This window comes from Streptomyces sp. NPDC047079 (genome assembly GCF_040643755.1).
GTDB lineage: Bacteria > Actinomycetota > Actinomycetes > Streptomycetales > Streptomycetaceae > Streptomyces.
This window is the reverse complement of sequence record NZ_JBEYUZ010000019.1, coordinates 57,554-113,554: the sequence shown is the minus strand read 5'-3', so window position 1 is coordinate 113,554 and position 56,001 is coordinate 57,554. Positions and strand designations below refer to the sequence as shown.

Here is a 56,001-nt window from a genome sequence, read left to right as displayed (position 1 = left end):
ACAACCCAAGACCCTTCACCTGGACGAAGACCGCTGACGAGATCTTCGAACGCCTCACCGGATATCTGAACCGAATCAAAGACTCAGGACACTAGCCTCCCTGTTTCGCTTCAGGTGGCTGAGCCGGTCTGAGCGGGTGTGCAGTGGTGGTTTCGGCTGCTCGTCGTCGACGGGCATGGCCGGGGCCCGACACGCGGGTCGGGTGCTCCAGGGTCCTCGGGTTGTGGGCGGGCAGGGGCGGTGTCATGGCTCAGGTGGCTGGCCGGGGTAGGGCCGTGAGGCGTACGAATGCGCTGGTCAGCTCGTTTCGCCGGGGCCAGGTTGCGGAGATGCGCGGGTGAAGGCGGCGACCGCCCCGGGTGATGCGGGCAGCTGCGTGCAGCAGCCGGTAGCGGAGTTTCTTCGGTTCGGCGGTGGCCAATTCGCCTTCCAGCAGCAGTGTTTGAGTCCAGGCGAGCAGGTCGGCGCCGGTCAGGACCAGCTCCCATTTCGTGATCCCCCTGTGGGGTGCCATAAGTCGGTGGACCTGGGCGTTCGTCAGTTCCCATGCCGGTGCTGCCCGCCACGGGCGTTCAGACGTGCGCGTTGGGGAACCACGACGTAGGCCGGGTCCTTGGTCGAGGCGACGCCCGCGTCGAAGGTGCCGAACCGCTGAAGGGCGCTGCCGGCCAGCAGGGCGAGCCCGGCGGCGGCAGCGGCGGGGCGGCTGCGGCGGGCGACGGTGACGGCGGCCAGGGCACCGGCGAGGGTGAGGTATTCGGATGCCCGGCGCAGCCGATGGGCCCGGCCTCTGGAGTAGGCCTTGGTCTCCAGGCCCGGGCGGCGTTCGATCAGCCGGGCGGCGACGAGTTCGGCACTCGCCCCGAGGGCCGCGAGCTGTCGGGCGGGGCCCGCCTCGTGCACGGGGGCCAGCAGCATCCCGAGCCCCGCGCCGCTCGCCGCCGCGGACCCCGCGAACAGGAAGGGCAATTCCCGGCGTGCCTCGTGCCAGGCCGGCACAGCCGTCTGGGAGAGCAGCACCGCGGTGTAGGACGCCAGAGCGGGCGCGAACGCGGCCGAGGACAGGCCTCCCAACCGGCCGACCCGAGCCGGCAGGCGGCCGGGCAGCATGGCGCGCAGGGAGCTCGGCAGCAGCTCGGTCATGGCGGCCAGGCCGCTGCCGGGTCCGTAGGCGACAAGGATCCATGTACCGACGGACATCGGTGAACTGGGTTTGGCCACCCGCAGCATGTGGTGGAAGCGTTCGGGACGACCGAGGTCTGCGATCAACAGGTAGCTGCTGGCCAGCAGGGCACCGAAGCCGCCCAGGCGTCCGGCGCGGCAGAGGGCCGGACGGCCGGTCAGGTCGGCGCCGGCGGAGAGCAGGGCGGCACCGGCCGACAGGCCGCCGGTGAACAGGTAGGCCGGCACCTTCCACTCCCACACCGGCGGTTTCAGTACCGGCCGCCCGTAGTAGGAGCGGAACTCCGAGTCCGCTACGACGCCCTGGTCGTCGTGCCGGTCGCGGCCCGCGCCGAACGTGGGCGCATGCAGGTCGGCGGCGCCCGCGTCGCTGCGCGGCTCGCGCAGGGGTCCGTCGTCGTCGTTCATCGGCGACCCTCCCTGACGAAGACGGCGGCGGTGGCCGCGAGCAGAGCGGAGGCCGCCACCGCGGCGTGCTTCCACATGGACGGCAGGTCACGCGTGGGCACGACGGGGTCCGGCGGCAGTCCGTAGGCCTCCGGTTCGTCGAGCAGCAGGAAGAAGGCGCCGTCGCCGCCCACTCCGTCCTCGGGATCGCGCCCGTACAGCCGTGCCTCGCTCACGCCCGCCTCGTGCAACTGTTCCAGTCGCCGGTCGGCCCGCTCCCGCAGTTCGTCGAGCGGCCCGAACTGGATGGAGTCGGTCGGGCAGGCCTTGGCGCAGGCGGGTTCGAGGCCCCCGCGCAGGCGGTCGTGGCACAGGGTGCACTTCCAGGCCCGGCCGTCGTCGGGCCGCCGGTCGATGACCCCGTAGGGACAGCCGGACACGCAGTAGCCGCAGCCGTTGCAGATGTCGGGCTGCACCACCACGGTGCCGAACTCGGTGCGGAAAAGCGCTCCGGTGGGGCAGACGTCGAGGCATCCGGCGTGGGTGCAGTGCTTGCACACGTCGGAGGACATCAGCCAGCGGAAGTCGGTACGGGTGTCCGCGCCGGTACCGGCGCCGGGCAGGTCGAAGGAGGGGAAGCCCAGGTCGACGGGCTCGGTGCCCAGTTCGCCACCGCCCCGGGGCGCGTCCCGCAGGGCGTCCGCGACGACCTCGGCGGTGTGCTCGGCGGCCGAGGGCCCGGTGGGCAGGTCGGACAGGCCGGGGTCCTGTCGTCCCAGGGGGCGTTCCTGCTCGATGAAGGCGACGTGCCGCCAGGAACTCGCGCCGAGCATGCCGGTGTTGTCGAAGGACATGCCCAGCAGGTCGAGGCCGTCCTCCGGGACGTCGTTCCACTCCTTGCAGGCGACTTCGCACGCCTTGCAGCCGATGCACACGGAGGTGTCGGTGAAGAAGCCGACCCTGGGCGGGTGGTCGCGGTGGCCGGCGTCCGCGGCGGGGTCCTCAAGGGGCCCGTACAGACTGTGCTCGTCCGTCATGGGGAATCCTCCCCCCGGTGGGGCTCGGTGTGGGTCGGCCTGTGGTCGCCGCCCGTCGTCACGATGCGGGTGCCGGTTTGCGGTGTGATCCCGGCCCGGCGGCGGTAGTCCTGGACGTATGCGAGGAGGGCGGGCCCTCTGGGCCGTCGTCCGGGGCGGATGTCGCACGTCAGGACCTTGCTCTCCTGGATCAGCACGTTCGGGTCGGCCACCACTCCGATCAGGTCGTTGACGACGTCGCCGGTGGTGAGCCCGACGCCGCCCCAGTGGTAGGGCATCCAGACCTGGTGGACGGTCCGGTCCTCGACACGAAGCGGCGCCATCCGGTCGGTGACGAAGACGCGGGCCTCCACCGCTGTCCGGCTGGTGATCACGTGGGCCCAGTCCAGATGGCGCAGGCCGCGTTCGGCCGCGAGCTCCGGCGACACCTCCACGAACAGCTCGGGCTGCAGCTCCGACAGGTACGGCAGTTGGCGGCTCATGCCCCCGGCGGTGTGGTGCTCGGTGAGCCGCGACGCCGTGAGCACGAAGGGGAACACCTCCACGTGCGCCTCGGGGGGAGCCGGGTTGGAGGGGTTGTCGCGGCGCCCGTAGACCTTCCTCGTGGGGTTGGCCTGCTGGCCGTACAGGAGGTTGCGCACGGGCGACTCGTGCGGCTCGTAGTGGGTGGGCAGCGGGCCGTCCGCCAGGCCGGTGGGCGCGAACAGCCACGCCTTCCCGTCGGACATCATGATGAACGCGTCCTCGCCGCTCAGGGCCTGCGGCCCCGATGCGCCCTCGGGAGGCCGGTAGTGGGGCGGCTTGTCCTTCTCGAAGTCCGGGGTGTCGTGTCCAGTCCACTCCCCGCGGTCCTCGTCCCACCAGACGAGGGCCTTGCGCTCGCTCCAGGGCCTGCCCTGCGGATCGGCGGAGGCACGGTTGTAGAGCACCCGCCGGTTCAGCGGCCAGGTCCAGCCCCACTCGGCATCGTAGGGCCCCTGCTCGAAGCGGGATTTGCGGCGCCGGGCCTGGTTGGTCTCGTCGGCGTACACGCCGCTGTAGATCCAGCAGCCGCAGGCCGTGCTGCCGTCGGCCTTGAGGTCGGGGTAGCCGCCGACGGTCCGGCCGGTCCGCAGGTCGATGCCGTTGATATGGCGCAGCACGTCCGCCGCGGACGGTTCGTCGCCCTCGGTGCGGTAGTCCCAGGCAAGGTCGAGCACGGGCCGGTCGCGGTCGTCGGTCGACCCGGCCAGCTTGTCCTTGACGCGCCTGCCGAGGTGGTAGAAGAACCACAGCTCCGACCGCTGGTCGCCGCTCGGTTCGACGGCCTTGTCCCGCCACTGCAGCATCCGCTGGGTCTGGGTGAAGGTGCCGGCCTTCTCCACGTGCGAGGCGGCGGGGAAGAAGAACACCTCCGTGCGGCAGCGCTCGCTGGCGATCTCCCCGGTCTCGACCTCGGGGGCGTCCTTCCAGAACGTGGCGCTCTCGATCATGGTCAGGTCGCGGACGACGAGCCAGTCGAGGTTGGCCATGCCGAGGCGCTGGAGGCGGCCGTGCGCGGACCCGACCGCGGGATTCTGACCGAGCAGGAAGTAGCCGAAGACCTTCCCGTCGACCATGTCCATGGCGGTGCGGTAGGTGCCGTGATCGCTGTTGATGCGGGGCAGGTAGTCGAAGCAGTAGTCGTTCTCCGCTGTCGCCGCCTCACCCCAGTACTCCTTGAGCAGGGAGATCATGTAGGCGTCGGCGTTGCCCCAGAACCCCTTCTGGTCGGGGCGGCGAATGCCGTCCAGGTAGGCGGTCAGGTTCTCGTGGGTGGTGTCCGGCATCGGCAGGTAGCCGGGCAGCAGGTTGAACAGGGTCGGGATGTCCGTGGAGCCCTGGATGCTGGCGTGCCCGCGCAGGGCGTAGATGCCTCCGCCGGGGCGGCCGATGTTGCCCAGCAACAGCTGGATGATCGAACCGGTCCGGATGTATTGGGCGCCGACGGAGTGCTGGGTCCAGCCGACGCTGTACACCAGCGCGGCGGTGCGTTCCCGGCCGGAGTTCTCCGTCCAGGCCCGGCACACGTCCAGGAACCGTTCCCGGGGCACCCCGCAGATCCGCTCGACCATCTCCGGGGTGTAGCGGGCGAAGTGCCGCTTGAGCACCTGGAAGACGCAGCGTGGGTGCTGCAGCGTGGGGTCGGCGGCGATGTCTCCGGCGCCTCCCTCGACGACCGGGCCGCCGGCACCGTGCTGGTAGGCCGCGGCCTGCTCCTTGTGACGCTTCCCCGGGCGCTCCTCGGCCTCGATGCCCTCGTACATCCAGCTGGAGGGTTCGTAGGAGGCGGTGTGCGGGTCGTAGCCGCTGAACAGTCCGTCCAGGTCCTCGGTGTCCTGGTAACGATCGCTCAGCAGGAACGGGGCGTTGGTGTACGCCTGTACGTACTCCTTGAAATGGAGGTCGTTGGACAGGATGTGGTTGATGACGCCCCCGAGGAACGCGATGTCGGTGCCGACCCGCAGCGTGACGTGCTGGTCGGCCAGTGCGCTGGTCCGGGTGAAGCGCGGATCGATGTGGATGACCCTGGCGCCGCGTGCCTTGGCCTCCATCACCCACTGGAAGCCGACCGGATGGGCCTCGGCCATGTTCGAGCCCATGATGACGATGCAGTCGGCGTTGATCAGGTCCTGCTGGTAGTCGGTGGCGCCGCCGCGTCCGAACGAGGCTCCCAGACCGGGAACCGTGGCGGAGTGTCAAATACGCGCCTGGTTCTCGATCTGGAGCGCGCCCAGAGCGGTGAACAGCTTTTTGATCAGATAGTTCTCTTCATTGTCCAGCGTCGCGCCGCCGAGACTGGCGATGCCCATGGTGCGGCGGAGTGTGTTCCCGGAGTCGTCGGTGTCCTGCCAACCCCTGCGGCGGGCGTCCAGCACCCGGTCGGCCACCATGTCCATGGCCGTGTCCAGATCGAGGTCCTGCCACTCGGTGGCGTACGGCGGACGGTAGCGGACCTTCTGCTCACGCTGCGGGCCGGTGACGAGCTGCTTGCTGGCGGATCCCTTCGGGCACAGCCGGCCGCGCGAGATCGGGCTGTCCGGGTTGCCCTCGATCTGGATGACCCGGTCGTCCTTGACGTAGACACGCTGCGCGCAGCCCACGGCGCAATAGGGGCAGACGGAGTCCGCGACTCGGTCCGCGCGGTCGGTGCGGGGTCCGAGAGCTGCCGAGCGCGGGGACTCGGCCGCCTTGCCCCGGCCAAGCCGGTCGGGGCCGGTGAGCTGCCGGTATACGGGCCACTGACCGATCCACCGTTCCAGGCCCATACGCTCGCTCCTTCATGGGTGTCATACGCCTTGATCGACGCTACTCGTGCGGGGACCGAGCGCAAGCCGACACTGAATGCACCCGATGCCGCACAGCCGGTACGCCGGTGCGTACCGACGATGCCAGCATCCACCGGAGTCCATCCGCGGCGGCCTGGACGGCGCGGCATCAACAGGGCGACGCTGCTTGTGAGCGGGCCCGGTGACAGCGTCTGTCGCGGTTCGCGGCGCGATCAGGTAATCAGGAACGGTGAACAAGGACCCGACCGACCCCTTCGTGCATGTCCGGGGCGCCGGTGAGAACAACCTGCGGAACATCGATGTCGACGTTCCGCGGGACGCGATGGTCGCCTTCACCGGCGTCTCCGGTTCGGGCAAGTCCTCGCTCGCGTTCGGCACGCTCTACGCGGAGGCCCAGCGGCGCTACTTCGAGTCCGTGGCACCGTACGCCCGAAGGCTGTTGCAACAGGTCGGCGCACCGCACGTGCAGGAGATCACCGGACTGCCACCGGCCGTGGCCCTGCAGCAGCGACGCGGGTCGCCCAGCTCGCGTTCGACGGTCGGCACCCTCACCACGCTGTCCAATCTGCTGCGCATGCTGTACTCCCGCGCCGGGACCTATCCGCCCGGGGCCGCACGGCTGGAAGCCGAGTCGTTCTCACCCAACACCGCGGCCGGCGCCTGCCCGGAGTGCCACGGACTGGGCGTCGTGCACGACGTCGCCGAGGATCTGCTCGTCCCGGATCCCTCGCTGAGCATCCGCGAGGGGGCGATCGCCGCCTGGCCGGGCGCCTGGCAGGGAGCCAACCTGCGCAGTGTCCCGGGACTGGCTGCTGTACACGGACGAGCAGCCCTCCGTGTACGTCGAGCCGGAGGAGGACCGCGTCGACTACGGCTACCAGGGCAGGTTCTGGAGCGCCCGCAAGCACGTCATGCACGTCCTCGCCGACTCCAAGAGCGAGAAGATGCGCGAACGGGCGCTCCGGTTCGTCAGAAGTGTGCCCTGCCCCGCCTGTCGCGGCAGCGGACTGCGGCCCGAGGCGCTCGCCGTGACCTTCGCCGGACGTTCCATCGCCGAGATCAACGCGATGCCGCTCACCGAGGTCGTGGCGCTGCTGCGGCCCGTCGCGGGGCGGTCCGAGGCCGACGCCACCACGTCGACCGCCCGATCCGGGGAGACGACCGAGGTCGCGGTCCGGATCTGCGGCGATCTGGTCGCGCGGATCGACGTACTGCTCGACCTGGGCCTGGGATATCTCAGCCTCGGACGCCGCTCGACGACCCTGTCGCCCGGCGAGGCGCAGCGCCTGCGGATCGCCACCCAGCTGCGCTCGGGGCTGTTCGGCGTCGTCTACGTCCTCGACGAACCCTCCGCGGGCCTGCACCCGGCAGACGCGGAACCGCTGCTGGACGTGCTGGACCGCCTCAAGGCGGCGGGCAACTCGCTGTTCGTCGTGGAGCACGACATGGACGTCGTACGGCGGGCGGACTGGGTGGTCGACATCGGCCCCGGTGCGGGCGAGGGCGGCGGACGCGTGCTGTACAGCGGGCCGGTCGCCGGTCTTGAGCGGGTCGCGGAGTCGGCCACGAGCCAGTACCTGTTCGGGCGCGCCCAGCCGCTCGATCACCGCCCGCGCACACCCCACGGCTGGCTGCACCTGCGCGGCGTGTCCCGCCACAATCTGCACGACGTGTCCGTGGACGTACCGCTCTGCGTGCTGACGGCGGTGACGGGCGTGTCCGGTTCCGGAAAGTCGACGCTGGTGACGCAGGTGCTCGCCGAGGTCGTCCGCGGCCACCTCGGACTCGTACCCGAGGAACCCGACGAGGCGCAGCTGGAGGTCGACGTCCAGGACGCGTCGGGGGTTGAGTCGTTCGACCGGCTGGTCCTGGTCGACCAACGGCCCATCGGCCGAACTCCCCGGTCCAACCTGGCCACGTACACCGGGATGTTCGACGCGGTGCGCAAGCTGTACGCGGCGACGGACGAGGCCAGGGCGCGCGGCTACTCGGCCGGGCGGTTCTCCTTCAACGTGCCCGAAGGGCGGTGCGAGACCTGCCAGGGCGAAGGATTCGTCGCGGTGGAACTGCTGTTCCTGCCCGGCACCTACGCGCCGTGCCCGACCTGCCAGGGGGCCCGGTACAACGCCGAAACGCTGGAAGTCACCTACCGCGGCAAGAACATCGCGGAAGTGCTGGCGCTCTCCGTCGACGCCGCCGCCAAGTTCCTGTCCGCCGTCCCGGCCGCCTCCCGCAGTCTGGAGACGTTGCGCGAGGTGGGACTGGGGTACCTGCGGCTGGGCCAGCCCGCGACGGAACTCAGCGGCGGTGAGGCGCAACGCATCAAACTGGCCACCGAACTGCAGCGAGCCCGCCGCGGGCACGCGCTCTACCTGCTCGACGAGCCGACGGCGGGGCTGCACCCCTCGGACATCGCACTGCTGCTGCGACAGTTGCACCGGCTCGTCGACGCCGGCAACACGGTCGTCCTCGTCGAGCACGACCTGGACACGATCGCCACCGCCGACTGGGTCATCGACCTCGGCCCGGGCGGCGGCGACGCGGGCGGGCGGGTGGTCGCGGCGGGCCCGCCGGCCAAGGTGGCGAGGGCCCGCCGCAGCGCCACGGCACCCTATCTCGCGGCCCGGCTCGCGGGCTCCTGACGACAGCACGAGGGGCTGAGCACCGGTCAGCCGGGTTCGGGGCAAGCTGAGCGTCCCGCTTGTCCCAGGCCGCGCTGCCGGCCCACGCTCATCAGAAGTGCGGGCGTGGCAAGCGACCCGGTGACCGCACGATGACGGACCCTCTTCCCGAACGATCGCGGCGATGTCGGCGCGCGTCGACGTCGTCGGCGGTATGCCGCTTGACCCGGCCACGGCCCGGGACCGCCACGTACCGGGTCATCCGCTTGGGTGAGCACCCCTGGCCGTGGTTGTGCCACGAGCGGCCGGGTACTCGAGTGCAGCCACCGTGAGGGGCGCCCGCAGGAGCCCAGGCCGTCACGGCTCGACGGCTGCGGGGCACCCGGCGTCCTACGTCCCCCTGCGAGGCCTCCGATGAGCCGTCTCTTCTCGCCGCTCACCCTCCGCGGCACGACCTTTCCGAACAGGGCCTGGGTGGCCCCCATGTGCCAGTACAGCTCGGTCGACGGCTATCCGCAGGACTGGCATCTGGTCCATCTCGGTTCCCTGGCACGCGGCGGGTCCGGCCTGGTCATGCAGGAGGCCACGGCAGTGGAACCTGAGGGCCGGATCACCCCTTCCGACGCCGGCATCTGGGATGACGGGCAGGCCGCCGCGTACAAGCGGATCACCGACTTCGTCCACGGGCAGGGAGCCATTGCCGGCATCCAGATCTCCCATGCCGGCCGCAAGGCGTCGACGGCACCGCCCTGGGAGGGTGACGTGTACGTCGAACCGGAGGCCGGAGGATGGCAGACGGTCGCACCGTCACCGCTGCCATTCGGCGACTGGCCGGCCCCGCGGGAGCTCGGCGCGGACGACATACGCGCTCTGGTCCGGGCCTTCGGCGAGGCCGCCGCGCGGGCGCTGTCCGCCGGCTTCGAGGTTCTGGAGATCCACGCCGCGCACGGCTATCTGCTGCACCAGTTCCTGTCCCCGCTGTCCAACCACCGCAGCGACGAGTACGGAGGCGATCTCGACGGGCGCAGCCGTTTCCTGGTCCAGGTCACCGACGCCGTACGGGCGCAGTGGCCGGAGGACCGCCCGCTGTTCGTACGCTTCTCGGCCACGGACTGGGCCGACGGCGGCTGGACCCCGGAGGAGACGGTCGAGCTGTCGCGGCACCTGGTGGCCCACGGCGTCGATCTGGTGGATGTCACCAGCGGCGGGCTCGTCCACAACGCCCGTATCGAAGTGGAGCCCGGCTACCAGGTGCCCTTCGCCCGAGCCGTCCGCGAGGGCGCGGCCCTGCCCGTCTCCGCGGTCGGCCTGATCACCGCACCGGAGCAGGCCGACCAGATCCTCGTGGACCGCTCGGCTGACGCGATCATGCTCGCGCGCGAACTGCTGCGCAACCCGACCTGGCCGCTCCGCGCGGCCCACGTGCTCCGTGACGACGTCCCGTGGCCGAAGCAGTACGAGCGTGGCCGCCCGCGTCACGGCTGAGGCACCCGGGAATCGGACGCAAGGCGAAGAGGTCTCCTCCTATATGAGCGATCCATGCGGCAATGCCGCCTTTCCCGTACTTCCGAGCGAGTCGGTACGTGGGTGCTGGCAGCCGACCGTGTCGGCACACTGCAGCAGATAATCGGTCGCCGTCGCGTTGCGCGACCGCGCACCCGGTCCCGGCGCGCTCTCGGCGCAGTCCGCTGCCCTTCCTGACCTCCCAGCGCATGCGACACCGGTTGTCTGGGAGGCGCGGACCTGGGCACTCGGTGCGGGTGCGCGTGACACGGATCCGCGGCAGACGGGAGGCACGAGATGTCTGCGGAATCGGCCGGAACGATCGCGCTCCCCTCCGGTGAGGAGATCGCGGCGCTGGGGCAGGGCACCTGGTACCTGGGCGAGGACCCGGCCCGGCGGGAACAGGAGATCGCCGCGCTGCGGCTGGGCGTGGACCTGGGCATGACCGTCGTCGACACGGCGGAGATGTACGGCGACGGGGCAGCCGAGGAGCTCGTCGGGGAGGCCCTGCGGGGACGCCGGGAGGAGGTCTTCCTCGTCAGCAAGGTGCTGCCCGGCCACGCCGACCGGAAGGGCACCGTCGCCGCCTGCGAGGGCAGCCTGCGGCGGCTCCGTGCGGAACGGCTGGACCTGTACCTGCTGCACTGGCGGGGACGGTGGCCACTCGAGGAGACCCTTGCGGGATTCACCGACCTGATGGAGGCGGAGAAGATCCGTTACTGGGGCGTGAGCAATCTGGACGTCGCCGACATGGCCGAGCTGACCACCCTCCCCGGCGGCGACGCCGTGGCCGCCGACCAGGTGCTGTACAACCTCTCCCGGCGCGGCATCGAGTGGGATCTGCTCCCCTGGTGCCGCGAGGCCGGGGTGACGGTCATGGCCTACTCCCCGATCGAGCAGGGGCGGCTGCTGAAGGTCGAGGCACTGGGTGCCGTGGCCCGGGCCCTCGGAACCACGCCGGCCCAGGTCGCACTCGCCTGGGTGCTGGCACAGGGGGTGGCCGCGATCCCGCGTTCCGGATCACCCGACCACGTTCGGGAGAACCGCGGCGCGGTGGACCTCCACCTTCCCATCGAGGCGCTCGACGCCCTCGACGAGGCGTTCCCGCCGCCCAGCGGGCCCACGCCTCTGGAGATGCTGTGAAGGAGTTGACAGGATGGCGTGCCCCCTGCTCGTCGTCGGGATGGGGGGTTCGCTGCGCACCCCGTCGACCAGCCTCACCGCACTGTGTGTGGCGGTCGAGGGGGCGGACGATGCAGGCGCCGACACCCAGGTGATCGACCTCAAGCGGCTGGATCTTCCGTTCTACACGTCCGAGCACGGAATCCCTGCGTCCGCCCGTCGGCTTGCGGACACCGTTCAGGCAGCCGACGCCCTGCTGTGGAGCAGCCCGACATACCACGGGTCGGTCAGCGGCGCGTTCAAGAACGCAGTGGACTGGCTCGCCCTCCTGGCCGACCACGACCCGCCCTACCTCAGCAACAAACCCGTGGGGATGCTGACGACCGCCGGTGGGGTGCAGGGCCTGCAGGCGATCAACGCGATGGAGTTCATCGTGCGGTCGCTGCGCGGCTGGGCCGTGCCGCTGGTGTTCGCGGTCCCGCGGTCCTCCCGGGTCTTCGATGGCGACGGACGCCTCACCGACCAGGCGGTCGCGGACCAATTGCGCGGCCTCGGCACGGAGGTGACCAGGGCAGCCCTGCAGTTCCGGGCGGAGGGCACGTGCGACTACGCGCAGGAGCGGCCGTCCGGAGCCGTCCGGGACTGAGCCCGGCCATGTCACGCCGGGGGCGCCGGGGTCGTGCTTCCTCAGGGCCCGGTCCGCCCCACGGGCCGCCGGTGCTCGCCGCGCGCTCTGGGGCGTCCGGGCGGGAAGTGGGGCAGCACGTGTTCGGCCAGTTCGTCGATCACTTCGGCGACCGGGCGGCGGCTGTGCTTGAAGTTGATCATCAGCTGGTCGATGCCGATGTCCTGCCAGGCCCGCATCATCGCCAGGAACGACACCCGGCCCACCGAGAAGCCCTGGTGGATGCGCCGGGGCAGGGCCAGCGGGTCCTCGGTCAGGTCCAGATAGGTGGCCTGGGCGTACGGCTTGAACCCACCGCCATCGTCCCGGGTCAGCTCCCGCCACCGCTGGATGTTCTCGGCCTGCTGCTGGAGCGGCGGGGTGTAGTACAGCCAGCCGTCCATGTTGTCGGCGATCCACCGGACGTCCTGCCTGCCGCGTCCCGTCATCAGTACGGGGATCCGCCGGTACACCGGCTTGGGCAGCAGATCGGTGCCGTGCATCCGGCCGAGCGGCGACTCCACGTGCGGGAAACGGTGCTCGAGGACGACATGGAAGTACTCCAGCGACTGCCGGAACCTCTCGGCCCGGCCGCCCGGGTCCTGACCGAAGGCCGGGAACTCCACGGGCCGGTCACCGGTGGCCACCCCGAGCAGGAGCCGTCCGCCTGACAGCTGGTCCACCGAGGCGGCCGCCTTGGCGGTGTGCAATGGATGCCGCAGCGGCATGACGATGCTGGCGGTCCCCAGTGTGATCGAGGTGGTGCGGGCGCTGAGCTGCCCCAGGTACACCCACGGGTCGAAGACCTGCCCGGCGTCCCCGAAGCTCGGGTCCAGCAGTGGCACGTCCCGGACCCACACCGAGGCGAAGCCGGCCCGCTCGGCCTGCTGGATCCGCTCGATGTGCCCGGCCAGGGACGGCACGGGCCCGTCGAAGCCCTCCAGGGGCGTGATGGCGCCCACGGTCATCCTGCCGCCGGGATACGCCCTGGCCATGGCCGCGTGCTCGGAGAACGGCCGCTGCGCTCCGCCTTCGACGTCCACGGGTGCGCCGGCAGAAGGAACTGTCGATTCTGTCATGCGATTCTCCGGCGATTTCATGCCGAGTCCGGGCACATCAGACGCGTGCTGAGGTTGCCCGACCGGAGGCCCTCGCGCATCCCCTCGCCGACGTAGCGCCAACGCCTCAACAGGAGTTGGTTCTGCGCACCGTGTGGCGGGACGCGGGAGACGAACGCGGTGCCGTAGGCGTCTTGGGAAAGCACGGTGAGGTGGTGCGGCCGGGGGCCGTCCCCCGGATCTGCCAGTCGGAGATGACCCGCATGTCGTGGAAGAACAGCCCCTGCGGCACCTCGGCCTCCATGTCGCCCGAGGTTGCCCGAGACGCAAAACGTCGGCCCCTCGATCAGTGTGACGGTGACGGCCGTGAGTACGGCCGGTTCCGTCTCCTCGATGACGGCGCCGACCTCGTCGGTCATGGCTCCTCCTAGCCCGGGGCGCCGACGAGAGCCTCGAAGTCCCGGGGCAGCTGGGACATTACGTGGCGGAACTCGCCATTACTGACCGCGTCCCTCAGGGTGCTCAGCTCCGCCCGTACGCCCTCACGGGCCTCGTCCGGGCTCACCCCTGCTCGCCTGCTCACCCGATCGACGAACTCGTCGAGTCCGAAGGGCTCGGCCTCCGGGGTGGGAGAGACCAGCGGTTCCTTCAGCGGCTTGGGCAGTTCGGACGCGAGGTCCTCCGCCTCGCCCCTGGTGAGCCGCTCGGCCAGGGTTTCCAGGGTGGCGCGGGTGAGGGGCTCCGCCTTCTCCGGGGGGACAGGGGCGCGCCGGGTGATGGTGTCGAGGAAGGTCTTGTAGTCCATGAGCCGTCCTTTTCCTGAAGCTTTGCAACTGCCTGGCGTGGGACCTGAGACAGCCACCGAAGGGTGCGTCGTGCGTGTAGGGGTGCGCTGATGCGCGTCATGGTGCATGCGCCTCAGCAGACGCCGAGTGGAATCGGACATTTCCATGCTCCCGATGTGGGCCACACTCTGCCTGCTCCCGGCAGGAGGAAGGGCGGCGGGCTCGATAGACCTCAGAGCGCAAGTGCAGACGGCCTCCGCCACGGCGCAGGGGACGCCGGCGCCGGTCTGCCGGACGTGCGTCAGGGCGCCGTGCCTGTGGGCGCGGTCGACTCTCCCGCCGTCGCGTTTCCGGCCGGCCCGTTCGGCATCGAGAGCGTTCGACAGCGGCGCGCTGTCAGCCGATGTCGATCAGCCACACTTCCAGTTCGATCGACGGGGGGCACGGCCGGCGCGGCTCCCACCCGCACCCAGAGATGGGCGCGGTGCGGCAACTCCGGCACGCCCCGGAGGGACCGCTGGACGGTGACGGCTGACGCGGAACCCTTCGATCGGCAAGATCAGCGCCGCGCCGGCTGTCACACCGGGCGGGGACTGGCAGTCTTGAGGGAGGTGCAGCCACCGGCGGGACACGGTGATCGCGGTGTATGCGGGTACCCGTCTGGTTGAGGGTTCCCGGGCCACGCCGCGCGCCCCGCCTGCACGCCGGTCGGCGGCCCCACGAAAGTCGCTAGCGGGGGCCGGAACGCTTCGGGAGGCCCAGCCACGGACCAGGACACCGCGCAGCAACGAGTACCCGCAGGCACTGTGGGGCCGGCCGGGCAGGTGGGGGATGTCTGGACGTCCGCGTGGGACCGGGTCATCGCCTCCGATCCCGGGTTCATCCGGCTGCTGAAGGCTCTGCGCATCGTCTTGAGCGTGCTGCTGGCCGTCGTCGTGATGAGTGCGCTGCACATCCCTCTTCCGCTCCTGGTCACCGGTGCGACGGCGGCGGAGGTCTTCTCGTTCGCCGTCTCCGATCCGCACCGGCGCGATCAGGCGATCACGCTGGCTCTGGGACTGCCGACCGGTCTTACCGCGCTGGCCTCCGGAGCCCTGCTGGTGCACCACCGATTGGTGAGCGACGTGGTCTGCGTCCTGGTGATCTTCGCGGCCGCTTACGCGCGACGGTTCAGCAGACGGTGCAGCGCGTTGGGCGTCATCGCCTTCCAGATGTTCTTCATCACCCAGTTCGTCAGGCCTCACCCGCAGTGGCTGCCTCAGCTGTGCCTGCTGCTGGTGATCGGTGCGGTCTGCAGCGCGGTGGTGAGGTTCGGGCTCGTCCCGACGTCGTCGCAGGGCACCCTGCAACGACTGCTTGAGGCGTTCCGCGCGCGACTGGTGCAGCACCTCGAGGCAGTCATCGACCTGGCTCGGCAGAAGCCGGGAACACCTGGCGCCGAACGGGCCGTGCGCCGTCTGCGGCGGCGCACGGCTGCCCTGCATCAGGCAGCACTGATGATCCAGGACCACTTGGACGACACGATCCGGGAGCACTGCACGGCAGCCCATGTCCAGCGGCGCATCGCCGAGGCCGAAGTCGCCGCCGAACACCTCGCGGTCCTGCTGACAGGGGCGCTCGGCCTGCAGGGGGTCAATCCCGTCGCCAGCGACATCACCGAGCGCACCGGCCGCGTGCCACCGGACGTCTCGGTACCGCTGCGCACGGCCGACGAGCAGGTCATCCACCGTCTTATCGCCGATCTGCACGCGCTGAAAGTGGTCGCCGGGCGGGCTCCCGGCAGCGACCACGGTGTCGGCCTGAAGATCGTGCGGGACCGGCTCCTGGGCTACCGCGACGACGAACGGCTGCCCGACGCGCCCCCTGCCGTGCAGGACGTGTTCCGGGCGATCGGCGACGTCAGCCGAGCCCTGCTCGGCCTGCGCCTGGCACTGACAGGGCCTGACGAGAGCGAGGAGAGTCCGGACGACAGCCCCGAGACCGTGCGCTGCCGGGAGGAGCTGCAAACCGAGGACGCCGTCCTCGACGCCGAGGACGCCCTAAGGGAGAAGTCCGAGGAGGAGGGCGAACCGGCCGGCCTGGAACGCACGACCACCCGCATCGCCGTGCAGGTTTCCCTCGCCTCGGCCCTGGCGATCGTGGGTGGCGAACTGCTGTCGCCGCAGCGCTGGTACTGGGCCGTCTTCACCTGCTGGGTGGTGTTCGTCAACACCTCCTCGGCCGGAGAAATACTGGTCAAAGGGTCCCGGCGCCTAGTGGGCACCCTGCTCGGCGTCCTGGCCGGAATCGGCTTGGCCGGCCTGGTCGGCAACCAGCCCTGGGCCGCGTTCACGCTGGTCATGCTGTGCCTGTTCGGGACTTTCTACGCGATCTCCTACGCGGTGGTGTCCTTCTTCGTCACCGCGATGATCGGGCTGCTTTACACGCTGTTGCACAGCTTCACCCCGGACCTGCTCGTGATACGGCTGGGCGAGTCCGCGCTGGGGGCCGCCTGCGCGGTCGTGGTGGGCCTGCTGGTGTTGCCGGTGCGGACGCAGGAGCGCACCGAGGAGCAGATCCGCGAAGTGCTCTCACGACTGCGTGAGGTGACCGGCCAGGGTGTGGCCGAGCTCGGCGGCGGTCGCCCCGTCGACCTGCTCCACCGTTCACGGGCCTTGGACAGCGCACTGGCCGATCTGCGGACCACCACTCTGCCGCTGCGCCATCCGATCACCCCCTTGCGCCGTCGCCGGCGGCTCACCCGTTACGTCCTGGGACTGCTGGAGACGGCCGCCTACCACGCCCGCAACCTCGCGGCCATCGCCCAGCCCGCGCCAGGCAGTCGGGGGATCGTGAGCGATGCGCGGCTATCCGAGGCGGCAGGACGCGTAGACCGCAACCTCGGCGCGCTCATCGAGTGCCTGCAGACCAAGGGTGGCTGCCGGGAGCCTCTCGACGCCGAGGCGGGAACCGCCACCGCGCAGAAGGACTCCGAAGCCCCTCACGCCCCCGGATCCGGAAGGCGGACGGCGCCGGAGACGGAGCAGCAGCGAAACCGGCTCACTCAGGTGGCACTGCGTCATCTGCAGCGGGTGGACGAAGACGTCCTGGGGCTCGCTCGCCCGCTCGGCATGGGATTCAAGGAACAGCAGGCCAAGCCGGACACCCGGCCGGCGGAGACAGCTGCCGCGGGCCGGTAGGACGCCGGCGCCCGCGGTGGGCGATCGCGGCGGTGGTTCGGCTGACGAGGCGTCATGGTCCCGGCGGCGCCACGATGTCGGCAGGGGGCCTGCGCTCACCAGGCCGATCGGGGCCGGTGACCGGGTGGCAATGCGGCGCGGTCAGGCAGCGTGACGGTATTCGTTTATCAGGCCGCCGAGGACGGGTTGTCGCCGGATGCGATGGGCTTGGAGGTCGGTGACGGTGGCCGGGGTGGGTTGCCCGATGCCCGGTCGAGCTGCTCGGCCTGTTCGAGGAGCGGCGCCGCGGGGTCGAGCCCGGTGACCCGGGCTCCGGCGAGAGCGAACTGCTGGACCCTCAAGGCCCTGCAGGGGGTGAGCGCGGCCCCCCTCGGCGGGAACGCGAGAAGCGGGCCCGTCGCGTGTGCGAGGGTTGCCCCGTTCAACTGCCGCCCTGGCCAGCGCCCAGGGCACCACCCAGTGTGAGCTCGCTCGCGCCGACCGACGTGAGGGCCGGTCAACGCCAAGTGCCCGTGGCCCGCAGGGCGTCGACCGGGACAAGGCCGCCACCTTCCGAGTCAACCCTCCAGCTCCGCACGGACGGCCCGTTCTCCAGCTCCGGAACACCGACGCCCCCGGCCAGGCATCGGCTGGCGCATCAACCAGCAGCAGGATCGCGCTCACCTGGGACCACCTGCGCCGGTGCAGGATGGGCACAGAGAGGTGAAGTTGTGGAAACTCGGGGAAAAAGGTGCAGCAGCCGATGGGAGGTTGCCGTGGAGGGTGGAGATCTGGAACTGGGCGAGTTGCTGACCGCTGCGGAGGCGGCGCCGCCCGGTGAGTCCGTCGACGTGATAGCACACGACCTGCACAAGCGATTCGGTGCCGAGCGTGTGTCCTTCCTGTTCGTCGACCTCATCGGTCAGAGGTTGATACGGCTCGCCGCCGCCGGCGGTGATTTCGCGGACCAAACCGAGACAATCGACCTGCAGGGCAGCGTCTACGACAGCGTTCTGCAGAGCCAGCGCCAGCATGTGGAACCGGACGGCCAGGGCGGACGGCGCGTCATCACACCGGTCAGCAACCGCGGCGACTGCATTGGCGTCCTGGAGGTGACCTTGCAGTCCGCCGACGACACCGTGCTCCGACAGGTCCGCGACGCGGCACACGCGCTGGCCTACATCATCGTCACGGACCGCCGCTTTACTGATCTGTACCATCTGGGCCGGCGCACCACGGAGACCAGCCTGGCCGCGGAGATCCAGCACCAGCTGCTTCCCTCGGCCCCCTGCTGCGAGGCGGCCCAGTTCACCCTCGCCGCCGGACTGGTCCCGGCCGACGACATCGGTGGCGACACCTACGACTACACCCTCGACCGCGACACCCTGCACCTGTCCATCACCGACGCCATGGGCCATGACACGAACTCCGCTCTGCTGGCCACCTTGCTGGTCGGCGCGTTGCGGCGGGCGCGCCGCAGTGGCTGTGACGCCCTCGAGCAAGCCCACCACGCCCACCAGGCCCTGCTGAGCCACAGCCGCGGCCTGGCCACCGGGCAGTTGCTGTGCGTCGACCTCGACACAGGACTGTGCGAACTGGTCAACGCCGGCCATCCCTGGCCGCTGCGGCTGCGCGACGGCACCGTCGAAGAGGTCAAACTCGCCGTCAACCTGCCGTTCGGTGTTGCGGCACCCGCCTCCTACCGCGTCCAGGAACTGCACTTGCGTCCCGGAGACCGCCTGATCCTGCTCACCGACGGAATGCAGGAGCGCGGTGCCGCGGCCGTCGACCTGGCCTCGGTCGTTCACGACACCCGCGCGCTGCATCCGAGGGAAGCTGTCCGAAGCCTGACCAACGCGGTGCTGGATGCCTGCCATGGCAATCTCAAGGACGATGCCACGGTTCTGATACTGGATTGGCACGGCAGTCGTCGGCCACCGGCCGAAACTAGACCGGGCCCGCAGCGATGAGCCGAAGCACGCCACCGTGAGTCCTCACGGAGGGCAACGCCCGATGGCGTCTTTGCCCGACGTGGGCGGTTCGTGCATGGCTGAAGCGGGCGGCCGCGGACGGTCTTCCAGAGCAGCCTCGGAGCCGAGAAGCGGCCCCCTGCCCTGGACCAGGGCCTCACCTGGGTCGCGCCACACGACATCGCGAAGGTCCGGTGCACGGCTGCTCCTCGACCGGCTGGTCCGGGCGCTGTGTCCAGGCCGTTCACGGCCCTGCCGACCTCATCCGGCCACAGGCAGCCGAGATCGTGTCGGCCGCCACCGGCCGTCCGCTGCGTGCCGAGCGCGTGAGCGGACCTCCGAGGTCAGGCCGTGGCCTCGGCCAGCCGCTTCATGCCGGGCTGGTCGGTCACGCAGCCCACCAGGCCGAGCGTCCGGGACAGCGCCAGGTCGCGCTCGTCGTTGACGGTCCAGGCCATCACGTCGATGCCGGCAGCGCCGCACTTCTCCACGATGGCCCGGTTCAGCTGGCGCAGCTCCACGCTGACCAGGCTGGCACCGACCTTCTGAGCGCGGCCGACGAAGGTGTCGCGGTGCGCGCTGGGGCCTGCCACCAGCACGGTGCGGGCCTGCGGCAGCAGGTTGTGGATCTCGATCAGCGCCACGTCGTGGAACGACAGCACCGAGACCCGGTCCAGTACGTCGCGGTCGGTGAGCACCCTGGCCAGCGACCGGGCGGCGGCCACGTCCTTGATCTCCGCCTGGATCGGCAGCGTCGGCCCGACGGCGTCCAGTACCTCCCCGAACGTGGGGATGCGCTCGCCGAGGCCGGCGTCCAGCTTCTTGAGCTGCCGCAACTCCTGGTCGGCGATCGGACCGGAGCCGTCCGTTGTGCGGTCCAGGGTCTCGTCGTGCATGACGACCAGCTCGCCGTCCTTGCTCAGGTGCAGGTCCAGTTCGATGCCGTCCAGCCCCTCCCGTTCGGCCCGCAGGAAGGAGCGCAGGGTGTTCTCCGGCTCGGCGGCCATGACACCGCGGTGGCCGATGGTGAAGAAAGACACTCGGTTGCCGTCCTTGGGTGTGATGGTCCGGGGCGGCCGCACGAGCGCCGTACCCTCGCCGGGCGGCGGGCGACCGCCTGTCGGAGCTCTCAAGCGTAATGGGCGCGTCCGGCCGCGCTCGGCCCGCCTGGCAACCGGGCGGGGCCAGGCCGCGGTTCGGGCCGGGGGATCGGGCGTGACCCCCACTTGCTATCCTTCTGGAGGCCGTGCGAGAGAACGAGGAGGTGGTACCCGTGAACACAGTATCGACATGGGTGCTCTCCTCCGGGGTCACGGTCGGGCGATAGGTCGTCCGGGAGCGCCGTTCCAGAGCCCTCCCGAAAGGCACGACCGTGCACTTCACTTCTGAACAACGTCTCGACGACGGTGTCCTCGAGCGCGAGTTCATCCTCGGTGAGATCCCCGGCTTCCTGTGGACTCCCGCGTCGGCATCCGCATCCGCACCGGTGCCGCTGATCCTGCTCGGCCACCCCACGCTCGGGCTCCGCAGGATGTACCCCCGACTGGTGGCCCGCGCCCGGCACTCCGCGGCAGAGGGCTTCGCCACGGCCACCATCGAGCTCCCCGGCAGCGGCGACCGGCCCCGCCTGCCCGCCCTCGACCAGGCCCGCGCCGATCTGCGCCGGGCGATGGAGGCCGGCGAGCCGGTCAGCATCGAGATTATCGACGCGCTCACCCTCCCGCTGGTGGACAAGGCGGTCCCGGAATGGCAGGCCGCCCTAGACGCCCTCCAGTCGTTGCCCGAGACCGGCGGCCCGGTCGGGTATTCGGGCGGAGTCATCTCCATCGGCACCCGGCTGGCGGCGGTCGAGCCGCGCATCAAGGCTGCCGGTCTCTTCGCCGGGAGCTTCATCCCGCGCGCCACGTTCGAGGAGGCCCGCCAGGTCACCATTCCGCTGCACGTCCTGCTGCAGTGGGACGACGAAGGCAACGACCGGCAGGCGGCCCTGGACCTGTTCGACGCCTTCGGCTCCAAGGAGAAGACACTGGAGGCCAACATGGGCGGGCACACCGGCGTCCCGCAGTTCGCGGGGGAGGCCGCGGCCCGGTTCTTCACCCGGCATCTGATGTGAGGCCGAGCCGTCAGACCGGCAGCAGACAGTAGCTGATGTCGGTCGGTACGCCGCTCAACGAGGCAGGTCCCGGCCCTCCGCAGCTCTCCACACTGCGGGCCCCTGCTGAACTCTCGGCAGGGGCCCGTGCTGCCTGAAGTCCTTGTCAGAGGGCGTCGACGCCACTCACCTTCCAGCCGTCGGAGGTGCGCGTGAGCGTCAATCGCACCCGGTTCAGGTCCAGCCGGGGGGCCGGTACCTGGGTGCTCTGGGTGACCTGGTTGACGAAGAGCAGGACGACGGCCTTGTCCGGTGTGGCCGATACGACGGATGCAGCGGGGATGCCGCCGTCGGAGGGTGTGGCCACGGTCGCCTTCACCACGCCGTGGTACGTCGTCGCTGTCGGCGCGACCACCGTCTTCGTCGTCCTGCCGTACTGGTCGCGGAAGTGCCCGGTCAGCAGGGTGCGGGCCTGGGCGAAGTCCCGGTCCAGGTGCCGGTAGTCGTACGACAGCACGACCGGCGCCGCCTTCCGCGCGGCCGCGAGGGCCTCGCCCCGGGCCTGCTCCGCCTGCCGCCCCTGCCGGTACTGCCACCCGAGGACGGCGGCCACGACCAGGGCCGCCACGAGCACGAGGCCCAGCACCGCGGTGGGCACGCTCCGTCCGAGCCTGCCCGAGGGCGCGCTCTCCTCCGGCTCATCCTCGAAGGGCTCGGGGGCGGGCTCCGGCGGGTCCTCCCAGCCGCTGGCCGGGGGCTCGACGAGCAGGGTGCGCCCGATGGCTTGCTCTTCCTGGCGGGCACCGTGCTCGTGGCGCGCCGGCCGCCCGGCGCGCTTGGCCGCCGCGCGGGCGGCCGCGGTCATGGTGCGGCGGGCCGGTGAGCCGGTGCCGCGGGTGCGGGAGGTCGGGTTCGCCATGGTGTCTCTTCTCATCGATGGCCTCACGGGTGGGTCAGCCCACGAACGCGACGTCGGAGGTCAGCCAGCGGCCGTCCACCCGCGCCAGGTCGAGCTGGAGCCGGTAGGTGCGCGCCTGGCCCTCGGGCGCGGCGGCGTTGGTCACCTTGCCGTCGGCCACGACCAGGACCCGGGCCGAGCGCGCGTCGGACCGCACGATGCCCGCGTCCAGGACCTGTCCCTCGGACACCGACCTGTTCTGCGCAACCAGCTTCGTCAGCTGTGCGGTCTGCGCGGCGAACGCCTTCTTGAACTCCCCGGTGGCGCCCTTGAGCACATTGCCGCTGTCCCGGTCGTAGTGCCGGTAGTCGAGCGAGGTGAAGTTCAGCGCCGACTGGCGGGCCGCCGCCAGGATGTCCTGGCGGCGCTGTTCCGTCGCGTGCTGGTCGGACAGCTTCAGGCCCAGCCAGACACACAGCACGGTCGTCAACACGGTCGCGGCGACGAGTCCCGCCGACAGCAACCTCATGCGTCCGCCTCTCATGCCATCGGTCCCACGAGCAGCCATTGCCACGACTCCTTTCCGAACACGGTCTGTTCCCCGCCCGTCGAGCCGATCTCGACGGGCGTTCCGTCCGGGCCGGTCACGGTGCCGGTCTCCGGGTCGTACGGGGCCACGAACGCGGTCTGGTCGGCGCTGTACCGACCGGTCATCGCGCCGGGCGCGTTCTGCGCTCCGCGCACCGAGGTCTTGCTGCCGCGCGGCACCGTGCAGCGGGCACCGGTGTTCGCGGGGCGCGTGCTGGTGTCGGCGGGGTCGCGCCGCTGGGTGCCGTAGCCCTGGGTGCAGGCGGGAGGGTCGTCGGCGTTCACGGTCAGCCCGAAGTGGGTGGTGCCGTCGCCGGGGATGACCGTGTAGCTGCCCGCGACCGTGAGCGGGAGCGTGACCAGGGCCTGTTCGACGCCGGGCAGCCGGGCCACGGTGATCTGGCCGCCGCTGATGAGGTTGGCCAGCAGGACCGGCACGTGCGGCCGGGCGGACTTCAGCAGGGAGTCCAACTGCCGGGCGGCGGGCGCGCTGTTGCCGATAAGCCTGCGCAGATCGCCGTCGCTCGACTTCAGCTGCTCGGTGAGCGTGGCCAGGTCGCGGGAGAACGACTTGATGGCGGAGCCCTGGTCGGCCTGTGTCTTGAGCACTTTCCGCGAGTCCTCGATCAGCGAGACCGTCTGGGGGAGCGACTCGGATGCCGACTCCACCAGCGCGTTGCCGGAGTCCACCAGGCGGCTCAGATTCGGTCCGGTGCCGGCGAACGCTTTGCCCAGCTCGTCCACGGTGACCCGCAGATCGTCCTTGCCGACCGAGTTGACCAGCCGGTCGAGGCTGAGGACCAGGTCGGTGACCGGCAGCGGGGTCCGGGTGCGGCTGCGCGGGATCGGGCTGCCGTCCATGAGGTACGGCCCGCCCGACCGCCGCGGCTGGAGGTCGACGTACTGCTCGCCCACCGCCGAACGGTCGGCGACCACCGCGAGCGTGTCGGCCGGGATCCTCGGGGCGCCGTCCTCGATCTTCAGCGCCACCGAGACCCCGGACCCGGTCAGCTGCAGATCGCCCACGCGGCCCACCGGCACGCCCCGGTAGGTGACCTCGGCGCCGGGGAAGACGCCCCCGGACTCGGCGAAGTCGGCGCGCACGGTGTAGCCGCGGTGCAGGACGTCGTCCACCAGGCCCGTGTACCGGGCGCCGACGTACGACACCCCGAGGGCGGTGACGGTCGCGAAGGCGAGCAGCTGGGCCCTGACCGTACGGGTGATCACGGCAGTATCCCCTTCAGCATCAGCTCGGCGAGGCCGAGATCGACCCCCGGCGGGAGGTGACGCGAGCCGCCCTCGGTGCCGTAGGCAGCGGTGCACACCGGCGGGCACAGCAGGGTGCTGCCGTCGGAGGGTGTCGAGGGCACGGGGGGCACGGAGGGCACGGGGGGCACGGACGGGGTGCCCGGCAGGGACGGGATGGACGGGAGAGGGGTGGGAGTGGGGACGCCGGGAAGGTGCGGTGTCCCGGGGGCCGGGGACTTCCCGCCGGTGCCCGGCTTGCCGGTGACGTTGCCGTACAGGTCCGCCAGGTCGAGGTCGGCAGTGATCTTCAGGTTGACGTAGTCGCCCCTGACGGCGTCCGTCGCGTTGCGCGGGAACGGGTAAGTGGTCAGGAGCTCAAGGGAGTCGGGCAGGTCGTCGCCCGCCTTGTTCAGCTCCTGCAGGATGGGCTGGAGCTTCTTCAGGTTGGCGACGGTGTCGTCGTGGGAGGCGTTGACCACCCTGGTGCCGGTCTTGCCGAGTGTCGACAGGGCGGTGAGCATCTTCGTCAGGTCCTTGCGCTGGTCGGCGAGGGCCTTCAGGGCGGGCGGCATGGTGTCCACGGCCAGGGCGATCGTCTTCTTCTCGTTCTTCAGCCGCTTCGCCAGCCGGTCGACGCCCTGAAGCGCGCGCACGATCTCCGCCCGCTGGCCGTCGAGGCCGCCGAGGAACGTGTCGAGCTGCTTCAGCAGGGACCTGACCCGGTCCTCGCGGCCGGTGAGGGCCTTGTTCAGCTCGACGGTGATCGTCTTCAACTGGGCCACCCCACCGCCGTTGAGCAGCGCGGACAGGGCCGACAGCACCTCCTCGACCTCCGGGTTGCGGCCGCTGCGGGACAGCGGGATGCGGTCGCCGTCGCGGAGCCGTCCGACGGGCCGCGTGCCGGCCGGCGCGGACAGAGCGACGTACTTCTCGCCGAGCATGCTGGTCTGCCTCAGATCGGCGACGGCGTTGCCGGGCAGCTTCACCGAGTCGGCGATGCGCAGTCGTACCCGCGCGTGCCAGCCGTCCAGTTCCACCTTCTCGACCGCGCCGACGGTGACGTTGTCGACCTTGACCGCCGACTGCGGCACCAGGTCCAGGACGTCCCGGAACTCGACGGTGACGTGGAAGGCGTGACCGTCCGAAGCGGCGCCGCCGGGGAGCGGAACGTCGTACCAGCCGTTGAACTCGCAGCCGGTCAGCAGCAGCGAGCCGACTGTCGTCCAGGCGGCCACCCGCCCCTTGCGCTGCACGCTCATGCCGGTGCCCCCAGAATTCCGCCGAGGGTCTTGTCGACCGTGCCCGTCGGCGCCGGGGCCGACGGAACCTCGGGCAGGGAGTCGAAGAGCTTTTTCAGCCCGGCACAGTTGTCGTGGTCGTCGCCGGTCGTCTTCAGGATCGAGCAGAGAACGGAGGACGGATCCTGCCCGGTCTGCGCGTTGTTGCGGGTGTCGAGGGTGCCGGCGGCGGGGTTGTAGGCGTTCTGCAGGTTCGACAGGCCGGTGGGGGCGACGGTCAACAGTTCCTGCAGTGCGGCACGTTGGGTGACCAGGACCTTGGTGACCTTGGCCAGGCCCTGCACGTCCGAGGTCAGCGCCTTCTTGTTGCCCTTCACGAAGCCGGCCACGTCACCGAGTGCGGCGGCCAGGTACTTCAGCGCGGCGGCGAGGTCCTTGCGCTCCCCGGCCAGCTGCCTGGCCACCTCGGCGAGGTCGGTGTCGAACGACCGCACGCTGGTGTCGTCCGCCGCCAGCGCGGCCGTGAACACCTGTAGGTTCCGTACGGTCCCGAACAGGTCGCCTCGCCCGTCGGACAGCGTGGTGACCGCCTGGGACAGGTCGTCCACCGTCTGGTTGAGGTTCTGGCCCTGGCCCCGGAGGTTGTCCGCGCTCACCCCGAGCAGCCGGGACAGCGAGCCCTGCTTGTTGGCGCCGTTCGGGCCGAGTGCCTCGGCGGTGGTGTGCAGGCTGTCGAAGACCCGGTCCAGCTCGACGGGGGCGGCCGTACGGGACTCGGGGATGACGTCTCCGTCCCGCATGACCGCGCCCTTGCGGTACACCGGGAGCAGCTGCACGTATCGGTCGCTGACCACCGAGGAGTTGATGATGGCGGCCTGTGCGTCGGCGGGGACCTTGCGCCCCCGGTCGTACTCCAGCTCCACCCGAACCCGGTCGCCCTCCGGCGTGGTCTTCCTGACCTCGCCGATGCGGACGCCCAGGACGCGGACGTCGGAGCCGGGGTAGATGCCGACGGTGCGCGGGAAGTACGCCGTGACGCGGACGGGGCGGGGGCCCGGCCAGAGGACGACGGCGAGGCCGGCGACGACCGCGAGGGCGGTGAACAGGGCCAGGAGCCTACGGGTCATCGCGTTCCTCCGGTCCGTGGCGTGACTGGGGCGGCGACCAGGTTCTGGATGTAGGAGTCGAACCAGCGGCCGTTTCCGAGGGTGTTGGTGAAGAGCCTCACGTAGGGGGCGAGGAGTTGGACGCTGCGGTCGAGGCTCGCCTGGTTGCGTTGGAGCATCTTCAGGAAGGTGTTGAGGTTCTTCAGTGCGGGCCCGATCTCCTTGCTGTTGTCGTCGACCAGGCCGGAAAGCTCGATGCCCAGCAGCGCGGAGCTCTTGAGCAGCGTGTGGATCGCCGCGCGCCGGTTGTCGATCTCCTTGAACAGCGCGTCACCGTCCTTGACCAGCGCGGAGAAGTCCTTCGTGTGATCGGCCAGCACCTTGGTGACCTCGTTCGCGTGGTCGAGGAGGCCCCGCAGCGCCTGGTCACGGGAGGCGACGGTCCGGGAGATCCGTGACAGCCCCTTGATCGACGCCCGCACCTCCGCCGGGGAGTCCTGGAAGGTGAGGGAGATCGTGTCCAGCGCCTTCGCGAGCCGGTCCATGTCGACCTTCTCGGTGGTGGTCGTCAGGTCGCTGAAGGCCTGGACGACGTCGTACGCCGACACGGTCCGCCCGAGCGGGATCTCGCTGCCCGGCTTCAGCTGGCCCGGCCCCTTGGGATACAGCGCCAGGTACTTGGCGCCGAGGATCGTCTTGACGCGGATCGCCGCGCCCGTGCCGGTGCCGAACCCGGGGTGGCCTTTCACCTTGAAGGTGACCTTGACGTGGTCGCCGTCCAGGTCGACACCCCCGACCTTGCCGACCTTGACCCCGGCGATCCGTACCTCGTCGCCCGGCTTGAGCCCGGCGGCTTCGGAGAAGGCCGCGCTGTAGCTGGTGCCGCCGCCGATCAGCGGCAGGCTGTCGGCGTTGAAGGCGGTGAACATGAGCATCGCGAGGACGGTGAGGCCGACGGCGCCCACGATGACCGGGTTCCGCTCACGGAAGGGCTTCAGGTGTGGACGCCCCAGCCGGATCCTGGGCAGCTTCGGCGGGAGGACGCGCACCTTGACCAACGGCTGGGGGCGGGTCTTGCGCTTGGGCAGCAGCCGGGGGAGTCTCGGCAGCTTCGGCGGCAGGACCCGTACCCCCACCAGGGGCTCGGGGCGACGCCGCCGTCTCGGGACTCGCAGTCTCATCCGCCACACCTCGCCCGCGCCACGTGCAGGTCCGGGGTGATCACCTGCTTGGTCTTCGGCAGCACGATCCGGCCGTCGAAGTCGCAGAGGTAGAAGTTGAACCATGAGCCGTACGAGGCCGTCCCCGTCAGCTTGTTCAGCTTGTTCGGCAGCCGCTTCAGGACGCCCTCCACGGTGTGCTCGTTCTTGTTCAGCGTTCCGGTGACTTCGCCGAGCCCGGCGATGTCGTCCTTCAGTGGTGGACGCGCGTCCTTCAGCAGCCCCGACGTGACGTCGGTGAGGTCGCCGATGCTCACCAGCGACTCCCCGATGGGCTTGCGGTCGGCCGCCAGCCCCGAGACCACCCGGCGCAGCTGCGTGAGGAGGTCGGAGAAGCGGGAGCCGCGTTTGTCGAGCGTCGCCAGGACGGTGTTGAGGTTGTCGACCACCGAGCCGATCAGCTTGTCCCGGTCGGCGATGGTGGTGGTGAGCGAGGCCGTGTGCTCCAGGAGGCTCTTCACCGTGCCGCCCTCACCCTGGAGGGTCTGGACGATCTCGGTGGCGAGCTGGTTGACGTCGCTCGGGCTGAGCGCGGCGAACAGCGGCTTGAAGCCGTTCAGCAGGACGTTGAGGTCCAGCGCAGGCTGGGTCAGGGACAGCGGGATGGTGCCGCCCGGCCGCAGCCGGGCGGTGACGTCGCCGGTGCCCTCGGTGAGCGCGATGTACCGCTGCCCGACCAGGTTGCGGTAGCGCACGACCGCGTGGGTCCCCGCGAGCAGTGGCCGGTCCGCGTCGACGGTGAACGTGACCTCCGCCAGGGTCCGGTCCTTGATCCGGATGCCCTCCACCTCTCCCACCCGCACGCCGGCTACCCGGATGTCGTCGCCCGTCTCCAGCCCGGTGACGTCGGTGAACACCGCGTGGTAGGTGTCCTTGGGGGTGAAGGAGATGTTGACGATGGTGGCGGCGAGCACCGCCGTCGCCGCGATCGTGACCAGTGCGAAGAGGCTGAACTTGACCAGCGGGGCGGCGGTCTGCAGGGCTCCCGACCTTCTCATGCGACACTCACCGCCGTTCCGCGCGCGAGTGGACCGAGCAGCAGGGTCGCGACGGGCGGCACCTGGTCGGCGGGGACGCCCATGACGGGGGCCACGAGCGAGCCGACGGCCCGCTGCTCGGCCCGGGTGGCGGACACGTTGACACCTCCGGGGAGTGCGCCGCCGGAACCTCCGGCCGACGTACCGTCACTGAGATGGGGTTTAGGGCCTGGCACCTGAGGGTGCGGCAGGCCACGGCAGTTCGGGCCGGACCGCTCGCCGTACAGCGGCTCCTCACCAGGCTGGTACGCCCCTTGCGGCCGGACGACTTCGAGGGTGATCCGCATCTCGCCGCCCCGGAACGCGTCCTCCGAGGCCTTCTCCTGCCGGACCAGCCCCTGGAACAGGCACGGATACTCGGGGGAGTAACGGGCGAACAGGTCCAGCGTGGGGCGGGAGACCCGGCCCAGGGTGATCAGCCGGTCACCGTTCTCGGACAGGAAGCCGTTCGCCGTGTCCGCCACGGAAGCGGTCGAGCGGAGCGCGGTGGCCAGCTGTTCCCGCTTGTCGACGATCGTGCGGCTGGTGGTGACCGTGTTGCGCAGGATCCGCATCAGGTCGGGCGCGGCGTCGCCGTACACCTCGGCGACGTCCGCGAACCGCGAGATGTCCTCCTTGAGGGAGGGCATGTGCGGGTTGAGACGGCGTAGATAACCCTCGACCCGGGTGAGGTTGTCACCGATCCGGTCGCCTCGGCCCTCCAACGCTGTGGCGAACGCCGAGAGCGTGGCGTTGAGCTCACCCGGCCGGACCGTGCGCAGCAGCGGCAGTAGGTCGTTCATCAGCTGCTGCACCTCGATGCCGACCTTCGTACGGTCCTGGGTGATGACCTCTCCGGCGCGGATGGGCCGAGCCGACGACTTCGCAGAACGCGGGGGCGGGACCAGGTCGACGTACTTCTCGCCGAACAGCGTCTTGGGCAGCAGCCGCGCGTGCACGTCCGCAGGGATGGACGAGACGTACTGCGGCTTGAGCGCGATGTCGAGAGTCGCCTTCGTGCCGTCCGCGTGCACCTCGCGCACCTCGCCGACCAGCAGCCCCCGCAGCTTGACGTCGGCGCGTGGATCGAGCTGGTTGCCGAGGGTGTCGGCCTCCAGGGTGATGGGGACGACGGACGTGAACGCCTGCCGGTAGACCGCCACCGCGAGCGACAGCAGCAGCGCGAGCACGGCGAGGAAAGCGATGCCGTACAGCCTGAGTCTCATCCTGTGCATGCGCACCGTTCTCACCCCGCTATCCGTACGGTCGTGTTGGCGCCCCAGATCGCGAGGCTCAGGAAGAAATCCAGGACGTTGATGGCGACGATCGAGGTCCGCACCGCCCGGCCCACCGCGACGCCGACGCCAGCCGGGCCGCCGCTCGCGTGGTAGCCGTAGTAGCAGTGCACCAGGATGATCAGCACGGCGAAGACGATCACCTTGCCGAAGGACCAGAACACGTCGACGGGCGGCAGGTACTGGTGGAAGTAGTGGTCGTACGTGCCCGTCGACTGCCCGTAGTAGCCGGTGGTGATGGTCCGGGCGGCCAGGTACGAGGACAGCAGCCCGATCACGTACAGCGGGATCACCGCGACGAAGCCGGCGATCATCCTCGTCGTCACCAGGAACGGCAGCGACGGGACGCCCATCACCTCCAGCGCGTCGGTCTCCTCGCTGATCCGCATCGCACCGAGCTGCGCGGTGAACCCGGCGCCGACCGTCGCGGACAGGGCGAGTCCGGCCACCAGCGGGGCGATCTCCCGGGTGTTGAAGTACGCGGACAGGAACGCCACGAAGTTGGAGGTGCCGAGCTGGTTGAGGGCCGCGTAGCCCTGGAGGCCGACCTCGGTGCCGGTGAAGAAGGACAGGAACGCGATCACGCCGACCGTGCCGCCGACGACGGCGAGCGCTCCCCGCCCGAAGCTCACCTCGGCGAGCAGCCGCAGAACCTCCTTCTTGTAGCGGCGCAGGGTGCGGCCCGTCCACGCGAGCGAGCGCCCGTAGAAGGACAGTTGGGCGCCCAGCTCTTCGAGTGAGCGCAAGGGGCGATCGAGGACTTTCCGAGGGCTCATCGGCTAACCCCTCTGCGGGACGACCTGGAAGTACACCGCGGTCATCACGAAGTTGGTCACGAACAGCAACATGAAGGTGATCACCACGGACTGGTTGACGGCATCGCCCACGCCCTTCGGACCGCCCTGCGCCGTCAGCCCCTTGTACGAGGCGACGATCGCCGCGATGGCCCCGAACACCAGCGCCTTGATCTCCGCCGCCCACAGGTCGGACAACTGGGCGAGGGTGGTGAAGGACGCCAGGTAGGCGCCGGGCGTGCCATGTTGCAGGACGACGTTGAAGAAGTAGCCGCCCGCGACACCGACCACCGAGACGAGGCCGTTGAGCAGCACGGCCACGACCATCGACGCCAGCACGCGCGGTACGACCAGCCGGTGGATCGGGTCGATGCCCAGCACCTGCATCGCGTCGATCTCGTCCCGGATCTTGCGCGCCCCGAGGTCCGCGCAGATCGCCGTTCCGCCCGCGCCCGCGATCAGCAGCGCGGTCACGATCGGCGAGGCCTCCCGCAGCACCGCGAGCACGGACGCGGCACCGGAGAAGGACTGCGCGCCCAGCTGCCGGGTCAGGCTGCCGATTTGCAGCGCGATGACCGCCCCGAAGGGGATCGAGACCAGCGCCGTCGGCAGGATCGTGACGCTCGCGACGAACCACGCCTGCTGGATGAACTCCCTTGCCTGGAAGGGTCGTCGAGGCAGGGTCCGGACGACGTCCAGCGCCATCGCGAAGAGGTTGCCCGAGTGCCGGAGCGCACCGATCGGGGAGATCCTCATGCGCTGCTCACTCCCGTCCCGTGCAGCTCTGTCTCGCGTCTCGCGATCGCCTCCCAGCGGGGCCGGCGTGTGATGCCGGGGCCGGGCAGCAGCCGGGGAGTCAGGTCCCGGACTCGTGGACCCTCGTCGATCTGGGCCAGCTCCTGCTCGACCTGCGCCGCGTCCTTCTCCTCCGCCATGCCGATCGGCCCCTGCATCCGGCCGTTCAGGAACTGCCGTACGACGGGCTCGTCACTGGTCAGCAGCTCCTCGCGGGGCCCGAACATCACCAGCTCCCGCCGGAACAGCAGCCCGATGTTGTCCGGGACCTGGCGGGCCGAGGCGATGTCGTGGGTGACGATCAGGAAGGTCGCGTCGATCTGTGCGTTCAGGTCGACGATGAGCTGGTTGAGGTAGGCCACGCGGACCGGGTCCAGGCCCGAGTCCGGCTCGTCGAACAGGATGATCTCCGGGTCGAGGACCAGGGCGCGGGCGAGCCCCGCACGCTTGCGCATACCGCCGGAGATCTCGCCGGGCAGCTTCTCCTCGGCGCCGATCAGCCCGACCATGTCCATCTTCTCGAGGACGATCCGCTTGATCTCGCTCTCCGACTTGCGGGTGTGCTCGCGCAGCGGGAAGGCGATGTTGTCGTACAGGTTCATCGAACCGAACAGCGCGCCGTCCTGGAACAGCACGCCGAACAGCTTCCGCACCTCGTACAGGTCGTGTTCACGGAGCTTGGTGATGTCCCGGCCCTGGATCGTGATGGAGCCGCGCTCCGGCTTCAGCAGCCCCACGAGCGTCTTGAGGAACACCGACTTGCCCGTCCCCGAGGGGCCGAGCATCACCGAAACCTCCCCGGCGGGCAGCGTCAGCGAGACGTCCTGCCAGATGACCTGGTGGCCGAAGGACTTGGTCAGCCCTTCCACACAGATCTCGACACCCATCCGGTCCACCCTTCGCCCATGCTCGCGCCGTGAGCAGCTCCGACATCTGCTCTACGGGGAGGGGCGGGGCGTCCGTCGCGGCGACCGGGATTTTTTCGGACGCGTTAACGGCGTGCTAGGGAAGCTTCGGCGACAGCGTGCTCGAAGGCATCCTCAGGGCGGGGACAGGGGAGGAGAACGGAGCGGCCGGTAGCGCCGAGGCCGGGGGAAGCGACGGCACCGACGAGACGGCCGGCCTCGTCGGCAGGTCCGGCACCTTCGGCACGCCGGGCACCTGCGGGACCTGTGGCGCCGACAGCCCCGGGAGCGGGGACGAGGACACGTCCGGCAGGGACGGCACGGGCACCGGCAGCGGCACGGACGTTCCTCCGGTCGGTGAGGGCGTCCGGCTCCGGGCCCCGGTCGCCAGGGGGGATGAGGTGCGCGTCTTGGGGGTGCGCCCCCGGCCCGTGGCGTCGCTGCGCAGGACCTGCGCGGCGCCGGACACGGCCGGTCGCGGCGCCGGACGGTCCCCGTTGCCGTCCGCATTGAGCGCGTACGGCAGCACGAACCCCGCCACCGCCAGGGTCGCCGCCGTCGAGGTGACCGCGACCGCCTGGGCCTTGCCGCCCCCGCGCAGCCGCCCGCGCCCGACCAGGAACAGCACCAGTGCGAGCGTCCCGGCCAGCGAAGCGCGCAGCGTCCGCCGGGCCCGGGCGAGCAGCGACTCGACGGTCCGATAGCTGAGCCCCATCCGCACCGCCACCTGGCTCACGTCCAGGTCCTCGGACTTCAGCCGGAGCGCCTCCGCCTGCCGGGCGGGCAGCTCACCGCTGCGCACGGCGAGCCACTTCGCCTCGGCCCGGTCGCACACCGCCTCCTCGACGGGTACCGGACCCGGCGCGACGAGCGTGGGCCGACTGCCCACCTCGGCCTCGCGGTTGACCTGCCGGTACCGGTCGACGCACAGCCGCATCGTCACCGCCGTCAGCCAGGCGCCGAGCCGCTCGTCGTCCAGATCCGGGCGTTCCGCGGCCCGCAGCATCGCCTCGTGCACGGCGTCCTCGGCGTCCTCGTGGCTCATGGAGCGCCGCCGGGCCACTTTGAGCAACTGCTCGCGATGGCTCCACATACGCTGCCAACGCTCGTCGGCGGCCGCTGTGTTCGCAGGCATGTCCGTTGCCATGAGAGCCCCTTCGCACTCACCCACCGGTCCTTTGTTTCCGGCGGGTGGCGACATTACCGCCGAGTAGGCGCCGTTGTGGAGGGGGAGACGCCCATCGTGTTTCAGCCGTTGCCGATGGTCAGCGGCCCCGCGTCGGGCAGCACACCGCCGACGGGCAGCGTGAGGGTCGGCTCGGGCACGGGAACCGGCGGCGTGTGGGACGCCTTCGGCAGGTCGGCCGTAGGGGACGGGCTGGGTGAGGGTGAGGCAGGCGGCGTCGACGGCGTGCGCGAAGGACCAGGGCCCGGCTTCCGGTCGTCCGAGGGCGTCGTCGGCGAGGGCTTCGGCCTCTTCGGGCGGGACGGCTTCGGCCGGTCCGACCGAAAGTTTTCGGACGCGTCCGGCACCACGCGGTGCCCGATCAGGTAGTACGCGTACCAGGCCTTGACGGTGCGCAGATAGGCGTCCGAGTGGTTGTAGCCCAGGATGGCCCGGTCCAGGTCGGCGGGGTGCGACAGGTCCCGGCCGCCCGCGCACAGGTAGCGGCCGGCGGCGAGCGCCGCGTCGTAGACGTTGTTCGGGTCCCTCCGTCCGTCGCCGTTGCCGTCCGCGCCCCAGCGGACCCAGGTGGACGGTATGAACTGCATCGGGCCGACCGCGCGGTCGTACACCGCGTCCAAGTCATACGCGCCGCCGTCGGTGTCCGGCACGACGGCGAAGGCGCCGCCGGTCAGCCGCGGGCCGAGGATGGGCGTCACGGTCGTACCGTGCGGGGTCACCCGGCCGCCCCATGCCTGCCCGGACTCCACCTGGCCGATCCCGGCCAGCAGCTGCCAGCGCAGCCGGCAGCCGGGCGCGCTGCGCGCCAGCTCCTCCTCGGCACGCCGGTACGCGGCGAACACGCTCGCGGGCAGGGCGCCGCCGCCCAGCGCTCCCGGTGCCGAGCCGTTCTTCCGCGTCCGCAGCGGGGGAAGGCCGGTGTGGTACGGGGTGTCTCCGGACACGCTGGGGCCGTGCTCGGCGGGCGCCGCCTTCCGCGCGGGCTCCGCGGCCTGGGCCGAGACCGCCCCCGGCGCCTGCGACGCGGTCAGGACGGCCATCGCCGCCGCCGCGATCGCCGTACCCCTGGCACCCCTCAGTGCCCCCTTGAGTGCACGTGCTGTCACTGTGCAGTCCCCTCCGTGGGTGAATCCGTCGTCTGCTCTACGCGGCCGGAGGGCAGGTCCGTCGTGCGGAACCGGGCGGATCGGGCGGGCACCTTGTCGGAAACGGGGTACGCCGCATGTCCGTCAAGGTCTCACCAAGAGGTCGGGGCAGTCACCGACCCCGATCGCAGGCCCGCCGGAACGCGCGCGTAAAGGTGGACAACGCATATTGACGCTCCGCCACCAGTTGGCTGTTCTCCAGCGACAGATCGACAGCTCGCGCGACACCCCGGGCTTTCCTGGCCGCGCTCCTCCAGCAGCTCCCCAGGCCCAAGTTGCGGGAGCTGCACCTGATCGTCTCGACCGAGACGGTCCTGAGGTGGCATCGCGACCTGACCGTCCGGTGATCAGGGAGCAGCTCCCACTCTGAGCCGCAGCACACTTCTGAGCTGGGCTTTCTTGCATACATCCGGCAGAAGCGCCGCCACTGGGAACCGTGACCCACACAGGCCCCCGTGACCAGCGACTTCAGGATGAGACGATTTCGATCCGGAGCGGTTCAGTCGTCCTGAGCGGTTTGTGGGTGGTGTGCAACTGCCCGCGGTCCCCGTGTGTCGAACCTCCATGGGACGGCCTCGAAACGGGATCGAGGCGGAATCTCGGCGCACGGGGGGTGTGTTCGGTGATGCTGACGGAGCTCCGGACGACGGATCTGCCCACGGCGGACCGGTTCGACTGCTGGGACGCCATGATGACGAGCACGTTGGTGCCCAACGCGCTCCGCAGTGACCACGAGGACGACTTCCGAGCGAGCGTGCGGCTGCTGGATCTCGGCACGGTGCAGGTAAGCGCCTTGTCCTACCCGCCGTTGAAGACCCTGCGCACCACCAGGCTGATCCGGCGGGGCGACCCCGAGTGCTACCAGGCGATGGTGAACCTGCGCGGAGGCCACCGGATCGTCCAGGGCGGCAGGGACATCACGAGCGGCCCGGGCGATCTGCTGTGCTACGACACCTCACAGCCCTGGGAGGGGTGGGCCGGAGACCCCTCGCTCACGGTGGAGGGGGTGATGGTGCAGGTTCCCCGTGCGCTGCTGCCGCTGCCGGCCAACAGGGTGCAACGACTGATCCCGTTATGCATGCCGGCCGCGTCCGGGATCGCCGCCCTGTTCTCCGGATACCTCCGGCAGATGGTCGCCGGTGCCGCCGCGTACCGGGCGACGGACGGCACACACCTGGTCAACACCACCGTCGAACTGCTGACGGCGCTGCTCGTCCACCACCTCGACGGAGGCACCGCGGTACCGGACGAGACCCACCGCCATGCCCTGCTCCTGCAGATCCAGGCATTCGTCCAACGGCACCTGGGAGACCCGCGGCTGGATCCGGCCACGATAGCCGCGGCGCACCACCTCTCCGTCCGTTCCCTGCACCGCCTGTTCGGGGAGCAGGGCACCACCGTCGCCGGCTGGATCCGCTCACGCCGGCTGGAGCGCTGCCACCGCGACCTGGCCGACCCCCTGCTGCGGCGCCTGCCGATCCACGCCATCAGCACCCGCTGGGGCCTGACCGACCCGGCCCACTTCAGCCGTGTCTTCCGCGCCGCCTACGGCATGCCCCCCAGTGAGTACCGGCATGTGTCACTCGCCGGCCGTGGGAGTCACCCATCGTCAACGGCCGGGCGCTGACCGACAACGACATACGCCCCGTGGCGCCGCAGACTTCACGTGACGCCTGCCGACGCATGCGTCACGGAGGGTAACCGAACAAGGGGGAGGCATCCCATGAGCAATCCGAAACGAGTCCGTGTGGTGGCCGCGGCCATCGCGGCACTGGCCGTTCCGGCCGGCCTGCTGGTGACAGCGCCCACCGCGTCCGCGGCCGCGACGGCGGCGTACAACGGACTCTGCGGCTCCGGCTATGTGGTGGTGAACTCGGCAGCGATCGCCAACGTGGGCACGGTCTATCTGACCTACAACTCCAAGACCGGCAAGAACTGTGTCGTGACCAAGCGCAACACCGTCGGCAGCCCCACGTACATGTTCGCCTACCTCAACGTCGTCGGCCGCCCGGAGACCGAGGCGGCGGTCGACGAGGGCCAGTACCGGTCCTACGCGGGCCCGGTGTACAAGTACGCGCCCGGCGTCTGTGTCGAGTGGGGCGGCGGCATCGGCACCTGGCAGACGTTCAACGCGAGTTCGAACTGCGGCCGGGCGGCGGCCAAGACGCTGTACGCGGGGAAGGACGTCAAGTTCCGCGACAGGCACCAGCGCTGAGACGGAACGAACCGGCCTATGAACAACGGGAGCCCTCGCACCTGTGACGAGGGCTCCCGATTCGCCGTCACGTAAGCCGGCGGGCGGCCTGTGGGCTTTCATTGCTGCAGGGGAGCGTTCAATCAACGGCGGATACGATGATCAAGGAGACGCCAGAGGAGCGGGACCATCGTTGCGACCGAGGCCATGGAGGAGCCGGCCGTCGCTCCGGCCGCGGAGGCGGTGTCGGATGACCAGTTGATCGGGACGCTGGTCGACCGGGCCCGGGACGAGGGCCTGCAGCAGGCCGGTGAGGGCGGGTTGCTGCAGGGCTCACGAAGCGGGTGCTGGAGTCCGTTTTGAAAGGCGAGACCACCTCGGCTGCGACAAGCACGATGCCGAGGGCCGCAACAGTGGCAACAGCCGTAACGGAGCCCGTGCCAAGACCGTCCTGTCCGATGTCGGGCCCGTCTAGGTGAAGGTGCCCCGCGACGTGGCGGGTACGCGGTCCCGCTGGTCGGATGGCAGGTAGCGCCAGACCACGTCGAGGGCGCTCCGGCCGGTCGGATTGCTTGGCAGCAGATTCGCCGCTGTCTCGCTCGCCCAGTCGGAGGCTACGTTCAATCGGGTGGAAGGCCGCAGGGTGAGCGCGCTGGCCGAGCAACTGGCCGCCCAACCTCTGCTGCGCAGCCCTTGGTGCGCCCCGTGCCGCAGGAGACGCTTGCCCCGCTGGTGCACTCTTTGCGCGTGCAGTCCGACGTCACCTCGGTCACGGTGGCAGACTGCGACGGACGCGTGGTCAGTGCGACGAATCCCACCGTGGTCGGCGAACCGCTGCCCCGGGGGAGGGGCGTGAGTGGGTGTCAAAGCTGGTCGGGCGCGCTGGACTGGGATGGCAGCCGCGAACTGGTGGCCCAGGTGCCGGTTCTCGGCGCCACGGGCAAAGACCTTGGACGCCAGCTGGGCACTGTCGTGATCGGCGAGGCGTCTCCCAGCGTGTGGGAGCGCTTGATCGGCGCGTCGTCGTACTTGCTCACCTACCTCGGCGTGGCCAGTGCTCTCGGCGTTGCAGGCTCCTGGCTGCTCGCCCGACGCGTGAAACAGCAGACGCTGGGACTGGAACCGCGTGAGATCGCCGGTCTGGCCGAGCACCGGGAGGCGATGCTGTACGGGATCGCCGAGGGCGTTGTCGCTCTGGATCCGCAGCACCGTCTCACCCTTGTCAACGACATGGGCAGGTGCCTGCGCGGCCTGCCCGTGGACTGCGTGGGCCGTAGCCTGCCCGAGCTCGGCATCGGCGGGCGGCTGCTGGACGTACTGATCGGCGCACGGGAGGCGCCGCAGGAGAGGCCGGACGAGGTCGCCATCCGGCACGGGCGCGTACTGGTCATGAACCGGATGGCGGTCATCAAGGACGGGCGATTGCTCGGCTCGGTCACCACCCTGCGCGACCGCACCGAACTGGCCCGGCTGGAACGCGAGATCAGCTCCTTCCGCAGCACGTCCGAACTGCTGCGGGCGCAGGCCCACGAGTTCGCCAACCAGTTGCACACCATTTCCGGCTTGATCCAGATCGGCGAGCAGGAGGAAGTGGTGTGCTACATCTGCGCGTTGCTATCGCCGACAGGTCCGCGACCTGTCGCGGTCGACCTCGTCGACCGGGAGCGGGATCAGTTCGAGGCGGTAGTCCACGGCGGCGGTTCCCTTCGCGAGGCTTGGTGGTCAGTCTTCACCGAGACGTCGCGTTCCGAAGGTTGAAATCGACAGTTGAGACGAACGCTTCTCGGAACGCCATGAAGTTTCCTTGCTCGGCGGAACGCTCCGCAACCGCGAAGACAACGCGCTCGACGCTTGCTCCCCGCCCGCGGCTTTCCACGCCTGCACACGGAGACGTCGGCGAAGGCCGAGGCGCCGTTGATTAGCGCCTGCGGTCGATTCAAGAAGTCAGACACTCCAAAAAGGCGAGCGCTCGTCCACCTGGTTCGCTTCTTCCCTACTTCGGTTCCTCGCCCCGCAGGGCGTCGCCGCGCAAGGCCTTGTCCGTGGCCCGTCCGATGACCGCAGTCGCTCCCGCGTCCACAGCCCCTCCGACAAGGCCCCCCAGGATCGGGACCGCCTTGGCGAGCGTGATCGCAGCACGCTTGGTTCCATATTTCGCGACGAGGTGGAACCCGACCTTCTTGTTGATCGCATGGAGCGCCGCCATCGGGATCTTCTTGATCACCTGCTCGCCGAGCTTCTGACCGACCTTCACCCCGAAGGCTGCCAGGACGTTCTGCGCGCTCATCCCGATCGCGAGCATCATCACGACGGTCCGCACGTGCGGATCACGGATGTCCCATCCCCGAAGGTGTGCGATGGAACCAGCCATTCGCATGTTGATGGCGATGGACGCAGCCACGTTCGCGGGGATCGTCACGCCTGCGGTGAGCAGACCTCCGAGCCCGGTGACGAACCCCTGAGTCCCGGCCGCAGCCACCGACTCCTTGATGAGGCGGGCGACGACCGCATCGATGTCGTCCTTCATGTCCTCGGGAGAACGGCGCTCACCGTCATCAGGTGCCCTGTAATCGGCGCCCTGCCGACGCGCAAGACGGTCCTCGGCCCACGTCACCGACCCCGTGATCGGCCCCACGCCGTTGACCATGACCTTCTCCGCGAGATCGGCGACCCACCGCCCGGCCTTCTCGACCGCTCCTTCATCAGGAGTCTTCTCGTCGGCCATCACGCACCCCTTCCGCGAGCGCCCACCGGGGCATCCCGCACTGCTGCGGGCAGGAGAAGGATTCCGGTCGCCGGCATCCCCGGCAAGACCGTGGGCGGTTGGAGCCGCACCCCCTCGCCACCGCCCGTCCACCCCTTCGCGTCACGGCGCCCTTTCGCCGTGCCGCCTTCACGAGCTGAAGCGGTTACACCTTCCCATGCGAGTGAAAGCGCCGTCAAACTGTATGTCTCTGCTGGTGGTTGCCTGACGCAGGGAGGGTGAGTAGGCCGTGCCGGCTACCCTGCCCCGCAGCCGACCTCCAACAGGAACGGGCTCGGCTGCCCGGTCCACGAGACGTACAGGCCGTCCCGGGCCCGGGTGCAGGCGACGAACAGCAGGCAGCGTTCGGCGGCGAGGTCGGCCTCATGCTGGAGTCGGTCGGCCTCCTCCGGGGTGATGGCCGAAGGGTTCGGCAGCGCGCGCTCGTTGACGCCGACGACGGCGGTGTAGCGGTACTCGAGCCCCTTGAAGGTGTGCATGGTGCCCACGTTGACCGCGTCGTCGGTGCGGGCGGCTCCCGCGCGGACCCGGCTGGCAGGGACGCCGGCCGCGATCAGGCGGTCCTTGGCCTTCTCGCAGGTCTTGTTGAACCGCGCGCAGATGCCGATCTCCCCGTACGTGGCGCCGCCGTCCACCCACTCGCGCACCTGCTCGACCAAGGCGTCGAGTTCGGCCTCCTCCGTCTCCGCCGCGTGGACGCGCGGCCCGGAACCGTGCAGGGCCGAGCTGTACCCGATCAGGGTGTCGTGCCGTCCGCTGTCGGCCAGTTCGGCGTAGGGGCGGCCGAGCAGGAGTCCCGTCGCCCAGCTGAGGATCTCCTGGGTGGAGCGGTAGTTCTTGCGCAGCTTGGTCGAACGGCCGGCGACGTTGATGCCGAGGGACTTCAGCGACACCCGGTTGTCGTAGATCCGCTGGTGCGGGTCGCCCGCGATGAAAAGGTCGTCGGGCCGCCGCGGGGCAGCCGCGCGCAGCATCCGCCACTGGGCCGGGTGGAGGTCCTGGGCCTCGTCGATGACTATGTGCCGGTAGCACGGTCCCTGCTCGGTCAGCAGGTCGGTGGCCTCCACGCAGGTGCCGAGGTAGGTGCGCAATCCGTCCTCGGCCAGGCTCCGGGTGAACTCCTCCACGGTCCGCCACACCAGCGGCCGGGCGGAGGCCGGCAGCGCGCTGCCGCGGCCCCGGCGCTCGCAGCGCTCGTACTCCTCCCGGCTGCGGATGTCCTGGGTGAGGACGACGTGCTTGTACTCCTGGGCGAGGAACTGCGGGGTGCCGGTGAAGCCAGTGGCTTCCGCGGCCTGCTCCCATCGGGCGGTCTCCTCGTACCCGCTGAGCGGCCGACGCGAGGTGTTGACCACGCGTCCGGCGAAGGCGTCGACGGTCATGACGTCCACCCGGTCGCGCAGGTCAGGGTCGTCGACGAGCAGGGAGAGCCCTTCGTTCAGGGAGTCCACGAGGGCGTTGGTGAAGGTGGTGAGGAGGATGCGGTCGCCGTCGCGCAGGTGCCGCAGCAGGTGCCGCACCCGATGGAGGGCGACGACGGACTTCCCGGTACCGGGCCCGCCGGCCACCTGGGCGGGGCCGGAGTACGACGGCCGGTAGGCGACCTTGTGCTGGGCAGGGTGCAGGAAGATCCGCCAGGCGGCGAACGGCTTGTCGAGGATGTCGCGCAGTTCGTCGGCGTCCGCGACGACGGCGATCCGGGTGCGGGTGTGCGCGATGGCGGTCGCGTAGTCGGTGGTGTCGACGGGCTCCTGCGAAGCCGCGTCGGCCAGCGCCGGCACGACCACCTCCTGCCACGTCTGCTCGACACCCGCGCCGAGGGCCAGGTGTTCCAGCACCTTGTACTGGTCCGGCGGGAAGAACTGTCCAAATACGTCGAGCTGTTCCAAGCTGGTCAGCACGCGTGCCTGCGCGATGGTGGTGGCGTCGATGCCGAGCGCGGCCATCTCACCGTCGGAGATCCTCGCGAAGAGCCGCTGCTCCTCGGCGGGCGCCATGCGCTGGTAGGTGGGTGTCAGCTCCTCCAGCGTGGCGATCTCGCGGAGCTCCACGGCGCCGGTGACGGCGTTGATGGTCGCCTTCTGCTTCACCGCCCACTCGGTGGCCTCGTCGTGCGGGCCGACCCGGAGCAGCACGAAGGTGTCCCCCGTCTCGGGAGCGAGGACCACGCCGCGGTATCCCTGGGTGATGCGGATGGTCCGGATCTGCCGGTCCTTGGCGCCCTTGAGGGATTCCAGCTTCAGGCCCGGGTCCTTGAAGAGCTGGTCGAGGGAGAGCCGCTCGAACTTCTCCCAGGCGTCGAACACGCCGTTCCTGACGTGCTTCTCGAGCTTCTCCAGCTGCTGACAGAAGGCTCTGTCGAAGGCGAGGTGCGGCATGACGGGATCTTAGGCCGCCACGGCGTGGCAGCAGGCCTCGGGCTTTCGTTCACCGGCTGCCGGCCGTGCTCTGCCGGTCACTCGCCCTCGAGTTCCCGGCGGAGCATGGCCAGGATCTCCGCGGCCTCGACGGCCACTTCGTGGCGCGGGCCGTGTACGAGCACGACGTCCTCGTGCAGAGCCTTAAGACATGCCCGGGCCTCCTCCGGGTTGCCCTGGCTGAGCAGCAGCATGCCGATGTCACGGCGCAGCTCCACAGCCGCGTCGCTGACGTCGCTCTCGACGGCCCGTTCCATCTCGAGGACGCCCCGCAGCTCCGCCAGCGCCTCGGTCACCTGGCCGAGTTCGCCACGGCAGCGGGCCGCCTGGGCGCGGCAGTCGCGGGCGGCCTCGCTGGTCGGCCCGTTGATGCGGCCGTACGCCTCGGCCAGCGCCTCGAACTCGGGCAGGGCCGCCCGGTGGTCGCCCGCCAGCTGCCGGCTGACCGCCCGGCGCCGCCTTAGCCGGAGGACGGCCTTGTTCTCGGCGCCCAGGGCCCTCGCCAGCGGCTCGATCATCTCGCCCGCGACCTCGGCGGCCTGCGTGTAGCGCTCCTCCTCCATGAGGGCGATGTAGTGCTCGTCGACCTCCCGCAGCTGGGCCCGCAGCAGCTCCCGCTCGGGCGGCGAGACCACGTACTCGGCGACCTGGCCGGGAGCCGCCGTGTCCGGGGTGACAGGGGGACGGCTCTCGGCCCGGACGCGGGGCGCGTAGGGGCGGCGGTAGAGGCCGGTCGGGTCCGGTGCTCCGGGCGGCCCGGCCTCCCCGAGGGCGGAGGACTCCCCGGGCGCGGGCAGGAACGGCATCAGCCGCTCGTAGACCTCCTGCACGTCCACCGGCCGGCTCTCCGGGGTCTTGCGGAGCAGGTGCAGGACCAGCGCCTCCAGCTCCTCCGGCACGTCGGCGCGCAGGCGTCGCAGCGGAGTGGGCGCGGTCCGGACGTGCTGGTCCATCAGCTCGAAGTCGCTGCGCGCGGTGAACAGCGGCTGCCCGCAGAGAAGCTCGTGCAGTACGCAGCCGAGGGCGTAAAGGTCGGTGCGCGGGGTGACCCGGGTGCCGCGCACCTGCTCGGGTGACATGTACTGGTGGGTGCCGATGGGCCGGCCGGAGGCCGTCAGTTTGGTGACGTCGGTCCGCAGGATCGCCGCGACGCCGAAGTCGAGGACCTTCACCGTGCCGTCCCGCGCGACCAGGATGTTGGACGGCTTGAGGTCGCGGTGCACCACCGGCACGTCGTGCGCGTACGACAGCACGGTGGCGACCTGCGCGGCGACCGCCACGGCCCAGCTGACCGGGAGGGGCCGCTCCTCGTGCACGTACCGGGTGAGGGGGACGCCCTCCACCAGCTCCATGACGAGGAACAGGTGCTCGTACGTGCTGTCGAGGACGGCGTCGTACACCTGCGGCACACCCGGGTGCTGGATGCGGGCGGTGATCCTGGCCTCGCGACGGAAGCGCCGCTCCAGCTCCTCGGCCAGTTGGGGTGTGGCGGCGACGGTCTGCGGCCGGATCCGCTTCACGGCGACGGGCCGGTCCAGCACCGCGTCGTAGCCCCGCCACACGTCGCCCATGCCGCCGTTGCCGAGCCGCTCCAGCAGCTCGTAGCGGCCCGCGATCGGTCTGTCCGGCACCTGTCCCCGCCCCGCGTCCTGCGCTCGCGCTCGCTCTTGTTCCCCGAGCCCCGTTGGCCGCGGCCAGTTTTCCCGGAAAGGGATCACTGCGTCCAGCCCGGTCCTACGAGGGCGCGGCGGACGAGGCGTGTCGCGCCACCGTGTACTCGGCCCAGACCGCCTTGCCGGGGCCGTCCGAGCGCGGTTCGCAGCCCCAGCGATCGGCGAGGGCCTCGACCAGCAGCAGGCCACGTCCGCCGGTACGGGTGGGGCCGGCGGCAGGGGCGGCAGCGGGCACAGGGAGTTTGTCGCCTCGCGTGTCGGTGACCTCCACGCGGACCGTGAGGGATGCGGCGGCGGGCGCGGAGAGTGCGAGGAGGTGGACACGGAAGTCGCGGCCGGCCACATGGCCGTGGGTGACGGCGTTGGTGGCGAGCTCGGAGACGAGCAGGCTCAGCACGTCGTGTCCCTCGCTGCCGTACGGCAGGCCCCAGGAGTCGAGCCGCTCCGCGCAGAGCCGACGGGCCAGGCGCGCGCCTCGGGGCGTCGAGCTGAAGCGGAGGGCGAAGCAGGAGTGGACGGGGGTCGCCGGTGCGGGTTGTTCCGTTCGGTTCACGCACGCAGCGTGGCTGGGCGTGGCATAACGTGACCAGGGGTGACGCGCCGACGCCGTGGGGAGTACCCGCGGGCGAACACCGTGTACGGGACGGTACGGCCGCGTGAGCGGGAAGTGGGGTGTGCGGTGTTGGACGACAGGGAGAGCGGCGTCGACGCCGAGGTGCCGGGGCAGCGGCGGAGTGAGGAAGAGCCCCCAGGGGGCTGATCGGCGCGTTCGGAAGGCAGTTGAAGCTGCTGCGGACGCGGGCGGGCATGGAACGGGCCGAACTCGGCAGACGGGTCGGGTACTCGGCGGACACGATCGCCTCCTACGAGCAGGGGCGTCGGGTTCCGCAGCCGCGGTTCATCGAGCAGGCGGACGAAGTGCTGGATGCGGGCGGGTTGTTGGTGGCGTTGAAGGGGGAGGTGGCTCGGGCGCGGTATCCGCCTTTCTTCCGGGACATGGCTCAACTTGAGGCCGAGGCAGTGGAGTTGTGCGCCTACGACACGGTGGTGATCAACGGCCTCTTGCAGACCGAGGAATACATGCGGGCAGTGCTGGCCATGCGTCGGCCGTTGCTGGACGAGGCCACCATGGAACTGCGTGTATCCGCTCGGCTGGACCGACAGGAAATCTTCAACCGCTGGCCGGCTCCGCTGCTCAGCCTCGTGATGGAGGAGTCCGTACTGCGCAAGCCCCTGGGCGGCAAGGTGGTGCTGCGAGGACAGCTTGAGCATCTCCTGCTCGTCGGCCGTCGGCGGAACGTAGAGATCCAAGTGATGCCACTGGACCGCGAGGACAACGCCGGTATCGATGGACCGTTCACAGTGGTCAGACGCAAAGGCGGAGAGCAGGTCGTCTATGCGGAGGTACAGGGACGCAGCAACCTGGTGACGGACAACGACGAGACGGCTCTGGCCGCTGCCCGCTATGGGATCATCAGAAGCCAGGCTCTTACTCCGCAGCAGAGCCTGGAACTCATCGAGGAGTTGCTGAAGGAGCTATGAAGACGGCAGAGAGCGCAACTTCAATGGTCGGACTCGCCTGGTTCAAGAGCAGCTACAGCGGAGCCGAGGGTGGCCAGTGCGTCGAGGTCGCTGCCGCTCACAACGCTGTGTTGGTCCGGGACTCGAAACACTCCGCCGGGCCCGTTCTGGCGCTCGAGCCGAAGGCCTGGTCCGCCTTCGTGGAGCAGGCCGCGCGCGGCTGAAGCGGGCAGGGCGGCTGCGGCCCGGCACCGGGTGGTGCCGGACCGCAGACACCGTCAGAAGTCGTCCAGCCCCTCCTCCCGGCGGATCATCCGCCAGGCCGCGCGGCGGGCACTGCGGTCGAGGTTGGACTTGAAGTCGCGGTCCGTCCCGAAATACCGCCTGCCGAGCGTGTCGATCGTGGAGACATGGTCCATCATGTTCTCTTCGAACTTCTTGTCGAAGACGACACCGAAGTTCTCCTCGTCGTTGACGAGGGCGGCGGCCCGGACCTTCGGGTCCTTCTTCGTCGCGTTGAAGGCCGGGAGGACGTCCTCCTCGGTGAACTCCGTGCCGAACTTCGCGTTGAACCTTTCGATCAGCTCCGACAGCAGCGACTTCTCCGCGTCCTTACCGCCGCCGACCCCGTCACCGAACCCCTTCAGTTCGGCCGGGCCTTCGGGCACGAGGGACTTGTCGTGCTCGCCGGTCTTCTCGACGCGCAGGTGGCTGAGGTCGACCTCGCCTATGTCGACGCCGCCGTCCGCCAGGCGGGGCAGCCGGTTGAGCAGGTAACGCCCGTAGAGGTACAGCCGCTCCAGGTCGGCGTCCTGGTAGGGGACGATCTGCGCGAGGAAGCCGTACTTGCGGACGTAGTCGTTGAGATTGGCCCGGAACTCCTCGGCGGCCTCGACATCGTCCTCCTCCTCGCTCTCCAGGAGGGTGCCGAAGCGGGTGACGGCGGGGGAGAGGAGCCGGTACAACTCGGCGTGCAGCTTCTCCCACTTGGCCTGGGAGCCGCCGGCCTTCTCCTGCGCCTCGAAGTACGCGGCGACGAACTCGTCCATGTCCTGCTCCGAGACGATCGGCGCGGACATGACCCGACTCTGGGCCGTGTACAGGAGGTTCGGGTCGGAGGGCAGGGTGTGCGCCTCCTCGAAGTACGGGCGGAAGGCGTCCTGGATGTCCTCGGCCTCGTTGACGAAGTCCAGGACGGCCAGGTCGGCCTGCGACTTGCGTTCGGCGGTGCGGTTGAGGCGCGAGAGCGTCTGCACGGCGGCGATGCCGGTCAGCGTCTTGTTGACGTACATCGTCGTGAGGAGCGGCTGGTCGAAGCCGGTCTGGTACTTCTCGGCGACGACGAGGATCCGGTACTCCTGCTGCCCCTTGCCGCCGGCCTTCGCGGCCTTGTCGTCGGCGCGGGTGTAGGCGAACGCCTTGGGCAGCGCGCTCTCCGGCAGACCGCCGTTCTCCTTGCTCTCGGTGGTCTCCTCACCGTCGATGGTGAGGGAGCCGGAGAAGGCGACCAGGACGCCCAGGTCCGGGTACTTCGTGTCGTACTCGCGGTCGGCGATGTAGCTGCGGATGGCGCGAGCCATCTGGACGGCGGACTGGCGGGACGCCGTGACCACCATCGCCTTGGCCCGGCCACCGAGCCGGCTGCGGGTGTGTGCGACGAAGTGCTCCACGATCACCTGGGCGTGCTGGGACACCGTGTGCTCGTGCATGAGCGCGAACCGGGCGAGCAGGCTGTTGGCCTTGGAGGGGTCGACCTCCTTCTCGTCGTGGTTGAGGTTCGCGAGCTTCCAGTAGGTGTTGTAGGTGACGTAGTTGCGCAGGGGGTCGAGGATGAAGCCCTCCTCGATGGCCTGACGCATGGAGTAGGTGTGGAAGGGGCGGTAGACGGTCTTGCCGTTCTCCACGGCTTCCGTGCCGAAGAGTTCGAGCGTCTTGGCCTTGGGGGTGGCCGTGAAGGCGAAGTAGGAGAGGTTGGCGGCCTGGGAGCGCTCGACCGCCTTCGCCTTCAGCTTGTCCTCCACGGTGACCGTGGTCGCGCCCTCGTCGTCCGAGTCGGCGTCCAGGCCGAGGTCGCGCAGGGCCGACTTCACGGCGGTGGCGGCGTCGCCGGACTGGGAGGAGTGCGCCTCGTCCACGATGATCGCGAAGCGGGTGCCCTTGATCTCGGTCGGGTTGCTCTTGATGTAGTTCAGCAGCGCCGGGAACGAGTGCAGGGTGACCGTGACGATCTTCCCGGTGTCCCGGGAGAGAGCGCGGGCGAGCTGTTCGCTCTTCGCCCCGTGCTTCTCGTCGATCTTCACGACCAGGCCGTCGGTCTGCGAGAAGCTGCCGACCGTCGCCGAGAGCTGGGCGTCCAGCGCGCGGCGGTCGGTGATGACGATGACCTTGTCGAAGACGGGCTCGCCGGGCTTGATACGGCCATCGACGAGGGCGTCGGGCCGCAGGACGGCGGGATCGCGGCGTGCGTGCAGATCGCTGAGGCGGTGGGCGAGCCAGCCGATGGTGTTGGACTTGCCGGAGCCGGCGGAGGCCATGATCAGGTAGTTCTGGCCGGCTCCGTGGACGGATGCGTGCGCGGTGAGCTTGCGGACCACGTCCCACTGGTGGAATCGGGGGAAGATCGTTGTCTTGCTGGTGCCGCCGCCGGGCGTCTTGTGCTTCTGCTGGTGCACGAAACGCTGGAGCAGGTGGAGCCAGTTGTCTCGCTGCCAGAGCTCTTCCCAGAGGTAGGACGTGGCGTACGTGCCGTGGGCGGTGGGCGCCGGGTTGCCGGCCCCGCCGGGCTGACCGGGGCCGTTGGAGCCGGTGTTGAACGGCAGGAACCGGGTGCTCTTGCCGCGCAGTTGAGTGGTGAGGAAGACCAGGTCCGGGTCAACGGCGAAGTTGGCGATGACGCGGCGCATGAAGATCAGCTCGGTCGGGTCGCGGTCGCTCCGGTACTGCTCCTTGGCCTGCTCGACACCCTGACCGGTGAGCGGGTTCTTCAACTCGGCCGTGGCGACGGGGATGCCGTTGAGGAACAGGGTCAGGTCGAGACGGTGGCCCCAGTTGGCCTGCTTGGTGGCGTAGGGGAGCTCGCGGACGACGGTCAGGCGGTTGGCCCGGTAGCCGCTGAGGACGGAGTCGTCGGAGATGAGGTTGGGCTTGAAGTAGGCGACGCGGAGCCGGACGCCGCGGTCCTTCACGCCGTTGCGCAGGACGTGGAGCAATCCGTCGTCGGCGATGGCCCGGTCGAGGCGCTGCGCGAAACCACGTTGTGCCTCGTTGGGGTTGCCGCCGTAGACGGTGAGCAGCTCGTCCCACTCGTCGGGCTGGGTCGCTCCGATGAAGGTGAACAGCTCGTTGGTGTCCAGGCCCAGATCGGCCTGGTATTTCTCGGGGTTCGCCTCCCGCCAGCCTCGCTCGCAGAGGGCGGCGACGATGGCGGAACCAAAGGACGACTCGTCGTGCACGGGGCTCATGCGGATACTCCTTCGGTCACGTTGCGGCCACTGGCGGTGGACACGTCGAACTGGCCGGTTACGGCGGCGGTGATGAGGGCTTGGCGGCGTTCGTCCAGCAGCTCGGCCTGTCGATTCATCGTTGACCGCAGGCTTCGGATACGTGCTGAGTGAGCAGAGAGCCGGTCCGAGATAATTCGCTGCGTGGAGAAAGGCGGGAGCGGGAAGGTAAACCCTCCGATTTGGTCACCGCTGAGATGCGGAACTGAGACACCGGTCAGCTCCCCCTCCACAGCTTGGCGGAACCTTGAAGACCGAAAGCTCCAGTAGACATACCTCATGTCAACCTCGACGGACTTTGGCCGAAGGCACGCAACCCGTTGGAGGAGGAGCGCAGGTAGATCTCTCTCCGAGATGAAGGTCATGCGCATGCCGCTAGAGATCCAGGGGCGATCCATCCCCAGGACCAGATCGCCGTCGCGTAGATGGAATCGCTGAGGTGTGGGCGCTCCGTCTTCGTCCCACGAAACGGTTTCATCCCACGACGTCTCATCCACGGAGACGTTGATGCCGCGAAGAAGTCGTGTACCGCCGTTGTGTAGAAATCCCTCGCTGGGAAAAGCGTAACCCGCAATGACCTGGCATAGACGGCTTACCTTTCCTGGCCCCCAGTCTGCTCTATCAGTGCTAACCCCGATCTTTTTGAGGGTTTCGGCATCTGCGGCGGTAGCTCCGTCGACGAGTTGGCCCAGCATAAGGTTGAGCAAAGCACCCTGGGCTTCTCGTGCCTCCCTGACACGGTCGATCCGGGCGGTCTCGGCGTCGAGGAAGTCGGCGATGCGGCGCTGCTGAGCGAAGTCCGGGGCTGCCACGCGAATGTTCGCGTAACGCTCGGCATTGAAATTCTGAATCGTTGATGCTACAGACTCGGCTTGAATGGTGTGCTGGAATGGGACGCTGCGGGCAACGTAAGCGAGGAACCTAGGGTCCACATTCGAGCGAGGTCGAAATCTGACCAAGTAGCCTGCGAACGTCATCCCTGCATCAGTCGGGCGAACCAGATAGGACTGTCCGGGCGGTGTTCCGCTGCGGGACAGAAGCAGGTCCCCAGCGGTAAGGGTGAATCGCGCTTCAGGAACGGATTCGACAAAGACGCCGGATTCGTCAGGTGTCAGTACGCCACTACTGATGTCCGTGGTACGTAGGAGGCGCACTCCCGGCTGCACGTACGTTTCTGCCGAGACATTGAGGCCGTATTGTCCCCCGTCGACGCAAAGGTCCTTGAGTCGAAGGTTGCGCCAGCTACTCATTCCGTAACCTCTCCTAGAAGCCCCTGAATCTCCGCCTCCAGTGCCTTCAACTCCGCGTCGATCTCCGCCAACGGTCTCGGCGGCTCATACGCGTAGAAGTGCCGCGTGAGCGGAATCTCGTACCCGATCTTCGTCTTGCTGTGGTCGATCCACGCGTCCGGCACGTACGGGTGGACCTCCCGTGCCAGGTACTCCTCAACGTCCTCGCCCAGCGGGACGTTCTCGTAGTCGCGCAGCTCCGCGTCCGGCTCGGGCTGGTCCTTGATGCGCTGGACTTCGCCCTCCGGGTCCCGCACGCCGACAACCTCACGCAGCGCCTTGTTGAACGGCGCCCCCGTCGGCCAAGTCCCGCCGGTCAGCACCACCGCGTCCTTCAACGCGAGCCAGGCCTCCTGCTTCGTGCTCCAGCTCGTGCCCATCAGGGACTTGAAAGCGTCCGCCAGGGCCGGTGCCTGCGGCAGCTTCTGGATGGCCTTGGACGCCTCCAGCGCCGCCAGCGTCTCCTCCGTGATCTCGAACCGCAGCTTCAGCGGGCGCTCCACCGTGATCCGCTGGTAGCCGAAGTCCTCGTTCCAGAAGACCTTCACCTTGCTGTACAGCGGGTGCTCCGCGTCCCCCGCCACCGCCAGGGCCTCGCCGTACAGCTTGACCACCGTGGCGATGTGGTCCTTGCCCAGCTCCTTGCGCTTGTCGCCGAGGGACTTGCGCATCTTTTGCCACTGGTCCCGCGCGTCCAGCAGCACGACCTTGCCCTTGTGGTCCGGGCTCTTGCGGTTGGTCAGGATCCAGAAGTAGGTGGAGATGCCGGTGTTGTAGAAGAGCTGGTCCGGCAGGGCGACGATGCCCTCCAACCAGTCGTTCTCCAGGATCCAGCGGCGGATCTCCGACTCGCCCGAGCCGGCCGCGCCGGCGAACAGCGGCGAGCCGTTGAAGACGATCGCCAGGCGCGAGCCGCCTCCACCGTCCACACCCACCGGCTTCATCTTCGAGATCATGTGCTGGAGGAACAGCAGCGAGCCATCGCTAATCTTCGGAAGCCCCGCCCCGAAGCGGCCGGCCTCGCCGAGCTGCTTGTGCTCGGCCTCGACCTCGTCCTTGACCTTCTTCCACTCCACGCCGAACGGCGGGTTGGCCAGCATGTAGTCGAAGGTCTTGCGCGCGTGGCCGTCGTCCGAGAAGGAGTTGCCGAAGGCGATGTTCTCCGGGTCCTGGCCCTTGATCATGAGGTCGGACCGGCAGATCGCCCACGACTCGGGGTTGAGCTCCTGCCCGTACACCTCCACCGTGGCGTCCGGGTTCAGCTCCGTGATCAGGTCGTCCATCGCGGAGAGCATGCCGCCCGTGCCGCAGGCCGGGTCGAGGACCGTGCGCACCGCGCCCGGAAGCTGGAGCGCGTCGCCGTCGGGGGCGACCAGCAGCCGCACCATGAGCTGGATGACCTCGCGCGGCGTGAAGTGCTCACCGGCCGTCTCGTTGGACTGCTCGGAGAAGCGGCGGATCAACTCCTCGAAGATATAGCCCATGTTGTGGTTGGGCACGACCTCGGGACGCAGGTCCAGGTCGGTGAACTTGCCGATGACCTGGTAGAGCAGGCCCGCGCCATCCAGCCGCTTGATCTGCTGGGCGAACTCGAAGCGGTCCAGCACACCTCGGGCGTTGTCGGAGAAGGCCCCCACGTACAGGGCGAGGTTCTTCGCCGCGTTCTGCGGGTCCGCCGCGATCTTCTTCAGAGTGAGCGTGGACGTGTTGTAGAAGGCGTGGCCGGAAGCCTTGCGGAGGAACTTGTCCGCGATGATGTCCTGGCCCTCGAACTTCGCCAGGGTCTCCGTGACCTTCTCGCGCGTGGGTTCCAGCACGCACTCCAGTCGCCGCAGCACCGTGAACGGCAGGATGACCTTGCCGTAGTCGGACTGCCTGTAGTCCCCCCGCAGGAGATCGGCGACGGACCACGCGTGGTTCGCCAACTCCGTGTGCTTGCTGATGTTCAAGACTTCTTCCGCTTCCCTTCCGGGGCCGGTACGGATGACGTGGAGCGCGGCGGGAGGGTGGGGGCCTCGTCCGTCCGCATTATGAGTGGGGGAGTTCGAAAGTCTCGGGTTCCTGCGGGACCAGCTGTCCGCCCGTGAGGCCGTCGGCCACGAGCCGTGCCGTCTCCTCGGCCAACTCCTCTGCTCTACGGGCCTGGTCGCGCAAGGTGGCAACGTGCCGGAACGCCTGTCCGTACCGCCGCTGTTCCTCCAGCGGCAGCAGGGGGACGCGCAGCCGGCCCGGGCTGAGGTGCAGTGTGGAGCTGCCGGTGGAGGCGCCGGTCAGGTTGGCCTCCGAGCCGAGGAAGCCGTAGAGGAACCAGGGGTCGAGCCGCGCCGGGTCGGGCCGGAAGAGGTGAACGCCCGGACCGAGCAGCACACCAGCCTCTTCCTCGCCCGCCACCCGTGCGACGGCACCCCGTCCGCCGGTCAGCCCACGCACCAACACGTCGCCCACGGCGATCTCCGGCACCTGCTCGGCGACCTGCTCGTCCTCGATCCGCCCCGTCGGTCCGCTTCCGCGAGCGATGTCGCCGCCGGTGAGGGCGGGCCGGGCCACCCCGCCACCCGCCTCCGGGCCGCCCTCGCCGTCCCCCTGCCTCGGCGACGCGGGGGCTGTCCGCAGGACCTTCAGCGCGCCGCCCCGGGCCAGGTCGGACACCGTGGCCGAACGCCACTGGCGCGCCTCGGCACCCGCGGCCTCCCACAACTCCGTGCCGGCCAGTGCCGCGACCGACTGCGCCGCACCCGTCAGCGCCTCCCGGGCAGCCACGGCCTGGTCGGCCAGCTCCCGCGGGTCCACGTCGGCCTGCGAGGCACGTACCTGTCGGGCGGGCGTCACGTCGACCACCTCGTCGAGCAGGTCGACCACGCTCACCGCCCGCGCCACACCGGCCTGCGCCTCGAACCCGTCCGGGTCCGCGGCGTACGCCGTCCACGCCGAGACGATCTGCTCGGTCACCCGCGCCCAGTCCACCGCACCGGCACGGCTCCCGCCGCGCCCCGGAGCCGTGGGCTCGCCCACGGTGTCAACGAAGAGCACCGTCTGGTATGCCGGCCAGGTCGGCTCCGGCCGCTGCAGCACCCACACCTGCAGGCCGATGTGGAGCGGAATCGCCGCCCCCGGCGGCAGGGCCGCCACCGCCCGCAGCGCGCCGCTGCGGATGAGCTCGGCGCGGATGCGGCGGCCGGAGGAGCGGGACGCCGTGGCCGGCGGGAGAAGCAGAACGGCGTGGCCGCCCGGTTCGAGGTGGGCCAGCGCGTGCTGGACCCAGGCCAGTTCGGACTCGGCGCGGGGCGGGAAACCGTACGCCCAACGCGGGTCGTAGGCCAGTTCGTCGTGGCCCCAGTCCCGGTCGCCGTAGGGCGGGTTGCACAGCACGGCGTCGACGGTGAGGTCCGGAAAGGCGTCGGCGCGCAGGCTGTCGCCCGTGCGCACGGTGACGTCCGCACTCTCCTCAGCGGTCAGGGTCAGGCCGACCGCGGTGCGCCGTGCCTGGACGGGGAGGCTGTCCTGCCCGTACAGCTTGCGCGCGCCGCGCGCTGCTGCGGCCGACAGCAAGGTGCCGCTGCCGCATGCGGGGTCGAGGACGCTGGCCGGGGAGCCCGGGACCAGGCGGGCCAGCAGGTCGGCGAGCGGGGCCGGGGTGCGGTAGGCGCCGCTGGCGGCACTGTCCTCCAGCTCCCTCTCTGCCAGTACGCCGAGTGCCGTCTGCGCGCTCTCGTCGCGGACGCAGAGCAGCAGGGCGCGCAGGACCGTGGTGTCGGAGTCGGTGAACCGGACGGGTTCCGTGTCCGGCACCACGTCCGCGACCTCGGCGGCCGCGTCGTTCGCCTGCTTCAGCAGATCGGCGTCGGACAGCGCGAGCAGGCCGGTGAGGCCGTCGTCGGGGCGGCGGGCCGCTGCCAGGACCAGCAGAAGCAGGTCGGACGTGCCGGCGCCGGCCGGCTCTCGGAGGCGAAGGGTGGTGCGCAGCTCCCCGCTGGGCGTGGCCGCCGTGCGCTGTCCGCGTGAGGCGAGCCAGGCCCGGACCTCCTCCAGGTCGTACAGCGGGCTGCTGTCCGTGCCGCCCGAGGGTGCCGGGAAGTCCTCGTGCCGGCGGCGCCAGTTGCTGACGGTGGCGCGCGTGACGCCCGCGATGCGGGAGATCTCGGCGGCTGTCACCTGGGCGGATGGTGCGGGTGGCTGCGACATGGATGTGGTCCTGGCTCCGGTGATCGGCGTGGTTACAACCTACAGCACGAGTCAACTCCTGGAAACTGTTGGACAGTGCTTTCATGCTTGTGCTTCCATGTACTCGCTTCCGCCGGTGAGCGACGCTCCGCCGGCGCGAACCGTCACTTCCCTTGCACAGCCATGTCCTTGAGCGCCCAGCCCCTCGTCCTGCCCGAACCCCTTGCCGGGGGACGTGCGGCGCCTCGAGGCCAGGCGACGGCCGATCGACCACCACCCAGGGGGTAACCCATGCGCCTGACCATGCCGAGCGGCACCCCGGAAGGAATCCCGCTCACCGTCATGCCGTTCCGCGAGGACGCGGTCATCGGCACCATGTCCCTCGCGACGCTGGTACGTCTCGTGCCGTCACCGCGTCAGGAGGAGGACCCGCGCGCCGCAAAGGCCGCGTCAGGGCACGACCGGCGTCACGCCGAGCTGCGCGCGACCGTGCAGCGGACGCTGAAGTCCCAGAAGGGCAAGAACATCCCGGACTACGCCGAGTACATCGCCGCCGGCATCCTCGGCAAGCACGGCTCCGCCTGGTCCACGCCCCCGATCACGCTCTGGCACGCGGACGAGATCGCCGCGATGAGCGACGAGTTGGTCCCCGACTCGGGCCTGCGGACGTTGACCGTCGCCCCGGACGCCATGGTGATCGCCATCGACGGCGAGACCCAGACCACCGCCTGGCACGACATCTACCAGGACCCGGAATCCTTCGGCCTCACCTACACCGAGCTCAGCCGGCGAGTCCGTATCCCCTTCGAGCTCTACCTGGGGATCTCCGCGGCAGACGCGCGGCAGATCTTCTACGACCGCAACGTCAAGGGCATCGACGTCGCCAAGAACCTGGCCATGTCCATGGACCAGCGCGACCTCGCCACCCGCCTCGCCTACATCGTCGGCGAGAAGCTCGAGGTCGAGTCGAACGGGCAGCGGATGCCGTTCGGCAAGCTGGTCAACGCCGGCAAGCGGCAGCTCACCAGGACCGACAAGGAGGTCGTGACGCTGTCCGCGCTGCGGACGCTGATCGTCACCACCGTCTTCGGCAGCAAGGGTGTGCAGTACTCGGCCGCCAACGTCCACGAGGGCGACCTGCCGCCCAACACCGACGCCGACGAGGCGGAGACGGTCGTCGTACGTCTCGTGTCTCGGCTGATCGGGGGCCGCTTCCCGGACTTCGCCCGGCGCAGCGCCATCACGGCCCCGGCCGTGATGGCAGGGCTCGGCGTCCTGCTGCACCGTGCCACCCCCTGGTGCGACCCCGGCGACGCCATGAGCTACGAGACGGTCGAGCACCTGCTCGCCAACGTCCGCTGGGAGCGCGAACCCTCCTACTGGGACGGCGTATGCGCCACCGTCGGCGCCACCGGCCGGCTCAACTTCAGTGGCGGTGTGAAGGACTCCGCCGGCCGCGTCGCGGGCGCGCTCCTCGACCCGAACAGCGAGTTGGGCCGGAAGATCCGGGGGATGCGGATGCAGAGCTGAAGAGGCATGCGGCGCTGGTTCTTTGACGCCGAGACCCTCTCAGCCGAACGCCCCTCTCCGGACGAGGTCCCACTTGGGGGCACGGCCCAAGGCTCCCGCACTCACGTATCCGTGGCGTCCAGGCTGCGATGCCGCCCTGGGGCCGGCTTGGTCCGGCCGGTCCGGAGCCGGGCGCGGCGGGGCGGTCCCGCTTCCGTCAGCATGCGCGCCCTCCCCTCCCGCCAGCCGTCGTCCCCTTCCACCCACATCCATACAAGGAATGGCCTCATGAGCTACCCGAACATCTCCGGCTCGCCGTCCTCTCCATCCTCTTCGTTCCCGTACGCCGTCCCCTCCACATCCAAGGGCAGTCCCCAGCACCGGACAGCGGCCGATCAGGCCCCGGCTTCAGGCGCGCCCGGGATGGCACCGCGGACGTCCCCCGCCTCCGCGCAGCCGTCGGCCGGGAGGAAGCCGTCGTGGCGCGGAGCGCGGCTCACCCACGGTGCCTCAAAGCTCCTCGCGCTGATAGCTGCACCCCTGACCCGTCCGCGCAGGACCGTCCTCGCCGTGGCCGCGACAGCCGTGGGCTGCTGCCTGTGCGCCTGCTCCACCATCGGCGGCACACAGACCGACACCGCGCCGACGACGG

40 protein-coding genes and 5 pseudogenes (1 of these 45 running past the window's edge) are annotated in these 56,001 nt (G+C 69.9%); 15 read left to right on the top strand and 30 right to left on the bottom strand.

From position 1 onward, the window contains the following. Positions 1-250: 250 nt before the first annotated feature. The 4 genes and pseudogenes from ABZ823_RS23455 to fdh form a co-directional block, all read right to left on the bottom strand. Positions 251-484, bottom strand: a pseudogene (locus tag ABZ823_RS23455) (transposase); the annotation flags it as partial. Between the two features lie 53 nt (positions 485-537). Next, positions 538-1,590: an NrfD/PsrC family molybdoenzyme membrane anchor subunit gene (nrfD, locus tag ABZ823_RS23450; protein WP_361663624.1), complete on the bottom strand. Its 1,053-nt coding sequence runs from the start codon at positions 1,588-1,590 to the stop codon at positions 538-540. Next, positions 1,587-2,606 carry a 4Fe-4S dicluster domain-containing protein gene (locus ABZ823_RS23445; RefSeq protein WP_361663621.1) on the bottom strand — a complete coding sequence of 340 codons (1,020 nt, stop codon included), beginning with the start codon at positions 2,604-2,606 and terminating at the stop codon, positions 1,587-1,589. Before ABZ823_RS23445 ends, nrfD begins: the two co-directional genes overlap by 4 nt. Continuing rightward, positions 2,603-5,893, bottom strand: a complete 3,291-nt coding sequence (fdh, locus tag ABZ823_RS23440) for a formate dehydrogenase (protein ID WP_361663618.1) — start codon at positions 5,891-5,893, stop codon at positions 2,603-2,605. Before fdh ends, ABZ823_RS23445 begins: the two co-directional genes overlap by 4 nt. 250 nt (positions 5,894-6,143) lie before the next feature. Here fdh and ABZ823_RS23435 point away from each other — a divergent pair. The 4 genes and pseudogenes from ABZ823_RS23435 to ABZ823_RS23420 all read left to right on the top strand — a co-directional run bounded on the left by ABZ823_RS23435 (position 6,144) and on the right by ABZ823_RS23420 (position 11,806). Then, a pseudogene (locus ABZ823_RS23435) lies at positions 6,144-8,556 on the top strand (excinuclease ABC subunit UvrA). Between the two features lie 393 nt (positions 8,557-8,949). After that, positions 8,950-10,020: an NADH:flavin oxidoreductase/NADH oxidase gene (locus ABZ823_RS23430; protein WP_055494944.1), complete on the top strand. Its 1,071-nt coding sequence runs from the start codon at positions 8,950-8,952 to the stop codon at positions 10,018-10,020. Positions 10,021-10,335: 315 nt separating this feature from the next. Further along, positions 10,336-11,181 carry an aldo/keto reductase gene (locus tag ABZ823_RS23425; RefSeq protein ID WP_361663614.1) on the top strand — a complete coding sequence of 282 codons (846 nt, stop codon included), beginning with the start codon at positions 10,336-10,338 and terminating at the stop codon, positions 11,179-11,181. Positions 11,182-11,194: 13 nt separating this feature from the next. Next, positions 11,195-11,806, top strand: coding sequence for an NAD(P)H-dependent oxidoreductase (locus ABZ823_RS23420; RefSeq protein WP_361663611.1), 612 nt, complete (start codon positions 11,195-11,197; stop codon positions 11,804-11,806). A gap of 41 nt (positions 11,807-11,847) precedes the next feature. Here ABZ823_RS23420 and ABZ823_RS23415 read toward each other — a convergent pair whose 3' ends face one another. The 3 genes and pseudogenes from ABZ823_RS23415 to ABZ823_RS23405 all read right to left on the bottom strand — a co-directional run bounded on the left by ABZ823_RS23415 (position 11,848) and on the right by ABZ823_RS23405 (position 13,687). Beyond that, positions 11,848-12,903, bottom strand: coding sequence for an LLM class oxidoreductase (locus tag ABZ823_RS23415; protein ID WP_361663608.1), 1,056 nt, complete (start codon positions 12,901-12,903; stop codon positions 11,848-11,850). Positions 12,904-13,009: 106 nt separating this feature from the next. Continuing rightward, positions 13,010-13,210, bottom strand: a pseudogene (locus ABZ823_RS23410) (glycogen debranching N-terminal domain-containing protein); the annotation flags it as partial. A 99-nt stretch (positions 13,211-13,309) separates the two neighbouring features. Continuing rightward, positions 13,310-13,687, bottom strand: a complete 378-nt coding sequence (locus tag ABZ823_RS23405; RefSeq protein ID WP_361663605.1) for a DUF2267 domain-containing protein — start codon at positions 13,685-13,687, stop codon at positions 13,310-13,312. A gap of 804 nt (positions 13,688-14,491) precedes the next feature. On the opposite strand from ABZ823_RS23405, the gene ABZ823_RS23400 reads away from it, so the two are divergent. Further along, positions 14,492-16,846 (top strand): FUSC family protein, encoded by a 2,355-nt coding sequence (locus ABZ823_RS23400; protein WP_361663602.1) that lies wholly within the window; start codon positions 14,492-14,494, stop codon positions 16,844-16,846. A 167-nt stretch (positions 16,847-17,013) separates the two neighbouring features. Here the strand turns inward: ABZ823_RS23400 and ABZ823_RS23395 are convergent, their stop codons facing one another. After that, positions 17,014-17,187 carry a hypothetical protein gene (locus ABZ823_RS23395; RefSeq protein WP_361663599.1) on the bottom strand — a complete coding sequence of 58 codons (174 nt, stop codon included), beginning with the start codon at positions 17,185-17,187 and terminating at the stop codon, positions 17,014-17,016. Between the two features lie 414 nt (positions 17,188-17,601). Here ABZ823_RS23395 and ABZ823_RS23390 point away from each other — a divergent pair, with 414 nt between their 5' ends. Beyond that, the gene (locus ABZ823_RS23390) at positions 17,602-18,795 is read left to right on the top strand and encodes a PP2C family protein-serine/threonine phosphatase (RefSeq protein WP_361663596.1); all 1,194 of its coding nucleotides are present in this window, start codon (positions 17,602-17,604) and stop codon (positions 18,793-18,795) included. Between the two features lie 344 nt (positions 18,796-19,139). Here the strand turns inward: ABZ823_RS23390 and ABZ823_RS23385 are convergent, their stop codons facing one another. Next, positions 19,140-19,835: a glycerophosphodiester phosphodiesterase family protein gene (locus ABZ823_RS23385; RefSeq protein ID WP_361663593.1), complete on the bottom strand. Its 696-nt coding sequence runs from the start codon at positions 19,833-19,835 to the stop codon at positions 19,140-19,142. Positions 19,836-20,167: 332 nt separating this feature from the next. On the opposite strand from ABZ823_RS23385, the gene ABZ823_RS23380 reads away from it, so the two are divergent. Further along, positions 20,168-20,908: an alpha/beta hydrolase gene (locus tag ABZ823_RS23380; RefSeq protein ID WP_361663590.1), complete on the top strand. Its 741-nt coding sequence runs from the start codon at positions 20,168-20,170 to the stop codon at positions 20,906-20,908. 145 nt (positions 20,909-21,053) lie between these two features. Here ABZ823_RS23380 and ABZ823_RS23375 read toward each other — a convergent pair whose 3' ends face one another. From ABZ823_RS23375 to ABZ823_RS23315, 13 genes are all read right to left on the bottom strand, one after another. Continuing rightward, a complete protein-coding gene (locus ABZ823_RS23375) occupies positions 21,054-21,806 on the bottom strand; it encodes a hypothetical protein (protein ID WP_361663587.1) in 753 nt (250 codons plus the stop codon). A 34-nt stretch (positions 21,807-21,840) separates the two neighbouring features. After that, positions 21,841-22,314, bottom strand: a complete 474-nt coding sequence (locus ABZ823_RS23370; protein ID WP_361663584.1) for a hypothetical protein — start codon at positions 22,312-22,314, stop codon at positions 21,841-21,843. 11 nt (positions 22,315-22,325) lie between these two features. Further along, the gene (locus tag ABZ823_RS23365) at positions 22,326-23,600 is read right to left on the bottom strand and encodes an MlaD family protein (protein ID WP_361663581.1); all 1,275 of its coding nucleotides are present in this window, start codon (positions 23,598-23,600) and stop codon (positions 22,326-22,328) included. Continuing rightward, on the bottom strand, positions 23,597-24,880 hold the full coding sequence (locus ABZ823_RS23360; protein WP_361663578.1) for an MCE family protein: 1,284 nt from the start codon (positions 24,878-24,880) through the stop codon (positions 23,597-23,599). Before ABZ823_RS23360 ends, ABZ823_RS23365 begins: the two co-directional genes overlap by 4 nt. Continuing rightward, the gene (locus ABZ823_RS23355) at positions 24,877-25,986 is read right to left on the bottom strand and encodes an MCE family protein (RefSeq protein WP_361663575.1); all 1,110 of its coding nucleotides are present in this window, start codon (positions 25,984-25,986) and stop codon (positions 24,877-24,879) included. Before ABZ823_RS23355 ends, ABZ823_RS23360 begins: the two co-directional genes overlap by 4 nt. Next, entirely contained in the window at positions 25,983-26,963 is a 981-nt protein-coding gene (locus ABZ823_RS23350) for an MCE family protein (RefSeq protein ID WP_361663652.1), read from the bottom strand. The genes ABZ823_RS23355 and ABZ823_RS23350 overlap by 4 nt, the downstream gene beginning before the upstream one ends. Positions 26,964-27,142: 179 nt before the next feature. Next, positions 27,143-28,183 (bottom strand): MCE family protein, encoded by a 1,041-nt coding sequence (locus tag ABZ823_RS23345; RefSeq protein ID WP_361663573.1) that lies wholly within the window; start codon positions 28,181-28,183, stop codon positions 27,143-27,145. After that, complete coding sequence (locus tag ABZ823_RS23340) at positions 28,180-29,436, bottom strand: MCE family protein (protein WP_361663570.1); 1,257 nt, start codon at positions 29,434-29,436, stop codon at positions 28,180-28,182. Before ABZ823_RS23340 ends, ABZ823_RS23345 begins: the two co-directional genes overlap by 4 nt. Positions 29,437-29,447: 11 nt before the next feature. Further along, positions 29,448-30,272: an ABC transporter permease gene (locus tag ABZ823_RS23335; RefSeq protein ID WP_361663567.1), complete on the bottom strand. Its 825-nt coding sequence runs from the start codon at positions 30,270-30,272 to the stop codon at positions 29,448-29,450. Between the two features lie 3 nt (positions 30,273-30,275). After that, complete coding sequence (locus tag ABZ823_RS23330) at positions 30,276-31,046, bottom strand: ABC transporter permease (protein ID WP_361663564.1); 771 nt, start codon at positions 31,044-31,046, stop codon at positions 30,276-30,278. After that, positions 31,043-31,972 carry an ABC transporter ATP-binding protein gene (locus ABZ823_RS23325; protein ID WP_361663561.1) on the bottom strand — a complete coding sequence of 310 codons (930 nt, stop codon included), beginning with the start codon at positions 31,970-31,972 and terminating at the stop codon, positions 31,043-31,045. Before ABZ823_RS23325 ends, ABZ823_RS23330 begins: the two co-directional genes overlap by 4 nt. 115 nt (positions 31,973-32,087) lie before the next feature. Continuing rightward, positions 32,088-33,125, bottom strand: coding sequence for a sigma-70 family RNA polymerase sigma factor (locus tag ABZ823_RS23320; RefSeq protein WP_361663557.1), 1,038 nt, complete (start codon positions 33,123-33,125; stop codon positions 32,088-32,090). A gap of 113 nt (positions 33,126-33,238) precedes the next feature. Further along, positions 33,239-34,216, bottom strand: a complete 978-nt coding sequence (locus ABZ823_RS23315) for a lytic transglycosylase domain-containing protein (RefSeq protein WP_361663649.1) — start codon at positions 34,214-34,216, stop codon at positions 33,239-33,241. A 730-nt stretch (positions 34,217-34,946) separates the two neighbouring features. Here ABZ823_RS23315 and ABZ823_RS23310 point away from each other — a divergent pair. From ABZ823_RS23310 to ABZ823_RS23295, 4 genes and pseudogenes are all read left to right on the top strand, one after another. Further along, positions 34,947-35,948, top strand: a complete 1,002-nt coding sequence (locus ABZ823_RS23310; protein ID WP_361663554.1) for a helix-turn-helix domain-containing protein — start codon at positions 34,947-34,949, stop codon at positions 35,946-35,948. Between the two features lie 96 nt (positions 35,949-36,044). Beyond that, a complete protein-coding gene (locus tag ABZ823_RS23305; protein WP_361663551.1) occupies positions 36,045-36,536 on the top strand; it encodes a spore-associated protein A in 492 nt (163 codons plus the stop codon). Positions 36,537-36,722: 186 nt separating this feature from the next. Further along, a pseudogene (locus ABZ823_RS23300) lies at positions 36,723-36,987 on the top strand (IS256 family transposase); the annotation flags it as partial. Positions 36,988-37,083: 96 nt separating this feature from the next. Beyond that, positions 37,084-38,129 (top strand): annotated as a pseudogene (locus ABZ823_RS23295) (Spo0B domain-containing protein); the annotation flags it as partial. 379 nt (positions 38,130-38,508) lie between these two features. Here ABZ823_RS23295 and ABZ823_RS23290 read toward each other — a convergent pair. The 4 genes from ABZ823_RS23290 to ABZ823_RS23275 all read right to left on the bottom strand — a co-directional run bounded on the left by ABZ823_RS23290 (position 38,509) and on the right by ABZ823_RS23275 (position 43,922). After that, entirely contained in the window at positions 38,509-39,240 is a 732-nt protein-coding gene (locus ABZ823_RS23290) for an EcsC family protein (RefSeq protein ID WP_361663548.1), read from the bottom strand. Positions 39,241-39,515: 275 nt separating this feature from the next. Then, positions 39,516-41,657: a UvrD-helicase domain-containing protein gene (locus ABZ823_RS23285; protein WP_361663546.1), complete on the bottom strand. Its 2,142-nt coding sequence runs from the start codon at positions 41,655-41,657 to the stop codon at positions 39,516-39,518. 77 nt (positions 41,658-41,734) lie between these two features. Then, positions 41,735-43,327, bottom strand: a complete 1,593-nt coding sequence (locus ABZ823_RS23280) for a serine/threonine-protein kinase (protein WP_361663542.1) — start codon at positions 43,325-43,327, stop codon at positions 41,735-41,737. Between the two features lie 103 nt (positions 43,328-43,430). After that, entirely contained in the window at positions 43,431-43,922 is a 492-nt protein-coding gene (locus ABZ823_RS23275; RefSeq protein WP_361663539.1) for an ATP-binding protein, read from the bottom strand. A gap of 203 nt (positions 43,923-44,125) precedes the next feature. On the opposite strand from ABZ823_RS23275, the gene ABZ823_RS23270 reads away from it, so the two are divergent. Continuing rightward, positions 44,126-44,911, top strand: a complete 786-nt coding sequence (locus tag ABZ823_RS23270) for a helix-turn-helix transcriptional regulator (RefSeq protein WP_361663646.1) — start codon at positions 44,126-44,128, stop codon at positions 44,909-44,911. Continuing rightward, entirely contained in the window at positions 44,908-45,114 is a 207-nt protein-coding gene (locus ABZ823_RS23265) for a DUF397 domain-containing protein (RefSeq protein WP_361663536.1), read from the top strand. The genes ABZ823_RS23270 and ABZ823_RS23265 overlap by 4 nt, the downstream gene beginning before the upstream one ends. A 54-nt stretch (positions 45,115-45,168) precedes the next feature. Here ABZ823_RS23265 and ABZ823_RS23260 read toward each other — a convergent pair whose 3' ends face one another. The 4 genes from ABZ823_RS23260 to ABZ823_RS23245 form a co-directional block, all read right to left on the bottom strand. Further along, positions 45,169-48,351 (bottom strand): type I restriction endonuclease, encoded by a 3,183-nt coding sequence (locus ABZ823_RS23260; protein WP_361663533.1) that lies wholly within the window; start codon positions 48,349-48,351, stop codon positions 45,169-45,171. Next, positions 48,348-49,640 (bottom strand): restriction endonuclease subunit S, encoded by a 1,293-nt coding sequence (locus ABZ823_RS23255; RefSeq protein WP_361663530.1) that lies wholly within the window; start codon positions 49,638-49,640, stop codon positions 48,348-48,350. The genes ABZ823_RS23260 and ABZ823_RS23255 overlap by 4 nt, the downstream gene beginning before the upstream one ends. Next, positions 49,637-51,628 carry a class I SAM-dependent DNA methyltransferase gene (locus ABZ823_RS23250; protein ID WP_361663527.1) on the bottom strand — a complete coding sequence of 664 codons (1,992 nt, stop codon included), beginning with the start codon at positions 51,626-51,628 and terminating at the stop codon, positions 49,637-49,639. Before ABZ823_RS23250 ends, ABZ823_RS23255 begins: the two co-directional genes overlap by 4 nt. Positions 51,629-51,707: 79 nt before the next feature. Then, positions 51,708-53,861, bottom strand: coding sequence for an N-6 DNA methylase (locus tag ABZ823_RS23245; protein WP_361663523.1), 2,154 nt, complete (start codon positions 53,859-53,861; stop codon positions 51,708-51,710). A gap of 270 nt (positions 53,862-54,131) precedes the next feature. On the opposite strand from ABZ823_RS23245, the gene ABZ823_RS23240 reads away from it, so the two are divergent. Next, a complete protein-coding gene (locus ABZ823_RS23240) occupies positions 54,132-55,370 on the top strand; it encodes a DNA sulfur modification protein DndB (protein ID WP_361663520.1) in 1,239 nt (412 codons plus the stop codon). 549 nt (positions 55,371-55,919) lie between these two features. Continuing rightward, positions 55,920-56,001: the start of a hypothetical protein gene (locus ABZ823_RS23235; protein ID WP_361663518.1), read on the top strand. The gene runs 470 nt beyond the window's last position; only the first 82 of its 552 coding nucleotides appear in the window; the start codon lies at positions 55,920-55,922; the stop codon falls past the right edge of the window.

Coding starts and splice junctions, on each gene's coding strand:
- nrfD (WP_361663624.1), bottom strand. CDS start 1,590: ATGAACGACGACGACGGACCCCTGCGCGAGCCGCGCAGCGACGCGGGC.
- ABZ823_RS23445 (WP_361663621.1), bottom strand. CDS start 2,606: ATGACGGACGAGCACAGTCTGTACGGGCCCCTTGAGGACCCCGCCGCG.
- ABZ823_RS23430 (WP_055494944.1), top strand. CDS start 8,950: ATGAGCCGTCTCTTCTCGCCGCTCACCCTCCGCGGCACGACCTTTCCG.
- ABZ823_RS23425 (WP_361663614.1), top strand. CDS start 10,336: ATGTCTGCGGAATCGGCCGGAACGATCGCGCTCCCCTCCGGTGAGGAG.
- ABZ823_RS23420 (WP_361663611.1), top strand. CDS start 11,195: ATGGCGTGCCCCCTGCTCGTCGTCGGGATGGGGGGTTCGCTGCGCACC.
- ABZ823_RS23415 (WP_361663608.1), bottom strand. CDS start 12,903: ATGACAGAATCGACAGTTCCTTCTGCCGGCGCACCCGTGGACGTCGAA.
- ABZ823_RS23405 (WP_361663605.1), bottom strand. CDS start 13,687: ATGGACTACAAGACCTTCCTCGACACCATCACCCGGCGCGCCCCTGTC.
- ABZ823_RS23375 (WP_361663587.1), bottom strand. CDS start 21,806: ATGGCGAACCCGACCTCCCGCACCCGCGGCACCGGCTCACCGGCCCGC.
- ABZ823_RS23370 (WP_361663584.1), bottom strand. CDS start 22,314: ATGAGGTTGCTGTCGGCGGGACTCGTCGCCGCGACCGTGTTGACGACC.
- ABZ823_RS23360 (WP_361663578.1), bottom strand. CDS start 24,880: ATGAGCGTGCAGCGCAAGGGGCGGGTGGCCGCCTGGACGACAGTCGGC.
- ABZ823_RS23355 (WP_361663575.1), bottom strand. CDS start 25,986: ATGACCCGTAGGCTCCTGGCCCTGTTCACCGCCCTCGCGGTCGTCGCC.
- ABZ823_RS23345 (WP_361663573.1), bottom strand. CDS start 28,183: ATGAGAAGGTCGGGAGCCCTGCAGACCGCCGCCCCGCTGGTCAAGTTC.
- ABZ823_RS23340 (WP_361663570.1), bottom strand. CDS start 29,436: ATGCACAGGATGAGACTCAGGCTGTACGGCATCGCTTTCCTCGCCGTG.
- ABZ823_RS23335 (WP_361663567.1), bottom strand. CDS start 30,272: ATGAGCCCTCGGAAAGTCCTCGATCGCCCCTTGCGCTCACTCGAAGAG.
- ABZ823_RS23330 (WP_361663564.1), bottom strand. CDS start 31,046: ATGAGGATCTCCCCGATCGGTGCGCTCCGGCACTCGGGCAACCTCTTC.
- ABZ823_RS23325 (WP_361663561.1), bottom strand. CDS start 31,972: ATGGGTGTCGAGATCTGTGTGGAAGGGCTGACCAAGTCCTTCGGCCAC.
- ABZ823_RS23320 (WP_361663557.1), bottom strand. CDS start 33,125: ATGCCTGCGAACACAGCGGCCGCCGACGAGCGTTGGCAGCGTATGTGG.
- ABZ823_RS23315 (WP_361663649.1), bottom strand. CDS start 34,216: ATGGCCGTCCTGACCGCGTCGCAGGCGCCGGGGGCGGTCTCGGCCCAG.
- ABZ823_RS23310 (WP_361663554.1), top strand. CDS start 34,947: ATGCTGACGGAGCTCCGGACGACGGATCTGCCCACGGCGGACCGGTTC.
- ABZ823_RS23305 (WP_361663551.1), top strand. CDS start 36,045: ATGAGCAATCCGAAACGAGTCCGTGTGGTGGCCGCGGCCATCGCGGCA.
- ABZ823_RS23290 (WP_361663548.1), bottom strand. CDS start 39,240: ATGGCCGACGAGAAGACTCCTGATGAAGGAGCGGTCGAGAAGGCCGGG.
- ABZ823_RS23285 (WP_361663546.1), bottom strand. CDS start 41,657: ATGCCGCACCTCGCCTTCGACAGAGCCTTCTGTCAGCAGCTGGAGAAG.
- ABZ823_RS23265 (WP_361663536.1), top strand. CDS start 44,908: ATGAAGACGGCAGAGAGCGCAACTTCAATGGTCGGACTCGCCTGGTTC.
- ABZ823_RS23260 (WP_361663533.1), bottom strand. CDS start 48,351: ATGAGCCCCGTGCACGACGAGTCGTCCTTTGGTTCCGCCATCGTCGCC.
- ABZ823_RS23255 (WP_361663530.1), bottom strand. CDS start 49,640: ATGAGTAGCTGGCGCAACCTTCGACTCAAGGACCTTTGCGTCGACGGG.
- ABZ823_RS23245 (WP_361663523.1), bottom strand. CDS start 53,861: ATGTCGCAGCCACCCGCACCATCCGCCCAGGTGACAGCCGCCGAGATC.
- ABZ823_RS23240 (WP_361663520.1), top strand. CDS start 54,132: ATGCGCCTGACCATGCCGAGCGGCACCCCGGAAGGAATCCCGCTCACC.